The following is a 55410-nucleotide window of genomic DNA, read 5'->3' as shown; positions in this document are numbered from 1 at the left end:
GGACCGGCGAGTTCGTCGTCGAACGACGAGATGCCGGCGTTGTTCGCCGCGATCTTGGTCAGCGTGTTCTTCACCACGGCGTACGTGGCGTGCTCACGGATCGAGTTGCGGAGCTCCTTGAGCTGCGCGACCGTGAGACCGCGGTACTCGGTGAGCAGAACGGCGTTCGAGCTACGGAAGGACTCCGTGAGCTCGGCGACCGCAGCTTCCTTGTTCGCCATGGTTCTCCTTGGGGGTCTTGCCGGTAGCCCCAGGTCCGCACACATGAAAAAAGCTCCGGCGCAGAGGCTCGGAGCTGCTTCCACCAGAATGGCGGGAGTCGTTCTGAACACCTGCGCGGGATGCCTCACGAGTGAGGACCTTCGACCGTCATGCGAGCATGACGGCATCCGGCGGTCTTTGGCTTCGAGAACTGTAGCAGACGCTCTGGACGTCACCAAACAGCGGACGGGAGGCTCGGTGCCGGCTGGCACCGCGCCTCCCGTCGGGTGGTTGCGAAGGTTCCCATCACGCGCGCGCTGGAAAGTGGAATCGCGCGTAGGCAGTCGGAACTTCCGACCTCCTACGCGCGATTCGACTTCCTACGCGCGATTCGGCACGTGGGCCCAGGCATCGTCGGCGGGCGCGGTGCCAGCGGCGGCGGCGGCGTCGGCGGCGCCCGCGGCGTCGGCGGCGGCGGCGCCGGCGCCGGCGCCGGCGGCGCCGTCGGCGCCCTCCGGCGGCGCAGCCGGCAGGTGCACCGTGAACACGGTGTCCCCCGGCACGCTCGCCACCGCGACGGACCCGCCGTGCGCCTGCACGACCGCGTCGACGATCGCGAGCCCGAGGCCCGTCGACCCGGCGCTCCGCGACCGCGAGCTGTCCGCCCGCGCGAACCGCTCGAACAGCTTCGGCAGGAACTCGGGGTCGATCCCCTGCCCGGTGTCCCGGACGGTGAGGTCCACGCCGTCACCGACGGGGGTGAGGCCGACCGTGATGCGGGTGCCCTCCGGGGTGTGCGTCCTGGCGTTGGTGACGAGGTTCACGATCACCTGGTGCAGCCGCGCGGCATCCCCCAGCACGACGACCGGCGTGGAGGGCACGTCGACGGAGATCTCGTGGTCCGGCGACGCCGCGTGCGCGTCGTTCACCGCGTCGAACACCAGCCCGGTCAGGTCGACGTCGTCGAACTGGATCTCCCGGCCCTCGTCGAGGCGGGCGAGGAGCAGCAGGTCCTCGACCATCGACGTCATCCGGACGGACTCGGACTCGATGCGGCTCATCGCGTAGACGACGTCCGGCGGCAGGTCACCGCCCATCCGGCGGGTGAGCTCGGCGTAGCCGCGGACCGAGGCGAGCGGCGTGCGGAGCTCGTGCGAGGCGTCGGCGACGAACTGCCGGACCTTCTGCTCGGAGCGTTCCCGGGCCTGCATGGCGCCGCCGATGTGTCCGAGCATCCGGTTGAACGCAGCGCCGACGCGGCCGACCTCGGTGCGTGGATCGGTGTCGGGGACGCGCACGCCGTCGAGGGCGTCGCTGCGTTCCAGCGGCATCCGCGCGACCGTGGACGCGGTCTCCGCGACGCGTTCGAGGGGGCGGAGGGAGCGCCGGACGACGACCGCGGCGACGACGGAGGCGACCACGAGGGCGGCACCGACGACGAAGATGACCACCCAGAGCAGTGACCACACGCTCTGGTAGACCGGCGACATCGGCAGCCCGACCACCAGCACGGCGTCGTCGAGGTACCCGTTGTCCACGCGGACGGCGGCGACACGGTAGGTCCCGGTGCTGCCGAGGTCGATGGTCGCGGGGGCGATGCCGACCTTGACCTGCCCGAGGCGCTGCAGCTGGTCGGCGCTGAGCGACGAGGGCGAGCCGTCGTCCTCGATCACGATGCCACCGGCACGACCGCCGGTGAAGTAGTACGCGGTCAGGGTCCCGGCTGCCTGTCCCGCCGGGCGGAGCACGTCGTCACCAGGGGGCTGGGAGGTCTGCCCCTGCCCGAACTTGTTCGTGGCACGCTTCGTCGCGGTCTGGAGCTGCTGGTCGATCGCGCCCGTCTGGATCGAGGCGAGCGCGATGATGCTGCCCGCGCCGATCACCGCGCTGACGGCGACGACGAGGGCGACGATGCTCAGGACGAGCCGGCGGCGCAGTGTCATGGGACGAAGGGTCTCAGGAGGTGGGCTTGATGACGTACCCGACACCGCGCACGGTGTGGATCATCGGGGTCTCCCCGGCGTCGATCTTCTTGCGCAGGTAGGAGATGTAGATCTCGACGACGGAGGACTTGCCGCCGAAGTCGTACGACCACACGCGGTCGAGGATCTGCGCCTTGGACAGCACCCGGCGCGGGTTCCGCATCAGGAAGCGGAGCAGCTCGAACTCGGTGGCGGTCAGCTCGATCGGGCGGCCGGAACGGGACACCTCGTACGACTCCTCGTCGAGCACCAGGTCGCCGACGACGATGCGGGAGTCACCGGCCTCGGAGACGGAGATCTGCGATCGGCGGATGAGGCCACGGAGACGCGCGACGACCTCTTCGAGGGAGAACGGCTTGGTGACGTAGTCGTCGCCGCCAGCGGTGAGCCCGGTGACGCGGTCCTCGACGGAGTCCTTCGCGGTGAGGAACAGCACCGGGGTGTCGTCGTTGTTCTGCCGCAGCCGGCTGAGGACCTGCAGGCCGTCGAGGTCCGGCATCATCACGTCGAGCACCATCGCGTCCGGCTTGAACTCGCGCGCCTTGGCGAGGGCGTCCTGGCCGCCGTTCGCGCTCGTGACGTCCCAGCCCTCGTAGCGGAGCGCCATCGAGAGGAGGTCGGTGAGGCTGGCCTCGTCGTCGACGACGAGGATGCGCAACGGCGAACCGTCGGCACGCGTGAGGCGCGGAGCTGCTGCAGGCTGGGAGATGGTCACGTCTTCGAGTATCGAGAGTTTCCTATGAGCGGTCTGTGGAGACCCACTCGGCGGTCTGTGGATGAACGGTCAGCCGTCTCGGGGTCGCATCCGTAGGTTGGCAGGATGATCCGATCCACCGCCTGGCCCGCTGACGCACGCGCCGTCGACGTCGGCCGACTGACGGACACCGCCGGGAGGCCCGGCGCGGCCCGGGCGGCCCGGCTCGCCGTCGCGCGGGCGGTCGCGTCCATCACCCCACCCCTGTCCGCGGGCACGGCCGGGCGGGCGTTCGTGACGCTCGCAGCCGTCGCCGCGGTCGACGTCGCGCTCGCCAGGACCGTCGAACCGCACCTCGACGCGCTGGGGATCCTGGCCCAGGCCGGGATCGATGTGCCGGACGGGTCGACGTGGGGCGTGTTCGCGGCGGAGGGGCCCGGGACGCGGCTGACGGCCACCCCGGGCAGCGACGGGTCCGTCGTGCTCGACGGGACGAAGCCGTGGTGCTCGCTCGCGTCGACGCTCTCGCACGCACTGGTCACCGCGCACCGCGGCGACGACCGGCAGCTGTTCGCGGTCGACCTCCGGCAGGACGGCGTCACCACGCACGACGACGCCTGGGTGGCGCGCGGGATGCCGGATGTGCCGAGCGGTCCGGTGGACTTCGACGGGGTCCGCGCGACCCCGGTCGGCGATCCCGGCTGGTACCTCACGCGCCCGGGCTTCGCCTGGGGCGGGATCGGCGTCGCCGCGTGCTGGTGGGGTGGCGCCGTCGGGCTCGCCCGGGTCCTCCGCGACCACGCCGCCACACGTCCGGACGCCGAACTGCTCCGGGTGACGCTCGGGGCGGTCGTCGCGGACCTCGCCGACGCCGAGGACGCGCTGGCGGACGCCGCGGCCAGGATCGACGCTGACTCCGGCGCCTCCGCCGATGACGTCGACTGGGCGCTGCTCGCACAGGTCGTCCGCTCCCGGGTCCGCCGGGCCGTCGACGCCGTGCGGACACGGGTGATCGGAGCGCTCGGCCCGGCACCGCTGACCTCCGACGCCGCCGTCGCGGCTCGGGTCGCCGACCTCGAGCTCTACGTCCTGCAGGACCACGGCGACCGGGACCTCGCCCGCATCGGCCGGATGGTCCTCGAGCGCGGCGGTGTCGCGTGGTGAGCTTCGACCACCGGGAACCCGGGACGCCCGCGGCGACCTGGACCCCGTTCCTCGACGCGGTCACGCCCCGCCCCGTCGACCTCACCGACGTCGCCGCGGTCGTCGTCGTCGCGCCGCACCCCGACGACGAGACGCTCGGCGCCGGCGGACTGATCGCCACGGCAGCCGACGCCGGGGTCCCCGTGCACGTCGTCCTCGTCACGCTCGGCGAGGGGTCGCACCCGGACTCCCCCACCACCACGGCGGACGAACTCGCCGCGGTCCGCGCCGGAGAGTTCCGCGACGCCCTGGTGGCGCTGCACCCGGACGTGACGGCCGGCTCGCTCGGCGTGCCGGACGTCGGACTCCGCGAGCAGCCGGAGACCCTCCGCGACGCCCTCGTCGCACGGCTGGACGCCACGGCCGAGGCCTCCGGAGGCCGAACGCTGCTCGTCGCCCCGTGGCACGGGGACGGGCACCGCGACCACCGCGTCGCCGGCGAGGTCGCCGAGGCAGTGGCCTCGGGACGGCCGGAGGTCGACCTGCTGTCCTACCCGATCTGGGCGTGGCACTGGGACCGCCCGGACGCCCCCGCGGCACCGTGGGACACGGCGCACGCCCTCGCCCTGTCCGACGACGTCCTCGACCGGAAGCGCGCCGCTCTCGCCGCGTACCGCTCGCAGGTCCTGCCGCTCTCCCCGGCACCGGGTGACGAGGCGATCGTCGACGAGCGGCACGCGGCGCACCACCTCCGCGACGTCGAGTGGTTCTTCGGCACCGCGGTCCGGACGCCGGCGAGCTCGCGGTCACGGGAGTCGTTCGACGCGCACTACGCCCGGAATCCGGAGGGGTGGGACTTCGACGGCTCCTGGTACGAGCGCCGGAAGCGTGCCGTCACGCTCGCCGCGCTCCCCCGCGAGCGCTACCGCTCCGCGCTCGAGATCGGCTGCGCGACCGGTGTCCTGACGGCGGCGCTGACCGAGCGCGCGGACGACGTCCTCGGCACCGACATCGCCGCGGCGCCCCTCGACCGTGCTCGTACACGCGCACCGCTGGCCCGCTTCCTGCAGGCGGCGCTGCCGGATGACTGGCCCGAGGGGACGTGGGACCTCGTCGTGCTGTCCGAGGTCGGCTACTACCTCTCCGACGCGGACCTCGACCGGACCGTCGACCGCGTCCTCGGCTCGCTCGCCGACGACGGTGTCCTCGTGGCGTGCCACTGGCGGCACCCCGACGACGAGGCGGTCTCGAGCGGGGACGCCGTCGACGCCCGCCTCGCCGAACGGTGGCCGCGTCCGGCGCTCGTGCGCCACGTCGAGGAGGACTTCGTGCTGAGCGTCCTGCCCGGCCCGGGGGTCGTCGCGGTCGCCCGCGCCGAGGGGCTCGTCCGGTGAGCGCCCGTCAGCGCATCGACGTCGTCGTCCCCGCGCACGACGAGGAGGACCGGATCGCCGACTGTCTCGACGCCGTCCTCGTGGCCGCCGAGCGCCTCCGTGCCGAACGCCCCGACGTCGCGGTCGGGGTGACCGTGGTCCTCGACGGCTGCACCGACGACACCGCCCGGATCACCCGCGAGTACCCGGTCGAGGTGCTCGAGACGCCGCGCGTCGGCGTCGGACGAGCACGTTCGCTCGGTGTCGCACGGGCGCTCCAGCACGCACCCCAGCAGGACCCGGGCACCCGGTGGCTCGCCCACACCGACGCCGACTCCCGCGTCGGGCCGGGCTGGCTCGTGCAGCAGGCCGACGCCCTGGCCGCCGGTGTCCACGTGCTGGTGGGTGCCGTGGTGCCGGACCCGGACGACCTCGACCCGGTCGTCCTCGCACGCTGGACGACGGCGCATCCGCCGGGGGCCGCCCTCGGCCACGTGCACGGCGCCAACCTCGGGGTGCTCGCCACGGCGTACGTCGCCTTGGGCGGGTTCGACCCCGTGCCGGAGCACGAGGACGTCCGGCTCGTCGAACGCGCCCGTGCCCTCGGGCTGCGCGTCGACGCGACGACGGAGCTGCCGGTGGTCACGAGCGGACGCTTCGACGGACGGACCCCCGGCGGCTACGCCGAGCACCTGCGCCGGAGCTACGGCGACGCGTCCTGACCCGGGCCCTTAGGGAGCTCATAGGGACGCGAGGGTGCGCCCATAACAGCGCTGCCTAGCTTCTCCTCAGTCGGCCCCGCCGCGCTCCCGATGCGCGGCCGGTGACCCGTGTGCCGGCCCACCACCGAGGAGAACCATGTTCCTGACCTACCTCAGGCGCGAACTCACGAACCGCAAGAAGCAGACCGTCATCATCGCGATCGGCATGGCACTCGCCATCGCCCTCGTCGTCATCGTGTCCTCGATCTCCAGCGGTGTGAAGTCGGCACAGTCGAGCGTGCTGCAGTCCGTGTACGGCGTCGGCACCGACATCACGGTCTCGAAGACCGAGACGCCGACGTCGTCGAGCACCGGGCGCCCGAGCTTCGACTTCGGCGACCAGAGCGCTTCCGGCTCCTCGGGCAGCACCAACCTGTCGCAGTCGAAGCTCGCCGTCACGCGTGGCACGAGCACCCTCACCGCGGCGAACGTGACGACCGTCACGAACACGGCAGGCGTGAAGGCCGCGACCGGGGTCCTCACCCTCGAGAACAGCACGTTCTCCGGCTCGGTGCAGCAGGGCTCGAGCGACAGCAGCAGCTCCACCGACTCCGGGACCTCCACCCAGAACGGTCCGCCGAGCGGCGGCACCGGCGGCGGCGGCGGCTTCGGCGGCGGTTCCTTCAACGTCGACTCGTTCACCGTGACCGGCATCCCGGTCTCCGGCGACGCCGTCGGGCCGCTGACGAGCACCGAGATCACCAAGGGCCGGACCTTCACGGCCTCCGACGCCGGCAAGGACGTCGTCGTGCTCGACTCGTCGTACGCCAAGAGCGAGTCGAAGGCGGTCGGTGACACCCTCTCGATCGGTGGCACCAAGTTCACCGTGATCGGCATCGTCGCCTCGACCGGTTCCGCATCGACCACCGGCTCGAACACCTACGTGCCGCTCGACACCGCCCAGACCCTCGCGGACCTCAAGGGCAAGGTCACCTCGATCTACGTGTCCGCGCAGTCGTCCTCGGACGTCAGCACCATCAAGACCGCGCTGCAGGCGAAGCTCACCAGCGCCACGGTCTCCACCGAGTCGGACCTCGCCTCGAGCGTCTCGGGCTCGCTCTCGACCGCGTCGAGCCTGGTCTCGAACCTCGGGACGTGGCTCTCGATCCTGGTCCTCGCAGCGGCGTTCCTCATCGCGATCCTCTTCACGATCTCCGGGGTCACCCGACGCACCCGTGAGTTCGGCACCCTCAAGGCGATCGGCTGGTCGAACGGCCGCATCACCCGACAGGTCGCCGGGGAGTCCCTCGTCCAGGGCCTCATCGGTGGCGTGATCGGTGCCGCAGCTGGTCTGATCGGCATCCTCGTGGTCAACGTCATCTCCCCGACGATCTCGGCGAGCGCCACCTCGACCACGGGCCGTGGGGCGGGCGGGACCGGCGGCGCCGGCGGGTTCCCGGGTGGTGCCGCGACCGCCGCGGCGGGCTCCGGCACGACCGGCGGCGCTCCGGCCGGCGGCTTCGGCGGCGGCGGCGCGAGCACCGCGTCGACCACGGACGTCGTCCTGCACGCCCCCGTGACCGTCGAGGTCATCCTGCTGGCGATCGGACTGGCGATCCTCGGCGGCCTCATCGCCGGTGCCCTCGGCGGCTGGCGCGCATCGCGGCTCCGTCCGGCCGAGGCCCTGCGGAGCGTGGCCTGATGGCCGACGCGCGAACGAGAACCGATCCATCGGAACCGACGACAGGAGCAACCGTGACCACCACCGAGACCGCACCCGCTGCCGGCGAGGCGAGCCGAGCCTCCGTCCCGATGTACAAGCTGACGAACGTCAGCAAGACGTACAAGCAGAAGAACCGCACCGTCACCGCCCTGACGAACGTGGACCTGACCATCCCCCAGGGGCAGCTCGTCGCGATCCAGGGCCCGACCGGCGGCGGGAAGTCCACGCTGCTGCAGATGCTGGGCGCGCTGGACCGGCCGAGTGCCGGGTCGGTGAACCTCGGCGAGCGCGACGTCGCCAAGCTCGGTGACGGGGCGCTGACGGACCTCCGGGCGACGGAGATCGGCTTCGTCTTCCAGAGCTTCAACCTGATCCCGACGCTGACGGCGCTGGAGAACGTCGAGACGGCGTTCGCGGGGTCGCTGGCGAACCGCTCCCGGTCCGAGATCCGGCAGCGCGCCACCGACGCCCTGCAGGAGGTCGGCCTCGGCGAGCGGCTCGACCACCTCCCCGCGGAGCTCTCCGGTGGGCAGCAGCAGCGCGTGGCGATCGCGCGGGCCCTCGTGAAGAACCCGAGCGTGCTGCTCGCGGACGAACCGACCGGTGCCCTCGACGAGGCCACCCGTGACGAGATCATGGGGCTCATCGAGCGGCAGTGGAAGGACCGCGGCCTGACGGTCGTGATCGTGACGCACGACTCGTGGGTCGCGAAGCGTGCTGAGCGGCGCCTGCACATCAAGCAGGGGCAGGTCCGCGAGGTCTAGTCCCGCGCACCAGGACGACAACTGCGCAGTCGCACGACTGCGCAGTTGTCGTTCCGGCGTTCAACCGGGGTAGTCGCAGTACGCGAACCACGTCGAGTCCGGGGCCCACGGTGGCACGTTGACCGTTCCCTGGCCGCCGTCGAGCGTGACGAGGGTCTCGGGCACGACCGCGATCCGGGCTCCGCGGACCAGGACGCCCGGCAGCAGCCGCAGCTCCACGCGGTGATCGGCCGGGTGGCCCTGCACGCCCGGCGCGTAGGACAGGTACAGCAGGTGCGCACCGTCCGGCGACACGTGCGGGAACCAGTTCACCCGGTCGTCGTTGGTGATCCGGACGGGGTCGGTCGCACCGGGCCACAGCGACACCAGCTGTGCGGTGCCCGGGGTGAACCGCTCCGAGTTCCAGACGAGCTGGTCGCCGGCGAACGAGACGCCGTCGTCCGGGTGCTCGTCGCGGGTCAGGAACGTCGGGTGCCCCGTGGCTGGATCGACGAGCGCGACGTCGGTCGTCCAGACGCCGTCCTCGGTCCGCTCCCCCACGATCGCCGCGAGCGACGAGCCGTCGGCGGCGATCCCGTGCAGGTAGAACTTGCGGAACACCGGCAGCGCTGCCGCGGTGTCCGTGATGCGTTCCCCGGTGCCGCCGGCCGGCAGCGGGACGCGGTACAGCTCGCCGTCGCGGCCGCTCACCACGACGGCCTGGCCGGACGGGTCGAGCACGTGGTCGTTGTTGATCTCGGGCACGCCGTGCATCGGGACGCGCTCGAGCGCGGTCTCGTCCAGGACGGTGTCCGTGCCCCGCTCGGGCAGGCGCAGCAGCCAGAGGTCGCCGCCGGCGTTCAGCACCAGCGTCTGCTCGTCGAGCACGTTCGGCGCCTCGACGAGCACCGTGCCGGACTCGAACACGAGCCGGCTGGACCGGGCCTCGACGTCGTACACGTGCACGCGGCTGCGCTGCCCCGGCCGGAGCTGTCGTCCCCTGGTGTCGCTCATGCGTCCATCCTGTCGTGCGCGGCGCGTCGTCGCGCCCGGCGGCGCGCTCGGCGCGGCACTCGGCGCGGCCGGCGTCGCGCCCGGTTCGGCCCGGCGTCGCACAACGGAAGACGGTCCGCACCACGGGAAACCGTGGTGCGGACCGTCTTGGGTTGCGCGGTGCCGATCAGCGCCGCCCCTGCCGTCGGCGCTTACTTCACCGCACCGGCGGTCAGGCCGGCGACGAACTGGCGCTGCACGACGAGGAACGCGATGACGACCGGGATCGAGACCACGAGCGACGCGGCCATGATCTGGTTCCAGTACACGTTCGTCTGCGTCGAGTACTGCTGCAGACCGACCGCGAGCGTCTGCCCGTTGCCGTTCGTCATCACCGAGGCGAAGAGCACCTCGCCCCATGCCGTCATGAAGGAGTAGATCCCCACGGCGACCAGACCCGGACGGGCCGAGGGCAGGATGATCCGGAACAGCGCGCCCATCGGGCCCGAGCCGTCGACCATCGCGGCCTCGTCGAGCTCACGCGGGATGGTCTCGAAGTACCCGGCGAGCATCCAGATCGAGAACGGGAGCGTGAACGTCAGGTAGGTGATGATCAGGCCGAGCCAGCTGCCGACGAGCTGGATGCCGAGGGTCTGCCCGAGGTTCGTGAAGATGAGGAACAGCGGGAGCAGGAACAGGACGCCGGGGAACATCTGCGTCGAGAGCACCGTCGTGGTGAAGGCGCTCTTGCCCTTGAAGTTCCACCGCGACACCGCGTAGGCGGCGAAGGTGGCGATGATCAGCGAGAACACCGTCGCGACCGTGCAGACCACGAGCGAGTTGATGAAGTACCGGCCGAGCGGAACCGTCGACCACATGTCGATGAACGGCTGGAAGGTGATGTTGGTCGGGATCCACGTGAAGTCGTTCTGCACGTCACCGAGCGGCTTGATGGCCGTGGTGATCATCACGTAGAGGGGCACGACCGTGAAGACGGTCAGGAGTGCCAGGACGATGACCTTGAAGGACTTGGCGCCCATTGTTTCACGCACGGACGGACCTCCGGTTGGTGACGGCGAGGTAGATGCCGGTGACGACGAGCAGGAAGAGGAGGAGGAGCACGCTCATCGCGGCACCGGAGCCGAAGTTCCAGGTGATGAACGAGGCGTTGTAGATGTGGAAGCTGAGCAGGTCGGCTGCCGGGGGCTGCGCCGTCGAACCGAAGAGGACGTACGGCGTGTTGAAGTCGTTGAAGGTCCAGAGGAACATCACGAGCACGAGGGTCACGTTCACCGGGCGGACCATCGGCAGCGTGATCGAACGCCACTGGCGGAACGGCTTCGCACCGTCGACCGAAGCGGCCTCGTACACGTCCGCGGGGACCGACTGCAGGCCGGCCATCAGCATCAGGAACGCGAACGGCCAGGTCTTCCAGATCGCGACGACGACGACGGCCACGAAGGCGTTGTTGCCGATGAGCCAGAACGGGGCGACACCGTTGAAGAGGTGCAGCTGGTCGACGAGCAGGTGGTTCAGGGCACCCGAGTCACGCTGGAACATGAACTTCCAGGTGATGACGCCGGCGTACATCGGCAGCGCGTAGGGCACCAGGAACAGGGTGCGGAACAGGCCGCGGCCCTTGAACGGCTTCTGCAGCGCGACGGCCGCCATCATGCCGAAGCCCCACGACAGGCCGACCACCAGGACCGTGAACGCGCAGGTGATGAGGAACGAGTTGAGGAGTCCCTTGCCGATCGCCTGGTTGAAGTCCACGGCGACCGCGTAGTTGTGCAGGCCTGCCCAGGGCGCAGCGCCCCAGTTCGCGATGAAGTACTTGGTGAGCTGCACGAAGCTGATCCAGATGCCGACGAGCATCGGCACGATGTGGATCAGCAGCTCGAAGAGGATGGCGGGACCGACGAGCGCGTACGGCAGCCACTGCAGGCGGCGCTTCCCACGGGGCGGTGGACCCGACAGGGTCGGCGCCTTCGTGTGCGTCAGGTCGATGGCCTCGGAGTCAGGCAGGACCGTCGTGGACATGGGCAGGGCCTTTCGGCTTCAGGTGGTTTTCGGGTGCTGTGCCAGCCGTGGCAGCGGCTGTGGAGCTGAGGGGTGGAGACCCGGGGCGCGCCCTGCGGACGCGCCCCGGGCCTCCAGGCTGGGTGTGGATCAGCCGTTCGCCTGGGACACCTGGTCCTGGGCGGTCTGGAGCGCGGACTTGATGTCAGCAGTGGACACGGTGCCACCGGTTGCCATCTTGGCGAACATGTCGTTCATCGCCTTGCCGACCGTGGACTCGAACTGGTCCTCGGCGGGCACCAGCGGGAGCGGCTTCGCCTTGTTGTTGTAGATGTCGAGGAACGTCTTCGTCTGCTCGTCGGTGACCGAGTCAGCCGCAGCAGCGAGCACCGGCAGCGCCGAGTACGGCTTGTCGAGCGTCGTCTGCGTGGATGCGCTGGTCATGTACTTGACGAACTTGAGGGCGCCGTCCTTGTTCTTCGTGTTCTTGAAGATCGACAGGTTGATGCCGGCGGGGAAGGACGCGATGTCCTTCGCGCCGGTCGGGGCGGGGAGTGCCACGACGCCGTACTCGTCCGACTTCATGCCGAGCGACTCGATCGTCGCGTTCGCGTTGTTCTGGTTGAGGATGAACGCGGCCTTCTTGTTCGCGAAGTCCGTCACCGACTGGGTGGCGTTGTCGTACTGCGCGTTCGACGGGTTCGCGACCTTGGAGACCTGCATGAGGTCGAGGTAGCGCTTGATGCCGTCGACGTTCGCCTTGGACGTGAAGGTCGGCTTGCCGTCCTTGTCGAACCACTCGCCACCGTTCTGGGCCGAGTTGATGAACGCGAAGTGCGAGTTCTCCGTGTACGAACCGCCGGCGAGGCTGAACCCGTAGGTGCTGCCGGTGGTCAGCTTCTTGGCGTCGGTGACCAGGTCCTCCCACGTGGTGGGCGGGGTGATCCCGGCGTCCTTCAGCATCGCCTTGTTGTAGTACAGGCCGTAGGCGAGGCCGTAGAGCGGGACGCTCGTGACGGTCTTGCCGGGGGCGCCACCGGTCGAGAGCGCGACCTTGCCGAACTTGTCGGACCCGCCGATCGCCTTCATCTCCGAGGAACCGAACTCCTGGAAGGCGCCGGTGGCCTGGAGCGAGGTCGCCCACGTGTTGCCGATGTTGACGACGTCCGGGCCCTGGCCCGAGGTGACGGCGGTCTGGATCTTCGTCTGCAGGTCGTTCCACCCGATGACCTGGAGGTTGACCTTGATCCCGGTCTCCTTGGTGAACTTCTTGAGGACGGGGGTCAGCACCTCCTTGTCGTTCTGGAGGGACGTGCCCTGGTTCGACGCCCAGTAGGTGAGCGTCTTGGAGTCGCCGGAGGAACCGGACGACCCGGAGGAGCAGGCTGCGAGGCCGGTCACGGTGAGTGCCGCGGCCGCGGTGATGGCCAGTGCGCGGATGGCAGTGCGCATGACTCTCTACTTTCTCGTCGTTGAGATGGTGCAGTGGGTGGTGCTTCGGGTACTTGCTGTGTGGTGTTGCGGGTCAGACCAGGGTCTGCCCCGCGGTCCCGCAGGTCAGACCAGGGTCTGCTCTGCGGGGTCCCAGCCCTCGTCGAGGGTCTGGGAGGGCGACACGGTGCTCGCAACGAGCACCGCCTCGCCACGTTCGGCGCTCTCGGCGATGGAGACCATCACGTCGAGGGCGTGGAAGGCGAGCGCACCGGGAACCCGGTTCGTCTCGCCCGCACGGAGGGAGCGGGCCAGGTCGACCACGCCGGTGCCGCGCGAGTAGGTGGAGCCGACGGCCGCGATGGTCTCGGGCTCGTCGGCACCGAGCGAGTACAGCTCGGTGTCGCCGTCGAAGTTGTTCGGGTCCGGGAACACGACGGTCCCGGTCTCACCGGCGATCTCGACGACACCGGTGCGGCCGCGGTCGGACTCGAACGAGAAGACGCTCTGGGCGCTCCCGCCGTTCTCGAACTCGATGAGGGCCGAGTGGTTCGTCGGGACCTCGACCGGGAACTCGGTGCCGGCCTTCGGACCCGAGCCGATGGTCCGCGTGGCACGCGACTTCGACGAGGTCGCGGTGACCTTGGCGACCGGGCCGAACACCTGCACGAGGGTCGTGATGTAGTACGGGCCGATGTCGAACAGCGGGCCGGCGCCGTAGGCGAAGAGGAACTCGGGGCTCGGGTGCCAGGACTCCGGGCCGGGGCTCTGGAAGAGCGTCAGGCCGTTGAGGGGCGTGCCGATCCGGCCGTCGCGGATGGTGCGGAGCGCGGTCTGCAGGCCGGCGCCGAGGAACGTGTCCGGGGCGACGGAGACCGTGAGGCCGGCGGCAGCTGCGGCGTCGCGGAGCTGCGCGGCGCTCTCGCGGTCGAGAGCGTAGGGCTTCTCGCCCCAGACGTGCTTGCCGGCGGCGATGGCCTGCAGGGCGACCTCGACATGGGCGGCCGGGATGGTCAGGTTCACGACGATCTCGATGTCGTCGTCGGCGAGGAGCTCCGCCACCGAACCCGAGCGAGCGACGCCCCACTTGGCGGCCTGCTCCGCGGCGCGGGGCTCGTCGATGTCGGCGATGAAGCGGACCTCGACGTCGGGGAAGACGGTGAGGTTGCCGAGGTACTGGTCCGAGATGACCCCGGCGCCGATGACGCCGACGCCGACCGGGCCGGTCTTGGTGGACTTGCTGACCGCGGGGGTCACAGCGGTGTCGGTCATGCGTTGGCTCCCTGCAGGAAGGTGTAGGAGTCGGCGACGGCCTGGAACACGTCACCCTCGTGGTCGTCGAGCTCGATAACGTGCAGCGCGTTCGGCGCCGCCGCGATGATCTCGCGGATCGGCATGATGCCGTTGCCGACCGCGACCTGCTTCTTGTCGTCGTGCGAGCCGTCGCCGTCCTTGACGTGCAGGAACTGGACCTTGTCGCCGAGCTGCTCGATGACGGCCACCGGGTCGTCGCCGCCGACCTTCACCCAGTACGTGTCGAGCTCGAGCACGACGTCGTCGGACAGCGCGCCGGCGAAGACCTCGTAGGCGCTGACGCCGTCGATGCGGTTCGAGAACTCGAACGCGTGGTTGTGGTAGCCGATGGTCAGACCGTGGTCCGCCGCACGCGGGGCCAGTGCGCTGAGTTCGCGGGCGATCGCCTCGACGTCCTCGCGGGTGGTCCAGCGGGCCTCGTCGATGTGCGGGTCGATCAGCGTCTCGGTGCCGATCGTCGCCGTGGCGTGGAAGATGCGCTCGAGGTCCTGCTCGCCCGCGTCCAGCAGCCGGGCGTGGCCGCTCGGCGCGGCGAGGCCGGCGTCCTTCAGTGCGGCTGCGTACTCGTCGGCGCGGTCCACGTAGCCGAAGAGTTCGACGTTCGTGAATCCGATGCCGGCGATGCGCTGCAGGGTGCCGGGCAGATCGGCACTGAGCGCGTCGCGGACCGTGTAGAGCTGGACCGAAAGCGGTTGGGTCACCAGGTTCTCCTCATCGAGTGGTGTGGTCGACGTCGACCGTGCGTCACACTACGAGGACTTCTGTCGGCGGTCAAGCAGAAGTTCGCAAATCTTCGACGGACTTCGTTGCGCGTCTCGTTCGATGTGTGTTTCACTCCCTCCATGGTCGACTTGACACGGACGGCAGCGTCGCCTCCGGTCGGGACGAGCGAGCTCTTCCAGATCCTCCGCGACGGTGTGCCGCGGACCCGGGCAGAGCTCGCCGCACTGACAGGGGCAGCACGCTCGACGATCGGCGTGCGCCTCGACGCCCTGAGCGAGGTCGGACTGGTCGGTCCGGTCCAGACGGCCGCGTCCACCGGTGGCCGCCCGCCGGCGCAGGTCGCCCTGCGCCCGACGTCGCGCCTGGTGATCGCCGCCGACCTCGGCGCTTCCCACGGACGCGTCGCCGTCACGGACCTCGTCGCCGCGCCGCTCGCCACCCGCGAGGCACGCATCGACATCGCCGCCGGCCCGGTCCCCACGCTCACCTGGCTCGTGCAGGCCATCGACGAGCTCCTCGACGAGGTCGGCCGCGCCCGCGACGACGTCATCGCGATCGGCATCGGCGTCCCCGGACCGGTCGAGTTCTCCACGGGCCGACCGGCGAACCCGCCGATCATGCCCGGGTGGGACGGGTTCGACGTCCCCGCGTGGCTCCGGCAGCACATCCAGGCGCACGTCCTCCTCGACAACGACGTGAACATCGCCGCGCTCGGCGAGCGGGAGCACGGGTGGCCGGACGTCGACCACCTGCTGTTCGTCAAGGTCGCGACGGGCATCGGCTCCGGGATCGTGTCCGACGGCACCCTCCAGCGCGGCGCGCAGGGCACGGCGGGCGACATCGGCCACGTCCGGGTCTCGCGCGCCGGCGACATGCCGTGCCACTGCGGCAACACCGGCTGCCTGGAGGCGGTCGCGTCCGGCCCGGCGATCGCCCGTGCACTCCGCGCCAGGGGCCACGACGTGCACACCAGCGCCGACGTCATCGAGCTGGTGAACCGGTCGGACCTCGACGCGATCGGCGCCGTGCGGCAGGCCGGTCGGGACATCGGCGAGGTCCTCGCGACGTGCATCTCGCTCATCAACCCGTCGGTCATCGTCCTCGGCGGTTCGATGACGCAGGCCGGGGAGCACCTCCTCGCCGGTGTGCGAGAGGTGGTCTACTCCCGCTCGATGCCGCTCGCGACCGAGCACCTGGTGATCGCGCCGTCCCGGGCGGGCGGCATCGCGGCATTGCAGGGAGCGGCGGCGCTGGCGATCGGCTACGCGCTCTCCCCCGCCGGGGTCGACGAGCTCGTCGCGTTCGCCGAGGGGCGCGAGCTGGTCTCCTGACCACGCGGTCCGGCGCGGCGCGGTGCGCCGGTTTCGTCCTGACGGTGGTCGGGGTGAGAATCGACGGGTGACGATCGTGCAGCCCACCCTGTGGGGCGACAGCCTGGAGGCCGTGCCCGGCCCGGGTGCGTCGGCTGCGGCCGTCCACGACACCTTCACCGCCCTGCGCGGCCACTCGGAACGGATCGTCGCGCACTCGTCCGACCGGGTCGCCTGGCTCCGCGCCCGCGCCGCCGGCATCACCGCCACGGACGTCGCCCGGCTCGCGTCCCTGCGGGCGGTCGAAGCGGTCGTGATGGACAAGCGCTACGGGTCCCGGTTCTCCGGCAACGCGTACACCGAGCACGGCAAGGACCGCGAACCCGTCATCGCCGCGTGGGTCGCCGCCACACACGGCATCCTCCCGTCGGCGCACCTGTTCCACGCTGCCGCGAATCGCGCACACCTCGCCACCCCCGACGGCGTCGGCCACGACCGTGACGGCCGGCTCCTGCTCGCCGAGATCAAGACGACCTCGACCGGCTGGAAACGCGTCCCCCGGCACTACCTCCGGCAGGTCTGGTGGCAGCAGTACGTCCTCGGCGCCGAGCGCACCCTGTTCGTCTGGGAGCACCACGACGACTTCGTGCCGATCGCCGACGAGCCCGAGTGCCGGTGGATCGACCGCGACGACGACCAGATCCGCGGCCTCATCACCCTCGCGGACATGGTGCTCGACCGGCTCCGCAACGCCCGCTCGTAGTCCCCCTGGACCAGCCCGGCCCGTGCGTCGTATGCTGACCTCCACAGCAGCCCCGGACCCCGGCCGCAGTCATCACTCCACGTGCTCCGACGCCGTCGGCGTGCGTGGTTCGAGCTGGCCGAGTGCTCCTGATCCGTCCTCGACCGGTAGACCCGTCGTGTCCCGGAGTGCAACGGAGCGCCCCGTCCATCGGACACCGCGGGAGGGTGCACCCCGCGTCCAGGGGGACGGTGCGGACTGCACCCCGGGTCGGCGGAGTCCCGGACCCGACGGGGCTCCGCCGGTTCCCGGTGACGCCCCGGCGTCGGCGGTTCCCGGTGACGCCCCGGCGTCGCTCAGAGCTTGACGAGACGGAGCCGGCTCATGCCGACCACCAGGACGCCCATCAGCGCGATGAAGACCGCCACCCCGAGCGAGTACAGCGCCACGACGCCGTAGCCCTGCGCCGGGTCGAGGAACGGGTACGGCACCCAGCCGTCGGTCGCGCCGCGGATCAGGATGACGACGAGCCACACCGCCGGGTAGAGCAGGAACCACCAGACGTGCCGGAGCAGGAGCTTCGCACGGTCGGAGAAGAGCAGCCAGTCGAGCACGGCGTACACCGGCAGGATCTTGTGCAGGACGTCGTTCGACCACTGCACGGTGAACGAGTTGTCGAGGGCGGCGTTCACGAGCAGGGTGTTGTAGACGATTCCCGTGGTGGCGATGTACACCGTCGCGGCGCCGCGGAACACCGAGACCCCGAGCCCGTCGCGCTTCCGTCGCGCCGCAGCCACCAGCGTGATCGCGAACGCCGCGGCGATGAACACGTTCGACTGGATCGTGAAGTAGCCGAAGAAGTTGAAGAAGGCGTACGTGGGGCTCTCGACGCTCCGGATGAACTGCGCGACGATCGCGGCGACGACGGCGATCACGGCGATGAGCCGCAGGGCGTTGACCAGGGTGCGCACGATGCAACGCTACCGGGCGGTGCCGCGCCGCGCCGTGGACGCAGCAAGGCCCGCACCGAAACCGGTGCGGGCCTTGCTGGAGCAGATCAGATCAGATCGATCAGATGCCGTTGACGCCCAGCGGGATGGGTCCTGTGAACCCTGTGCCGAAGGTCGTCAGATGCTGTTGACGTCGAGCGGGATGCCCGGGCCGAAGGTCGTCGAGACGGCGCCCTTCATGACGTAACGGCCCTTCGAGGCGGACGGCTTGAGGCGGTTGATCTCCTCGAGCGCGGTCGTGATGTTCTCGTCGAGCTGCTCCGGGGTGAACGAGGCCTTGCCGACGACGAAGTGCACGTTGGAGTGCTTGTCGACGCGGAACTCGATCTTGCCGCCCTTGATGTCGTTGACGGCCTGCGCGACGTTCGGGGTCACGGTGCCGGTCTTCGGGTTCGGCATGAGGCCACGCGGGCCGAGCACCTTGCCGAGACGACCGACCTTGCCCATGAGCTCCGGGGTCGAGACCGCGGAGTCGAACGAGGTGTAGCCCTCGGCGACCTTCGCGATGAGCTCGTCGCCACCGACCTCGTCGGCGCCGGCGGCGATGGCGGCCTCAGCCGCGGCACCCGTCGCGAAGACGATGACGCGGGAGGTCTTGCCGGTGCCGTGCGGCAGGATGACGGTGCCACGGACCATCTGGTCCGCCTTGCGGGGGTCGACGCCGAGCTTGAGCGCGACCTCGACCGTGGAGTCGGTCTTCGCAGAGCCGGTCTCCTTGGCCAGGGCGACGGCCTCGGTCGGGGTGTAGAACTTGTCGGCCTCGATCTTCGCGGCCGCGGCCTGGTAGGCCTTGGACTTCTTCGCCATGGTGGTCTCCTTGCGAGATACGTGGTTGGCGAGCCGGCGAGGCTCTCCCACGGAAGTGTTGGGGGTGTGGACCTGAGTGGGGTGAGGCTTACGCCTCGACCGTGATGCCCATCGAGCGAGCAGTGCCGGCGATGATCTTCGCGGCCTGGTCGATGTCGTTGGCGTTCAGGTCGGCCTGCTTGGTCTCGGCGATCTGACGGACCTGGTCCATCGAGATCTTCGCGACCTTGACCGTGTGCGGGGTCGCGGACCCCTTCTGCACACCCGCAGCCTTCTTGATGAGCTCAGCAGCCGGCGGGGTCTTGAGGACGAACGTGAACGAACGGTCCTCGTAGACGGTGATCTCCACCGGGACGACGTTGCCGCGCTGCGACTCGGTCGCGGCGTTGTACGCCTTGCAGAACTCCATGATGTTCACGCCGTGCTGACCGAGCGCCGGACCGATCGGCGGGGCCGGGTTGGCGGCTCCCGCGTTGATCTGCAGCTTGATCAGGCCCGTGACCTTCTTCTTCGGTGCCATGTCTGTTTCCTCCTGGTTGCGAACGCACGGGGATCCGTGCACTCTCCCGCGTGGTCGGCGGATCCGACTCGCGGTGACGAGCCCGACGCACGAGGCGTTCGGACCCAAACTCGATGAGTGTAGTCGATCTTTCGGAGCGCTACAGCTTGGTGACCTGGTCGAAGCTGAGCTCGACCGGGGTCTCGCGCTCGAAGAGCGAGACGAGGACCGTGAGCTTGCCGCTCTCCGGCTTGATCTCCGAGATCGACCCGGGCAGACCCGCGAACGAGCCTTCCTTGATGGTGATCGTCTCGCCGACCTCGAAGTCGACCTCTGCCGCCGGCTGGGCCTGCGTGAGGCCGGAGCCCTTGCCGCCCTTGGTGGGCGCTGCCTCCGCGACCTGGACGAGCGACTTCAGCATGCCGAACGCCTCGTCGAAGCGGAGCGGCGTGGGGTTGTGCGCGTTGCCGACGAAGCCGGTGACACCCGGGGTGTGCCGGACGACGGACCACGAGTCCTCGTTGAGGTCGAGGCGCACGAGCACGTAGCCGGGGATCCGGACGCGCGTGACGAGCTTGCGCTGACCGTTCTTGATCTCGACGACGTCCTCCATCGGGACCTCGACCTGGTAGATGTAGTCCTCCATCGACATCGACACCATGCGGTTCTCGATGTTCGACTTCACGCGGCGCTCGAAGCCCGCGTAGGAGTGGATGACGTACCACTTGCCCGGCTTCATCCGCAGCTCGGCCTTGAATGCCTCGTACGGGTCGACCTCGGCCTCTTCGGCCTCGTCGTCGCCCTCGGCCGCGTCACCCTCGGCGTCGTCCTCGAGCGCGTCCGCGGCTTCCTCGGCGGCGATCGTGGCGTTCGCCTCGTCGGCGGACTCTTCCTCGAGCTCGGACTCTTCTTCGTCCTCGACGGCCTCGACGGCGGCCTCTGCCTCGTCGGCGGTGTCGATCTCGAGCGCGTCGTCGACGACGGCGTCGGCTTCGGCGTCGCGGGACTCGGCGAGGGCGGTCAGCGTCTCGTCGATGCCGTCGACGTCACCGCCGTCGGGCTCGGCGCTGAGGCCGAGGGACTCGTCGTCCTCGTCCTCGACCTCGATCGCACGCTCTTCGGCGGACTCGGCCGAACGGAGCTCGCCCGTCTCGACGTCGCCTTCCTGGTTCTCTTCCACCTCGGAGGACTGCTCTGCAGCGGTCGCGAGGTCGATGTCGTCGCGGGAGTTGTCAGACACTGTCGGTTCTTTCCGTTCGGTGGTGCGGATCGGGTTGGCGTTCGGCCCTGGTGACTGTACGTGCACGGTCCGTCGGCGGGATCTTCGATCTGCGCCGGAGATGAACCGGGCGGCCTGCCAGTGGTGGTCGGGTGGCTGACCCGATCAGGCGGTCGGGCCGTTGCCGAAGACGTAGCCGACGCCGAGGCCGAACACGAAGTCGAGCACCGACACGAGGATCATCATCACGACGACGAACACCAGCACGACGCCGGTGTAGCTGAAGAGCTCCTTGCGGGTCGGCGTCACGACCTTGCGCAGTTCGCCGATCACCTGGCGGATGAACAGGGCGATGGCAGCGAAGGGACCGCGGCGCCCGGCCCGGTCGTGCTTCGCCTTGGCGACGACGTCATCCGCCGTCGTCTCCATGTCTTTGCTCGCCAACTTCTACCCTTCCAGAGTTGCAGGGCGGACAGGACTCGAACCTGCAACCTGCGGTTTTGGAGACCGCTGCTCTACCAATTGAGCCACCGCCCTTCAGAAGGAGAGACCTTCTGTGTGGCACGGTTCCGCTACCAGCGGGCCGTGACCACCGCAGACGAGTGTACGGGAGTGCGTCACACGGTGTCCACTTGAGGGGTGCTCCGGCGTGCCGCGCCGATAGGCTTGGCCCGTGAGCACCGCAGCCGAAGGCCCCGAGTCCACCACCACCCAGCGTCCCCGGATCGCGTCCCGCATCGCCGCGATCGCGGAGTCCGCGACGCTCAAGGTCGACGCCAAGGCGAAGGCCCTCAAGGCCGCCGGACGCCCGGTGATCTCCTTCGCCGCCGGCGAGCCGGACTTCGCGACGCCCGGGCATGTCGTCGACGCCGCCGTCGCCGCCGCCCAGGACCCGAAGAACCACCGCTACACGCCCGCGACGGGCCTCCCCGAGCTCAAGCAGGCCGTCGCGGAGAAGACCGCCCGCGAGTCCGGCATCACCGTCGACCCGTCCCAGGTGATCATCACCAACGGCGGCAAGCAGGCCGTCTACCAGGCGTTCCAGACCATCGTGGACGCCGGCGACGAGGTCATCCTCCCCGCCCCCTTCTGGACCACCTACCCCGAGGCGATCCGGCTCGCGGGCGGCGAACCCGTCGAGGTCTTCGCCGGCAGCGACCAGGACTACCTCGTCACGGTCGAGCAGCTCGAGGCAGCGCGCACCCCGAAGACCAAGGCACTGCTGTTCTGCTCCCCCTCGAACCCGACCGGCGCCGTGTACTCCGCCGAGCAGACCCGCGCCATCGGCGAGTGGGCGCTCGAGCACGGCATCTGGGTGATCAGCGACGAGATCTACCAGGACCTGGTCTACGACGGCATCGCGTTCACGGGCATCCTCGACGCCGTCCCCGCACTCGCCGACACCACCATCCTGGTGAACGGGGTGGCGAAGACGTACGCGATGACCGGGTGGCGGGTCGGCTGGTTCATCGGCCCGGCCGACGCCGTGAAGGCCGCGTCGAACCTGCAGTCGCACCTGTCGTCGAACGTCTCCAACGTCTCGCAGCGCGCCGCGATCGCCGCACTCACCGGCCCGCAGGAGCCGGTGACCGCCATGCGCGAGGCGTTCGACCGCCGCCGCAAGGCGATCGTCGCGGGGCTGAACGCGATCCCGGGCTTCGTGACGCCGACGCCGGAAGGCGCCTTCTACGTCTACCCCGACGTCACGGCGCTGCTCGGCCGCGAGTGGGCCGGTTCCACGCCCACCACGACGCTCGAGCTCGCGGACCTCATCCTCGAGCACGCCGAGGTCGCGGTCGTCCCCGGAGAGGCGTTCGGTCCCTCCGGCTACCTCCGGCTGTCGTACGCGCTCGGCGACGACGACATCGCCGAGGGCGTCGCACGCCTGGCGGCGTTCTTCGCCTAGCGGTCCTCCCCGAAGACGACAGTCCCCGTCCGACTTCCGGACGGGGACTGTCTCGTTCCGGCACGAGACGGTGCGGACGGCACGGCCGGGAGGCCCGGTGCGGGTCAGGCGAGCAGGTCGCCGACCACGACGGGTTCCGGCACGAGCGTCACTCCGAAGCGGTTGAGGACGCTCACCTGGACGAACCGGGCGAGCTCCGCGACCTGTGCCGCGGTGGCGCCGCCCCGGTTGGTGAGCGCGAGCGTGTGCTTCGACGAGATCCCCGCGCGGGACCCCGCGAGCGCGTACCCGCGGTGCACCCCGGCGCGCTCGATGAGCCAGGCGGCGCTGAGCTTGACGTCGTCGCCGGCGGGCCAGCGCGGCGCGTCGGCGGGCAGGGACTCGGCGAACCCCGCGGACACGATCGGGTTCGTGAAGAAGGACCCCGCGCTCCGGGTGTCCGCGTCGCCGGCGTCGAGGACCATGCCCTTCGAGGCACGGAGCGCCAACACCGTCGATCGGATCTCGGCCGGGGCGACGCGGGCGCCGAGTTCGACCCCGAGCGACCCGGCGAGCTGGGCGTACCGCACCGGGACTCCCCCGTCGGTGTCGGTGCCGAGCGCGAACTCCACGGTGAGGACGACGCCGCGACGCCCGTGCTTCAGTGTCGAGGTGCGGTAGCCGAGCGCCAGCTCGGATGCCGGGACCCACGCGCGCTCCCCCGATTCCGCATCGAGGAACTCGACCCGGGTGAGCACGTCGGAGAGCTCGACCCCGTAGGCGCCGATGTTCTGCACGGGGGACGCACCGATGGTGCCCGGGATGCCGCTGAGGGCCTCCAGGCCGGTCCACCCGTGCTCGACGGTCGACGCGACGAACGCGTCCCAGGGTTCGCCGGCGGCGACCCGGACGGTGACGCCGTCCGCGGTCTCCTCGTGCTCCACACCGCGGGTGCGGACCAGGACGACCGTGCCGTCGAAGCCGGCGTCCGCGACCAGCAGGTTGCTCCCGCCGCCGACGACGAGCCAGTCGTCGTCGGACCAGGCGTCCTGGACGTGCGCGACGAGCTCGTCGGTGGTCTCGGCGACGAGCAGCCGTGACGCCGCCCCGCCGACGCCGAGCGTCGTGAGGTCCGCGAGGACGGTCGATGCCACGGTCAGTGGAACGCCACCGTGACCTGCGCCTTGCCGAGCACGGTCTGCCCGGCGGCGGTCACGGTGAGGTCGATGCGCTGCGGACGGCCCTCGTCGTCGACGGTCCCGACCTTGGCGACGACGCCGACGGACGCGCCCTGCTCCGGGTCGACGACGACGGGACGGGTGAAGCGGACGCCGTACGAGCGCACCCAGCCGCGGTCGCCGAGCCACTCGGAGACCGGCTGGACCGCGAGGCCCATCGTGAGCATGCCGTGCGCCAGGACGCCCGGGAGCCCGACGGACGCTGCCACGTCGTCGCGGTAGTGGATCGGGTTGAAGTCACCCGAGGCACCGGCGTAGCGGACGAGCGAGTCACGGGTGATGTGCACGTCGCGCTCGGCGACGATCGTGCCGACCTCGGTCACGGGGACGGTCTGTGCGCGCTGCGCGGCCTGGGCGGTCATGCGTCATCTCCTCGGACGACGAGGGTGGACGTTGCCGTGACGACGTGCTCGCCGTGCGCGTCCACCACGGCGGACTCGGCGGTGACCATCGCGTTGCCGCCGAGGGTCTTGACGCTCGTGACCGTCAGGGTCGCGGTGAGCTCGTCGCCGGCGACGATCGGGCGGTCGTAGGTGAACTTCTGCTCACCGTGCACCACGCGGGAGAAGTCGATGCCGGCGTCCGGCTCCGCGAGGAGCTGCGCGAGCGTGGCTTCCTGCACGACGACCGCGAAGGTGGCCGGTGCGACGACGTCGTCGTACCCGGCGGCACGGGCGGCGTCGGCTTCGTGGTGGATCGGGTTCGTCGCGAACGTGGCGCGGGCGAACTCGCGCACCTTCTCACGACCGACCAGGTACGGCGGGGCCGGCGGGAACGTCCTGCCGACGAGCTCGGGGTTCACTGACACGACGGGCAGTCTACCGACGCCGGGTCCGCACTCGGGGTGCTCGCCGTCACCCTTGTGGTTCATGAGTATGCATCGGCTATGCTGTTCATCCGGCGCCGGGGGGCGCGCTCGTCTTCGAGGGGGATGCAAGTGGACAGCACGATCGAGTTCGCCGTGCACACCGGTGACCGGTACACGGCGATGGAGCTCGCGGGGGCCGCGCTGCGCTCCGCGGGACACCGGGTGGACGCGACGCCGGGGGCCATCGTCGCGGAGTCCGGGAACCGGCTGCTCACCGTGCTCCTCGGCGCACTCGTGCACCCGTCGCGGGAGTACCGCCGCTACGAGCTCGTCGTCTCCACGTTCGGGGGTCGCTCCACGCTGACGCTGCGGCACGCGGCGCCCGGCACGGCCGTGGCGGGCGGGTCGATCGGCGCCGCGCGGCGGCGGGCGGGGTGGCACCACGTCACCGGGCTCGTCGAGGGGGCGCTCCGCGCCGCCGGCGTGCTCGTCGCGCCGCCGCGGTAGCGCTGCCGCGAGCCGCGCGGGCGCTGCCGCGAGCCGCGGGCCGCGCGGCCGCTGCGCTCGCGCCGGGCCGTTCGCACCGGGGCCGTTCGCACCCCGAGCGACAAGTCACGGCGGAATGCGCCGCGCATCTGGCTGCACGCTGTCGCTTTCGTCGCGGGCGGCTCCCCGAGACGGACAGCGCCGAAACGGACAGCCCCCGGAAACGACGAAAGCCCGGCGCGGACGCCGGGCTTGCGGTAGCGAGGGCGGGACTTGAACCCGCGACCCCACGATTATGAGTCGTGTGCTCTAACCAACTGAGCTACCCCGCCACAGATCCGGCGATGAGTTCTCGCCGGGTCGGAGCCCCGAGTCAGGATTGAACTGACGACCCCTTCCTTACCATGGAAGTGCTCTACCACTGAGCTATCGGGGCGTGTACCGCGAGCGGCACCACACGAGGATAGCAGAACCCGGACGGTGGTCTTGAACCGGCCGTGACGCCCGGGCGTGCCGCCTTGCGAGGCTAGTTCGCGTTGGCCTTGAGCCACGCCAGCGGGTCCACCGGGACACCGTCCACGTGGACCTCGAGGTGCAGGTGCGGGCCCGTCGAGTTGCCCGTCGAACCCACGAGACCGAGCTCGTCACCGACCTCGACGTGCTGGCCCTCGACGACCTTGAAGGAGTTGTCCTCCATGTGGCCGTAGACACTCGTGAACTGCTTGCCGTCGACGTCGTGCTCGACCCAGACGTCGTTGCCGAACCCGCCGTCGTCCGCCTGCACCTTGGTGACGGTGCCGGCGGCGATGACGCGGATCGGGGTGCCCTCACCCGGGGCGAAGTCGACGCCCTGGTGGTTCGTCGAGCAGAACGAGCAGCCCTCGACCTGACGGCCGCCGAACCCGGAGGTGATCGGCACGCCCGTGAGGAACGGCCACTGGATGGTGCCGGTGGGGTCGTTCGTGAAGGACGAGGAGTCGACGTTCTTGTACTGCGTCGCGTCGGAGACCGTGTACGCGTCGCGGTTGGTCTCACCCTCGGTGGCGGCGCCGACGCTGAGCGACTGCGTCTCCCCCGCGACGGTGGTGCCGCGGACCGTGGTCGATCCCGGCTCGGGCGTGTAGAGCGCCTGCGCGGGGAGGGAGGTCGAGACGACGAGGCCGGCGACGAAGAGGAGCGCGCCGAGTGCCGTCACGCGGGAGGCGTTCCGGCGGAAGGCCGAACCCCGCAGCGGGGCGGTGGTGGACACGGGCCGTGTCGCGGGACGGCCGGCGCCGAGGTGCCGGGTCGCGCGGTCGACTCGCGCTGCCTCGACGCGGGCACCCTGCGGGGTCGAGCGGCGAGCCGCCGGACGGACGGGAGCGGCGACGGACGGCGCTGCCGCGGGACGGGCCGAGGTGGTCGGACGCGCTGCGACCGGAGCCACGACGGGCGAACTCGGAGCTGGCGGCGTCTCCGGTGCGAGCGTCGACGCCGGCAGGACCGGGGACGCGGGCGCCGGCGGAGTCACGGGCATCGCTGCTTCGTCCGCAACGGCGGCCGTTGCCCGAGCAGGCCCGGTGCCGAGCGCGTCGACCCGCTGCACGTCGTGCTTCACTGCCGCGCGTTCCGCTTCGATCCGTGCCCGTCGGGTCAGGTGCACAGCGGGGGCCGGGGCATCGGAACGGTCGGTGGACAAGGGCGTGGCGGGAGCTTCGGGCATGCGTTTCGGCGAGGATCCTGATCGAGGCAGTGGCGCTCGTGTGTAACGAGCAGATAACGGGACCCGAGCGACGGTACCAGGGGTCGTAGCGTGACGCCAGTCGTGGTCATGACCACACGGACGCCCCAGAGCGGGGGGTCAGCTGCCGAGCGCTTCGGTCTCCGCTGCACGGACCAGCGCCTCGAGCGGGTCGGCGATCGCGGGCGACGCGAACAGGAACGACCGCGTCCCACCGGCGTCCCACGTGCGGACCACGGCACCGGCCGCGGCGGCGACGATCGACCCGGCGGCCATGTCCCACGGGTTGATCCCACGCTCGTAGTAGGCGTCGACGACCCCGGTGCCGACGGCGCAGCAGTCGAGCGCCGCCGATCCCCCGCGGCGGATGTCCCGGACCTCGCCGAGGAGCCCGGCGAGGACGGCGACCTGCTCGCGCCGGCGTTCCACCGTGTAGCCGAAGCCGGTCGCCACGAGGGCCTCGGCCAGCGACGCAGGCTGGGCGACGCTTACCGGGAGGCCGTTCAGGAGCGCCGGTCCCCCGGCGACGGCGCGGTACACGTCGCCCGTGGCCGGCGCGACGACCACGCCCGCGATCGGTTCCCACGACGACGGGTCCGGCTCGCCGCGGACCACGCCGATGCTGACGGCGTAGAGCGGGCTGCCGTAGAGGTAGTTGACGGTGCCGTCGATCGGGTCGACGACCCAGGTGATGCCGGAGGTGCCGGTGCTGGCCTCGGTCTCCTCCCCGAAGAAGCCGTCGTCGGGGCGGGCCTCGGCGAGGCGGGTCCGCACCAGCGCCTCGACCTCCTGGTCGGCGGCCGTGACGACGTCGACGATGCTCGACTTCCGCTCCGCGACCTCGACACCCTCCGCTCGTCGGCGGGCGGCGAGCGCCGCGGCTTCCGTGGCGATCGCTTCGGCGAGGTCGGCGAGCTCGGTCGGGGTCGGCGCAGCAGTCATGCCCCGATCCTCCCAGGACGGCCCTGCGCCTCGCACGGGACCAATCAGACACGGGACCAATCAGACACGGGACCAATCAGACACGGGACCAATGAGAAAGGGCCCCGTCGAAACGGGGCCCTGTTGTATCTCGTCACCATGCGCAGAGAGTTCTTCAGCACATGGACACGTGGCGAGTGAGGGATTCGAACCCCCGAAGGCTACGCCGGCTGATTTACAGTCAGATCCCTTTGGCCGCTTGGGTAACTCGCCATGTGCGCACCCAGCCCGTGTAGTCACCAACCGGAGGCGCCAGAACAGCATACCGGATGGCCGAACGTGCTCGTGACCAACCGAGCCCCGCGCCGCCGGATAGGCTGTCGGGCATGGCAGACAGCTCCTTTGACGTGGTCAGCAAGGTCGACAAGATGGAGGCGGACAACGCCCTCAACCAGGCCGCCAAGGAGATCGAGCAGCGCTACGACTTCAAGGGTGTCGGCGCCTCGATCGCGTTCAGCGGCGAGGACGTCCTCATCAAGGCGAACTCCGCCGAGCGCGCCAAGGCCGTTCTCGACGTCTTCGAGTCCAAGGCCATCAAGCGCGGCATCAGCCTGAAGAGCATCGACGCCGGCGAGCCGTACGCCTCCGGCAAGGAGTTCCGGATCGAGGCGAAGTTCAAGAACGGCATCGAACAGGACGTCGCGAAGAAGATCGGTGCGTTCCTCCGGGCCGAGGCGCCGAAGAGCGTGAAGAGCCAGATCCAGGGCGACGAGCTCCGGGTCTCCTCGAAGAGCCGCGACGACCTGCAGAACACCATCCAGCTGCTCAAGGGCGAAGAGTTCGACGTCCCCTTGCAGTTCATCAACCTCCGCTGACGCGCGCAGCACCGACGACTCGACATCCCCGTGGAGCACTGGCTCACCGTCACCCTGACCGTCCTGCTCGTCCTGCTCGACCTGGCGATCCGCGCGTTCTCGATCATCTACGTGCCGATCAACCGGAAGCCGCAGACGGCGACCGGCTGGTTGCTCGCGATCTTCCTCATCCCCTACATCGGGTTCATCGTCTTCCTGGTCATCGGGTCGACGAAGCTGCCGAAGGCGCGGCGTGAGAAGCAGACCGAGATCAACGCGTACATCCTCGAACAGACCGAGGGCATCGAGCGCGTCCGCCGTGACCACCCCCGTCCGCCGTGGTTCGAGAGCATCACGGAACTGAACCGCAAGCTCGGCGCGATGCCCCTCGTCGGTGGCAACTCCGCGGAGCTGTACCCGGACTACGAGGAGTCCATCGCCGAGATGACGCGGGCGATCGACGACTCCCGCCGGTTCGTCCACGTCGAGTTCTACATCGCGACGATGGACGCGACGACGCAGGACTTCTTCGACGCCCTCGCCCGTGCGCAGGCCCGTGGCGTGACGGTCCGGTTCCTCATGGACCACTGGGCGAGCCGCGGGTACCCCGGGTACAAGGACACGCTGGCGTTCCTCGACCGGGCCGGCATCGAGTGGCACCTGATGCTCCCCCTGCAGCCGCTGCAGGGGAAGTTCCAGCGCCCCGACCTCCGGAACCACCGCAAGATCATGGTGATCGACGGCTCGGTCGCGTTCACCGGGTCGCAGAACCTCATCGACAAGTCGTACGACCTCAAGGCGCACATCGAGAAGGGCCTGGCGTACAAGGACCTCTTCGCCCGCTTCGAGGGTCCGGTCGTCGCCGGCATCAACGCGCTCTTCGTGACGGACTGGTACAGCGAGACCGACGAGCTGCTGCTCCGCGAGAGCGACCCCGTGCAGCGTGCGGACCGCGGGGACGCCCTGGACTGCCAGGTGGTCCCGTCCGGCCCGGGCTTCGACGGTGAGAACAACCTGCGCCTGTTCAACGCGCTGCTCTACTCGGCGCAGAAGAAGGTGTCGATCACCTCGCCGTACTTCGTCCCGGACGACTCGATGCTCTACGCCATCACGACGACCGCGCAGCGCGGGGTCGAGGTCGAGCTCTTCGTCGGCGAGATCGGCGACCACGCGATGACGTGGCACGCCCAGCGCTCCTACTACGAGGGACTCCTCCGCGCCGGCGTGAAGATCTGGCTGTACAAGGCGCCGACGATCCTGCACGCGAAGCACTTCACGATCGACGACGACGTCGCGGTCATCGGCTCGAGCAACATGGACATGCGCTCGTTCAGCCTGAACCTCGAGATCTCGGTGATGGTGCGCGGGGAGCGCTTCGTGAACGCGCTCCGCAGCGTGCAGAGCTCCTACCGGCAGGAGAGCACCGAGCTCGACCTCGACACCTGGCTCGCCCGGACGCGTCGCTCGCAGGTGCTCGACAACGTCGCGCGGCTCACCGCCGCCCTGCAGTAGTCGACCGCCGGGAGGCCCGGCTCGCCGCCGTCCCGCCGGCTGCGGTCAGCGCGCGAGCGTCGTCAGGCGGGTGACCAGGCGCTCGGCGGGGCCGCGGCCGAGGAAGCGGCGCCAGAGCATCGCGAACAGGATCGTCCCGATCGCGAACCACCACCACGTCCTGGCGGAGTCGGGCAGCGGCGGCAGCACGGCGAGCACGACGAGGTGCAGCGCGTAGATCGTCAGCGGCATCGAGCCGACCGCCGCGAGCGGGAACGCGATGCGCTCGAGCAGACGCCCGCGCCCGTCGAACACCAGCGAGCAGAGCCCGATCACCGCGACCGCGATCCCCGCGGTGCCGACGACGTCGACGATCGAGGACGAGTGGTCCCGCGGCGACAGGAACACCTGCGCGAACGCCTGCTCGGACGACGAACCGAGGGGCACGAACGGCACCCCCGGGAACGCACTCGCCGCGTCCGGCGGGACCGGCGCCGCGAGCACGCCGAGCACGTACGCCGCGGTGGCGACCAGTGCGCCGATCGCGACGAGCGCGCCTTGCGTGATCCGAGCCTCCACACCGGACCTGGCGACCGCGAGTCCGACCAGCACGTACGCCAGGAAGGTGACCACCGGGTAGACCAGCCCGAGCTGCGCCCCGAACACCCCGCCGCCCGCGTAGAGCGGGACGATCGCGAGCGCGACCGGAGCCGACAGCAGCGCGCAGAGACCCGCCGCCACGAGCAGTGTCCGTCGACGCCACCGGAGCGCCGGGATCACCAGGAGGAACAGCGCGCCGTAGGTCGGCAGGATCACGTAGACGTCGGTGCCGAGTGCCATCAGCAGGATGCCGATGACCACCACGACCACCGCTCGGAGCGCGAGCCGGACGCGGATCCGGGTGATCTCCGGCGGACCGGGCGGTGACGTCCGACCGCTCACCAGGCCGACGGACACCCCGGCGAGCACCGCGAACAGCGTCGAGGAGCGGCCGTTCACGACCGCGTCCCAGGCCGACGGGTCCGACCAGTCCAGCTGCTCGGCGGCCCCGCCGACGTGCGCGACCATCATCCCGAGCAGGGCGATCGCGCGTGCGACGTCGACCCCGGTCAGACGCACGCCCCGCACCTCGGTGTCGAGGGCGGGGCGCACGGTGGTCACGGGCCGGACCCGTCAGACCCGGTCGGAGGTGCGTCCGAGCGACGCGTCGATCATCTCGTCACGCGGGACGACCTTGACGCGGGCGCGACCGTGCGGCTCGCCGAGCGCGATCTCGTGCTCGTCGAGGCGGTGCCAGCCCTCGAGGTCGGTGTACTCCACGCCACGCTCGGCCAGGAGCGCCGGGATCGCCTCGTCGGAGGGGTCCTCGGGCGTCCACCAGCTGGCCTGGTCGTTGACGATGTGCTGCACCGTCTCCATCGCGTCGGACTTCGTGTGCCCGATGAGCCCGACCGGTCCGCGCTTGATCCAGCCGGTGGCGTAGATGCCCGGGATCTGGCGGTTGTCGTCGTCGAGGACCTTGCCCTCGTGGTTCGGGATGACGCCGTGCCGGTCGTCGAAGGGGACCCCCGGGAGCGGCGAGCCGAAGTAGCCGACCGCGCGGTAGGCGGCCTGGATCGGGATCTCGCGGATCTCGCCCGTGCCCTCGACGCCGCCCTGGCCGTTCGGCCGGGTGCGCTCGTACCGGATCGCGGTGAGCTTGCCGTCCTCGCCGACGAACTCGAGCGGCTTCGCGTAGAAGTGCAGGTGCAGACGACGGCTGGCCTGCCCGACCTCACGCTTCCGCCACTGCTCGAGCACGCGGTTGATGACCATGACCTGCTTGTTCGTCTGGATCGCGGTCAGCGAGGCCTCGTCGTGGTCGAAGTCCTCGTCGTACACGACCATGTCGACGTCCCGGACCTCGCCGAGCTCGCGGAGCTCCAGCGGGGTGAACTTCACCTGCGCCGGGCCACGACGTCCGAAGACGTGGACGTCGGTGACCGGGGACGCCTTGAGGCCCTGGTAGACGTTGTCCGGGACCTCGGTCGGGAGCAGGTCGTCGGCGTGCTTCGCGAGGATGCGGGACACGTCGAGGGCGACGTTGCCGTTGCCGATGACCGCGACGCTCTCCGCGGTGAGCGGCCAGGTGCGCGGGACGTCCGGGTGGCCGTCGAACCAGCTCACGAACTCCGCGGCGCCGTACGAGCCCTCGAGCTCGACGCCGGGGATGTCGAGGTCAGCGTCCTTGATCGCGCCGGTGGAGAAGACGACCGCGTTGTAGTGCTTCTTGAGGTCGTCGAGGGTGATGTCCTTGCCGAACTCGACGTTGCCGAAGATCCGGATGTCCCCGCGGTCGAGCACGTCGCGGAGCGCGTTGATGATGCCCTTGATGCGGGGGTGGTCCGGCGCGACGCCGTAGCGGACGAGCCCGTACGGGGCCGGGAGCTGCTCGAAGAGGTCGATCGACACGTCGTACGCGTGCGCTTCCCGCAGGAGGATGTCCGCGGCGTAGATGCCGGCGGGGCCGGCGCCGACGATGGCGAGGCGGAGGGTGGGCACTGATCGTCTCCAGTTCGTTCGGGTGGGGTGCTCCCGGTGGCTGTGCTGGTCTGTGGGGTGCGGCGTCAGCGGCTGCGGTCGGCCGCGTCAGCGGCTGCGGTCGACCACGGACTCCGCGAAGCGGGTGAGCGCCCGCTTGACGACGCCGTCCGGCAGCGGTGCGAGGGCCACGACGGCCTCCGTCGCCCACTGCGCGGCGAGCGCCCGCGTGGCGGCCGTGGCCTCGTGCTCGCGGAGCGCGGCGACCGCGGAGAGGTACGTGTCGGTCGTGACCGCGTCGTCCGGGGCGCCGGTGACGTCCCGCTCGATGCGCGCCACGAGCTCTGCGGCGCCCGGCTCGGTGGCCGCGCGGCGACGGAGCTGGAGCAACGGCAGGGTGTCGACGCCGGCGCGGAGGTCGTTGCCGGCGATCTTCCCGGTCTTGTCCTTGGCGGGAGCGAGGTCGATGACGTCGTCGACGAGCTGGAAGGCGACGCCGACCTTCTCGCCGAAGGTCCCGACCGCTTCGAGGTAGGCACGGTCGGCGCCGGAGAACAGGATCCCCGCGCGGGCGGCGGTCGCGATGAGCGATCCGGTCTTGTCGCTGAGGACCTGGATGTAGTGCTCGACGGGGTCGTCGTCCGGCTGCGGCCCGGTGGTCTCGTGCAGCTGGCCCATGCAGAGGCGCTGGAAGGTCTCGGCCTGCATCCGGATGCCTTCGGGCCCGAGGTCGGCGGTGATCAGGCTGGCACGGGCGAAGAGCAGGTCGCCGGTGAGGATCGCGACGTTGTTGCCGTAGGTCACGTGCGCTGCCGGGACCCCGCGGCGGACGGGCGCTTCGTCCATCACGTCGTCGTGGTACAGCGAGGCGAGGTGGGTCGTCTCGACGCTCACCGCAGCCTTCACGACGTGGTCGGTGACGCCGTTGCCGAGCTGTGCGATGAGCAGGGTCAACGTCGGCCGGATGCGCTTGCCACCCGCGGAGAGCAGGTACCGGCTGGTCGTGTCGGCCAGGGTGTCGGCGGAACGCATCGCGTCCTCGAGCCCCTGCTCGACGAGCTCGAGCCCGTCGTCCACGGCCGTGATGAACCGACGCTCGGCCGGGCTGGCGAACAACCGCTCGCCGATGCCGAGCGAGGCTCGGAGACTCGGTGCGCGACGTGCGACCGGGACGCTCGGGTTCAAGTGCTGCTCCGTGGTTCGGGGGTCCGTGTGCGGATGGAGGGGCAGGTCAGCCGTCGGTCGGCTCGACGCGCGGCTGTTCGCCGGTGGCCTGGTGCTCGCGCCGGGCCTTCGCGCGGCGTGCGACCGATTCGCGGACCGTGCCGGCGACCGGCTTCCGGCCGCGGTGCAGCGCGACGATGCCGGCCGTCAGGTTGCGGTAGGCCACCATCGTGAACCCGACGCCGCGGAGCCACTGGCTGAGCACCTGCTGCTCCGGCCATGCCTCGATCGACTCGGCGAGGTAGCGGTACGCCGCCGGGTTGCTGCTCGACAGGCGCGCGATGCCCGGGAGGACGCGCTTGAGGTACGTGCCGTAGCCGAACCGGAGCGCGGCGAGCGGCGGGGTGGAGAACTCGCAGATGACGACGCGGCCGCCGGGCTTCAGGACCCGGAGCATCTCGCCGAGCGCCTGCATCGGGTCGTTCACGTTGCGGAGACCGAACGAGATCGTGACGGCGTCGAAGGTGTCGTCGTCGAACGGGAGGTGTTCCGCGTCCCCCTCGACGAAGGTGATCTCCGGGTGGCGTTCACGGCCGACGGCGATCATCCCGGCCGACAGGTCGAGCGCGCTCACCTCTGCGCCCTTCTTCGCCAGGGCCGCGGCGCTCGTGCCGGTGCCCGCCGCGATGTCGAGCACGCGCTCGCCGGGCTGGGGATCGACGGCGCGCACGGTGGCGACCCGCCACAGCGGGGCGTTGCCGGCGGAGAGGATGTCGTTGGTCAGGTCGTACTTCTCCGCGACGTCGTCGAACATGGCCGCCACCTCGTCCGGCCGCTTGTGCATGTCCGCTCTGCTCACCCGACCAATCCTAGAGGTCCGTCCCGTACGTTGCCGGTACACCCGCCGCGGCGCTGCCCGGCGAATCCGGCGCGGCGCTGCCCGGCAGGTCCGCCGCGGCGCTGCCCGGCAGGTCCGGCGCGGCGCTGCCCGGCAGGTCCGGCGCGTACGATCGGTCCGTGACCCGTACCGCCACGGCGGCTCCGCCGCTCACGGTCTCGACCCGGATCCTCGACGACCCGGGCGCCGTGCTCCGACACACCCTCCCCGACCAGCCGCTCGCCTTCGTGCGCAACGGCGACGGCATCATCGGGATCGGTGAGGCGCTGCGGTTCGAGTTCACCGGCCCGTCCCGGATGCGCGACGCCGCCGAGGTGTGGCGCGACATCGTCGAGCGTGCCGTCGTCGACGACCCGGTGCAGCTCCGCGGTTCCGGGCTCGTGGCCTTCGGCGCCTTCGCGTTCGCCGACGACTCCGCGGCGACGAGCGTGCTCATCGTCCCCCGTGTCGTCGTGGGGCGCCGCCGCGGCAAGGCGTGGCTGACCGCGATCGACACGACGCCGGACCCCGCTCCCCTGACCTTCACGCGCACCTCGGTACCGGTGCCGCACGTCGGCCCGCACCTGTCGGTCGCGCTCGTTCCCGGCCGGATCGACGAGGACGCCTACGCCGCATCCGTCGCCGAGGCCGTCCGCCGCATCACCGCAGGCGATGCCCGCAAGGTGGTGCTCGCACGTGACCTGGTCGGCACCCTCCCTGCCGGCGCCGACCGCCGCGCGCTGCTCCTCGACCTCGCCGCGACGTACCCGCAGTGCGTGACGTTCGCGGTGGACGGGCTCGTCGGCGCGACCCCGGAGACCCTCGCCCGCACCGACGGCACCCGCTTGACCGCGCGGGTCCTCGCGGGCAGCGCGGCCCGTGGGAACGACGCCGTCTCGGACCGGGCCGCCGCCGAGGCGCTGGCATCCAGCGCGAAGGACGTCGAGGAGCACACGTTCGCCATCGCGTCCCTCGTCGACGCGCTCCGACCGCTCGCCGCGGACCTCCGCGTCGACCCGGAGCCGTTCCGGCTGCAGCTGCCGAACCTCTGGCACCTCGCCAGCGACGTGCAGGCCACCCTGCCGGAGGACACGACGTCCCTCGACATCGCCGACGCGCTGCACCCGACGGCCGCGGTCGCGGGGACCCCGACCGACGTCGCGATGCGGCTCGTCGCGGAGCTCGAGGGCATCGACCGCGGGCGCTACGCCGGGCCGGTCGGCTGGCTCGGTGCGTCGGGTGACGGCGAGTGGATGCTCGCGCTCCGCAGCGCCCAGATCGACGACGACGGGACGGTCACCGCGTGGGCCGGTGCCGGCATCGTCGGCGGGTCGGACCCGGCGCGCGAGGTCGCCGAGACCGCGCTGAAGTTCCGCCCGATCCGCGACGCACTGGCGTAGCGGAACGGCGCCGACGCGCACCGCCCGGCCCGCCGCAGCGCCGCTCAGTCGGCCAGCGGCACCTCGATGACGACCCGTTCGGCGGGGTCGGTGAGCACCCGTTCGAGGTCGCCCCAGGTCGCGGCCCGGCGGTACTCCCACCCGAGCCCCGTGACGACCCGCTCGACGTCGACGTGCTGCGGCGTCGTCATCATCCGCCGCATGTCCGCGGCCGGGGTGGTCTCCGCCACCTCGAGCCCGCGGAAGATCGCGCCGCCCTCGTCGTTGCCGAGGACCACCTGGACCCGCTGGGTCCGTTCCTCGGTGCCCGTGACCAGTGCACCGACGTCGTGCAGCAGGGTCAGGTCGCCGAGCAGCACCCGTGTCGTTCCGCCCGCCGCCTGTGTCGTCTCGAGCGCGGCGGCGATGCCGAGTGCCGTCGAGACGGTGCCGTCGATGCCGGCGAGCCCACGGTTGGCGTGCACCCGGATCTTCTTGCCGGCGACGCGGCCGTCCGCGACGCGGATGATCTGCGACGCGCCGAGCACGAGCCGGTCGTGCGGCCAGGTCACACCCCACACGGCGTCGGCGAGCATGGCGCGGTCGACGGGTCGACGACGGAGCGCCACCTCGTCCTTGAGGAACCGGTTCCGCTCGGCGCGGTCCTCGGACCGCTTCGCGTCGAGGTCCGGCCCGGCGTCGCCGTCGCCGAGTGCGGCACGGCTGGCAGCGACCCAGCGTCCCACCCACGCACGGTGTCCCGGGCTGGTCCGGCCCGTCACGCGGACGTCGGACACGAGCGTGGTCGGTTCGTCCGGACGGGAGGCTCGGCTCGGCTCGTACGGGTCGGCCCCCGCCCCACGGACGGTCACCACCTCGACGTCGTCGCGCTGCAGGAGCGCCGGGACCTCTCGGCTGAGCGTCGGGTGTCCGAGCACGACGGCGCGGCGGACCCGGCCGCCGAACTCCGGGTCGCGGAGCAGCTCGCGGTAGGTGACGACGAGGTTCCGGCCGTAGCGCGCCCCGCTCGACACCTCAGCCAGCAGCGGCGCACCGAGCTCCCACGCGACCCGCTCGGCGTCCTCGCCGGCGTCGTGCCCGGCGATCACCACCGTCGCGGGGTCGTCGTCCGGCGTGAGTTCCGCGACGGGCAGGCCGGTGTGCACGCGTCGGGTGGCGTAGGCGGTGTCGATCTCGTCATCGGGGACGCCCGCGACGTCGTGCAGTGTGGCCGACAGGGGTTCACGGAACGCCACGTTCACCTGGGCCGGACCGGGCTGACCGGTGTGTCCGGAGGCGGCGGCCACGGCTTCGCGGGCGATGCCCCGGACGACCTCGCGGGTGCCGTCGTCGACGCCGTGGGCGGTCGGCGCCTCGACTTCCCGGACGAACGACACCGCGTCGGCGAAGATGCCGGGCTGCACGGTGGTCTGGTTGCTGCCGATGCCGCGGAGTTCGCTCGGCCGGTCGGCGGACACGACGATCATCGGCACGCCGGAGTGGTGCGCTTCGAGCACGGCCGGGTGCAGGTTCGCGACGGCGGTGCCCGAAGTCGTGACGACCAGCGCGGGTCGGCCGGTCTCGATCGCCAGGCCGAGCGCGAAGAACCCGGCGGTCCGCTCGTCGAGACGGACGTGCACGGTGATGCCGCCGGCGCGTTCGAGCGCGACGGCGGCGAGGGCCAGCGCCTGGGAGCGTGAGCCCGGGCTGACCACGACCTCGGTCACACCGGCGCGGGCGAACTCCTGCAGCAGCGCGAGGGCGAAGTCCGACGCCGGACTGCCGGACGCGGGGTGTCCGTCGCCGTCAGCGATCGGTGCGGCCGTCGTCGTCCGTGTCGTGGAACTGTTCTTCGAGGTTTCGGAGGGTCGCGTCGTCCTGGTCCTTGTCCGTGCGGGGCCGCTCGGGAGCCTGCTCGCCGAGGAAGTCCGGGTCGTCTTCGGGACCACGGTACCGGGCCGTGCGCTCCGGAGCGGCAGGTGCACGACCGAGGACGAACCACAGCAGGCTGCCGACGACGGGCAGGATCACGATGAGCAGCAGCCAGAGACCGCGACGGAGCGACCGGATGCGCTGCTTCGGCATCGTCGCACAGTCGATGAGCGCGTACACCGTGAACGCCACGGCGGCGACGACGACGACGAGCCACAAGCGGATCATGCGGTGCAGCGTACGTCGTGAGGCTGTGACCGACCTCACGGTCGGGCGTCCGTAGACTTGCCGCGTGAAAGCGTGGCTCGTCTACACCCTCGCCCGTCTCGGCATCTTCGCGGCGGCGCTCGTCGTGCTGTTCGTGATCGGGCTGCCCTGGTACTGGGCCACGATCGGCGCGGCCCTCATCGGGCTGCTCGTGTCGTACATCGCACTGCCCCGGTTGCGCGGCCAGGTGACGACGAACCTCGCGAACCGGCGCGGGCGTCCGGAGCGCGACGCCGACTCGGACTTCGAGGACGACTTCGTCGACGCCGAGGACACCGACGCCCCCACCGCGCGGCCGGTCTCGGACGCCGATCGACACGCCGAGCGCCGGGACCACCCGACCGCCGACTGAGCCGCTCCCGCGCCCAGGCTCCGGCGTCGACCGCCGCAGGGCCTACGGCTGCAGGGCCAGCGTGATGCCGAGCACCAGGCCGAACGCCAGCGACGCGAACGACGACAGCTGGAGCGCCGTGATGAGCTCGCGCGGCTTCCGCGAGGACACCCCGATCGCGAGTGCCGGCAGCGCCAGCAGCAGCGAGAAGTACGTGAAGCCGGTTCGGAAGTACAGCAGCACGAACCAGAGCAGCGCGACGTACGGCAGCATCAGGAACACGCCGTAGAGCACGCGGGCGACCGGACGGCCGACGACGACCGCCAGGGTCCGCTTGCCGGCGAGCCGGTCCTCGTCGATGTCGCGGATGTTGTTCACCATCAGGACCGCGCAGGCGAAGAACCCGGCCGCGATCGCCGCCGCCCAGCCGCTGTGCGTGATCTCCCGGATCTGCACGTACTGGGTGCCGAGGACCGCGACGAGGCCGAAGAACACGAAGACGAAGACCTCGCCGAGCGCGTTGTAGCCGTAGGGCTTCTTGCCGCCGGTGTAGAACCAGGCGGCGACGATCGCCGCGGCACCGACGAGGAGCAGCCACCACAGCTGGGTGAGCACCACGATGACGATGCCGGCGACGGCCGCGAGGCCGAAGAACGTCAGCGCGACGGTCAGCACCGTGCGGGGCTTCGCCAGGCCGGCGCCGGTGAGCCGGGCGGGGCCGACGCGGAACTCGTCCGTGCCCCGGACCCCGTCGGAGTAGTCGTTGCTGTAGTTCACACCGATCTGCAGGAACAGTGCCACGGCGAGGGCGAGCAGGGCGATCGCGAGGTGGCCGTCCTTCGCGATGTAGTCGCCGAAGTCGCCGGTGATCCCGCTGTCCACGAAGGCCACGGCCGTGCCGAGCACGACCGGGACGACACCGAGCGTCAGGGTGCGGAGCCGTGCGCCGCCGATCCAGTCGCTGGCGGTCGCCCGTCGCTTCGTGCGTGCCGGGGCAGCTGCCTTCGCCGGGTTGCCGGAGCGGCCCTGCTTCTGGGTCTCGTTCTTCGATCGTGCCACGACCGTCAATCCTATTCGGGCTGCGCGGACTCGACGCTCCGCACCGCTATGAAGCCGCTGACGGATCGGCGAGCGAGCGGATCGCGCGGCGGTCCGGCTTGCCCGACGCGAGCATCGGCACCTCGTCCACCACCAGCACCTCCGCCGGTCGGGCGGCCCGGCCGAGGGCGGCACCGATGTGGTCCCGGACGCGCTCCAGGTCGAGCGGGCATGCCGTGACGACGACCGGCACCTCGCCCCACTCCCCCGACGCCCGCCGGGTCACCACCGCGGACTCCTGACCGGGCAGCTCGCGGACGAGGCGCTCGACCAGGCCGAGCGGGACCTTCTCGCCGCCGGAGATGACGACGTCGTCGAGGCGTCCGAGCACCCGCACCGTGCCGTCCTCGATCGTCGCGGCGTCCCCCGTGCGGTACCACCGGTGGCCGTCCCGCTCCACGAACGTCGATGCGGTGCGCTCGTCGTCACCGAGGTACCCCTCGGCGAGCATCGGACCGCGGAGCCAGAGCTCCCCGTCGACGAGCTCGGTGCCGACGGTGCCGAACGGGACGCCGTCGTACACGCAGCCCCCGCTCGTCTCGCTCGCGCCGTACGTCGTGACGACGTGCACGCCCGCTTCGACGGCGCGCTGCCGGAGCGGGGCCGGCGTCGCCTGCCCACCGACGAGCACCGCGTCGAACCCGGCGAGGGCGGACGTCGCACGCTCGTCGTCGAGCACCCGGGCGAGCTGCACCGGCACGAGCGAGGTGTACCGACGCGGCGCGGCCGGTCCGGTGACGAGCCGGTCGGCGGCGTCCGCGAACGCCGCCGCGTCGAAGTGCCCCGGTGCCACGATCGACGGGGTGGTCCCCGCGGCGACCGACCGCGTCAGGACGTTGAGGCCCGCGATGTAGTGGGTCGGCAACGCCAGCACCCAGCCACCCGGGCCGCCGAGCGCCGCGTCGGCGGCGGCAGCACCGGCGAGGAGCGACTCGGAGGACAGCGCCACGCGCTTGCCGGTGCCGGTGGACCCACTCGTCTCGACGACCAGGGCGACCCGCCGCGGGACGTCGGCCGGAGCCGGCGTCGGCAGTGCCGGAGCGCCCTCGGCGACGGGGAGCAGCGCGGGGCCGCCGGCGAGGGCAGCCTCCAGGCCGCGGAGCACCGCCGACGGGTCCGACGTGCCCAGCGCGACCAGTGGCCGGACCATCAGTAGTGCCAGGGGAACGACGTCCACTCGGGCTTGCGCTTCTCGAGGAAGGAGTCGCGGCCCTCGACCGCCTCGTCGGTGCCGTAGGCGAGACGGGTGGCCTCGCCCGCGAAGACCTGCTGGCCGACCATGCCGTCGTCGACCGCGTTGAACGCGTACTTGAGCATCCGGATCGCCGTCGGGGACTTGCCGAGGATGATCTCGCCCCAGCGGATGGCCTCACGCTCGAGCTCCTCGTGCGGGACGACCCGGTTGACGGCACCCATCTCGTAGGCGCGCTGCGCGGAGTACTCCTCGGCGAGGAAGAAGACCTCTCTCGCGAGCTTCTGCCCGATCTGCTTGGCGTAGTAGGCGCTGCCGTACCCGCCGTCGAACGAACCGACGTCGGCATCGGTCTGCTTGAACTTCCCGTGCTCGGCGCTGGCGATCGTCAGGTCGCAGATCGCGTGCAGCGAGTGCCCACCGCCGGCCGCCCACCCGGGGACGACCGCGATGACGACCTTCGGCATCATCCGGATGAGCCGCTGGACCTCGAGGATGTGCAGCCGGCCCATCGACGCCTGCGCCGCAGCGGGGTCGACGCCCTCCGGCGGAGCACCCTCGTCGCCGACGTACTGGTAGCCGCTCCGTCCACGGATCCGCTGGTCACCGCCGGAGCAGAAGGCCCAGCCGCCGTCCTTCGGGCTCGGGCCGTTGCCCGTGAGCAGGACGACACCGACGCGGGGGTCCTGCCGGGCGTCGTCGAGTGCGCGGTAGAGCTCGTCGACGGTGCGGGGACGGAAGGCGTTGCGGACCTCGGGGCGGTCGAACGCGATGCGCACGATGCCCTGCGACACGTGCTTGTGGTACGTGATGTCGGTGAAGGACGCGGCCGCCGGGGCGGTCGTCCAGACGTCGGGGTCGAACAGGTCGGACACGGTGTCGGGCATGCACCCAACCTATCGCCGGTGCCCTAGGCCCCCATGTCGGTGAGGAGTTCGGGAGCCACCATCACGACGAGCACGATGAGGATCACCGGGTTCGCGAAGAACGCCACGACGACGCCGATCGCGCCGTACCAGCGGCCGAATCCGCCGACCGCGGCGATGAACCCGAGAACCGCGGCGATGAGGGTCAGGAACACCACGACGAAGCAGATCCCGAACGCGAACTTCGTGTCGCCGCCCATGAACACCGCGAACGCGCTGGCGTCCACCGCGGCGGAGACGATCGCCAGACCGAAGGCGATCTTGCCGACGACCGGGTTCCGGCGGCGGCGGGTCCGACCCTGCTGCCGGACGTCGACGGTGTTGCTCCGCATGAGCCGGGCGAACTCGTCCGTGCCGGCGCGCGGCTGGCCCGTCCGGGGAGTCCCGGCTCGGGCTCCGGGTGCCCGTGCGCCCGACGCTCCGGCTCCGGATGCGCGTGACGACCGCTGCTGCGGATCAGGCGCCACGGAGCCTCCCTCTGGTCGTCGTGTCGGCCGTCGACCGAGGCCGACCGATGCATGCTAATGCCCCGCCCTGGCGGTCGGCTCCGAGGAACCGTGAGGTCCGCTGCGAGGATGGGAGCGTGCTCCCCGACCTCGCCGAACTCCTCGCCGACGCCCACGTCGTGGCCCTCCCGATGCGGGTCCGGTTCCGCGGCATCACCACGAGGGAAGCCGTCGTCCTCCGCGGCCCGGAAGGCTGGACGGAGTTCTCCCCGTTCGTCGAGTACGACGACGCCGAGGCCGCCGCCTGGCTCCGGGGCGCGATCGACTTCGGCTGGACCGCGCATGCTCCGGCGGCGGCGTCCGTCCCGGTGAACGCCACCGTCCCGGCGATCGACCCCGGTGCCGTCGAGGACCTGCTCGCGCGCTACCCCGGCTGCACGACCGCGAAGGTCAAGGTCGCCGAACCGGGCACCACGATCGCGGACGACGTCGCCCGGGTCGCCGAGGTGCGCCGCGTCATGGGACCCACCGCTGCCGTCCGCGTCGACGCGAACGGCCTGTGGAGCGTCGAGCAGGCCACGGCCGCGCTCGAGCAGCTCGCTCCGTTCGACCTGCAGTACGCCGAACAGCCCTGCCGCACCGTTCCCGAGCTCGCGCAGCTCCGGGCCCGGATCGCCGGCCTCGGCGTGCCGATCGCGGCGGACGAGAGCGTCCGGAAGGCCTCCGATCCGCTCGCCGTCGCCCGAGCCGGAGCCGCCGACGTCCTCGTCGTCAAGGCGCAGCCCCTCGGTGGGATCACCGCTGCGCGCTCGGTGATCGCGGCGGCGGGGCTCCCCTGCGTCGTGTCCAGCGCGCTGGACACGTCCGTCGGGCTCGGGATGGGGGCGTTCCTCGCCGCGGCGGCGATGAGCCCGGGCTACGCCGCGGGCCTCGGGACCGCCGTGATGTTCGAGGGTGACGTCACCGCCGACCCGCTGCTGCCCACCGACGGGAGGATCGGGGTGCGCCGCGTCGACGTCTCACCCGAGCTGCTGGCCCGGTTCGGTGCCCCGCCCGAGCGGGACGCGTGGTGGCGCGCCCGCCTCGCGCGCGTGCACGCGGCGCTGCGCGCCGCCGCGTAGCGCGCCGCGCCGCGCGCCGCGCGCCCGCGCGCGCCCGCGCGCCCCGCGCGCCCCGCGCCGCGCGCCCGCGCCGCGCCGCGCGCCGCGCGCCCCGCGCTCCCTGCGCCGAGATCGCAGTTTCTGTCGGTCCGGCGCTGCCGAGGCGACGCGAACTGCGATCTCACCACGGGGGTGAGGCGTGGGGGGGGGGGAGAACGACGGAGGCGCGGTGCGGGACGGACCCGCACCGCGCCTCCAGGCCGGTGCCGACATGTCGGCGGACTTCAGCTGCTCACAGGCCGGAGTAGCTGTGCAGCCCCTTGAAGAACACGTTGACGACGGAGAAGTTGAACATCACCGCGGCGAACCCGATCAGGGCCAGCCAGGACGACCGCGCCCCACGCCAGCCGCGCGTCGCACGAGCGTGGATGTAGCCCGCGTAGACCACCCAGATGATGAAGGTCCAGACTTCCTTGGTGTCCCAGCCCCAGTAGCGACCCCACGCACGCTCGGCCCAGATGGCGCCGGCGATGAGCGTGAAGGTCCAGAGCACGAAGCCGACGAGCAGCACGCGGTAGGTCAGGACCTCCAGCCGGTCGGCGTCGGGCAGGGTCTCCATGAAGCGGAGCTTCTTGGCGGCGCCGGAGTGCCCGAGGCGGTACGTCTGCACGAGCTGCGACACCGCGAGCCCCGCGCCGAGCGCGAAGAACCCGGTGCCGGAGATCGCGACGAAGACGTGGATCACGAGCCAGTAGGACTGCAGCGCGGGCTGCAGCGGGACGACGGGCACGTAGTAGTTCACCGTGGCGATGCCGAGCAGGATCAGCGTCAGGCCGGTGATGAACACCCCGAGGAACTTGAGGTTCTGCCAGAACTGGACGAGCAGGAAGATCGCGATGATCAGGCCGGTGCCCGTCAGCGAGAACTCGAACATGTTGCCCCACGGCACACGGTCGGCGGCGATGCCCCGGAGGACGATCGAGCCGATGTGCAGCACGAGCGCCAGGATCGTCATCGCCATGCCGACGCGTTCGAACCGCGACCCGCGACGACCGGAACCGGTCTTCGCGGGGGCTTCGACGCGCTCGAGCACGACGGTGCCGCCCTGCACGGTGGCGACGGTCTTCGCCTGGCGTTCCACCGCGGGGGCGGCGGCGTCGGTCGCGGCGACCGTCACTTCGCCCGCGCGCTTGGCCATGTCCAGCGCGAACGCGATGAACGCGACCACGTAGACGGCCATCGCCGAGTACGTGAGCACGACCGAGTAGGTCGCGAGGGTCGTCGTCATGTCGTTCACGAGGGCATCCTAACTCCGAGGTCCGACACGTGCCGCGTGGCGATGTCCGCCACGGCCCGTTCGAGATTGGGGTCCTCGCCGCGGGCCAGCCCCGCGTACTCGAGGTCGTACTCGCCGTGCTCGGCGCCCGTGCGGGGCACGACCTTCACCCACACGCGACGGCGCGGGACGAAGAGCGACGTCAGCAGCCCGAGGACGCTGAGGATCGCGAACCCGCCGACGAACAGCTGCGACGGGTCGTGGTGGACGTCGAGGGAGACGTAGCGCTTGACGCCGTCGAAGGTGATCGACCCCGCGCCCTTCGGCAGCGTCTTGGTCTGCCCCGGCTTCAGCTCGATGCTCTTCGTGTCCGCCTTGGTGCCGGCGATCTGCGTCAGCCCCTTGGTGTCGAGCTGGTACACGCTGCGCGGGACGCCGTCGTCGAGGCCGAGGTCACCCTCGTACACCTGCAGCGTCAGCAGCGGGTTCTCGGTGTCCGGGTAGGTCGACGCGTACGCACCGGTGGTCTGCTTGACCGCCGTCGGGTAGAAGAACCCGACCATGCCGAGCTGGTCCGGCGACGCGTCCGGCACCTTGATGACGCCGGTGGAGGTGTAGTTCGCGTCGGCAGGCAGGAACGGCACGTCGTCCTTGAACGCCACGTTGCCGTCGCCGTCGCGGATCGTGACCTGCATCGCGTAGCCGTTGCCGAGGAGGTAGACGTTCGTGCCGCCGATCGACAGCGGCTCGTTGACGCCGAGACGGCTGGTCTTCGACTCGCCGCCCTTCTCCTTGCTCGTCACGGTGGCCGAGTAGTCCGTCGCCTGGCCGAGGGCGTTGAGGTTCCGCTCCTCGTACTTCGTGACGAACTTGTCGAGCGTCAGGTTGTAGCCCTTGAGGTCGGTCTGCTGGAACCAGCGGCCCGGGTTGAACGAGTCGTACGAGCCGAGCACGTTCGAGAAGGTCTGGCCCTCGACCAGCAGGCGCTGACCGGTGTAGCCGAAGCCACCGCCGATGCCGACCGCCACGAGGACCCCGACGAGCGCCGCGTGGAACACCAGGTTGCCGGTCTCACGGAGGTAGCCGCGCTCCGCGCTCACCGAGTCGCCGAACCGCTCGACGCGGTACCCGGAGCGCTTCAGCAGCGCCATCGCGCGCGTCACGGCGCGTTCGACCGACGGGAGGCCCGTGGCCGGGTCCGTCTCCGCGGCGCCGTCCGCCATCGTGTCCGGCTCCACGGCCACGGTGCGGAACCCGGCGAGTCGCGTCAGGCGGACCGGCGTCTTCGGCGGGCGGGTGCGGAGCGCCTGCCAGTGGTGCCTGGTGCGGGGGATGATGCAGCCGATGAGCGACACGAAGAGCAGCAGGTAGATCGCCGAGAACCACACCGAGGTGTAGGTGTCGAAGACCTGCAGCTTGTCGAGGATCGGGTAGAGCGTCGCGTGGTCGGCCTTGTACTGGACGACACCGTTCGGGTCCGCGGTGCGCTGCGGCACGAGGGACCCCGGGATCGCCGCGAGGGCGAGCATCATCAGCAGGAACAGCGCGGTGCGCATGCTGGTCAGCTGGCGCCAGAAGAAGCGGACGTAGCCGACGAAGCCGAGCTTCGGCTGGTTCACGCCGCCGTCGCCGGGGCCGGCGCCGTCGACGTGGTCGGACGGGCGCATCGGGTCGGACTCGGTGCCGTTCTCGACCCTGCTCGCGTCGGTGTCAGACTGCCGGGACATAGCTCTGGATCACCGCCCCGACGCTCGACATGACGGCCGACCAGATGCCGGTGACCATGAGCAGACCGATGACGATCAGGATCGCTCCTCCGATGATGTTGACGATGCGCATGTGGCGCTTCACGGCGCGGATCGCTCCCGCTGCCCACCCGGCGCCGAGTGCCACGAGCAGGAACGGGATGCCGAGACCGAGGCAGTAGGCCACCCCGAGCCACATCCCCTGCCAGGCGCTGCCGGACTGGACGCTGAGCAGGTTGATCGCGGCGAGGGTCGGGCCGAGGCACGGGGTCCAGCCGAGGCCGAACACGATGCCGAGGAGCGGCGCCCCGACGAGTCCGGTCGCGGGGGTCCACGACGGCTTCAGCGTGCGCTGCAGGAACGTGAACCGCCCGATGAACACGAGGCCCATCAGGATGACCACGACGCCGAGGACCTGGGTGATGAGGTCACGCCAGCGCACCAGCCAGAAGCCGAGTGCGCCGAAGACGGTCGTGTACGCCACGAAGACCGCGGTGAAGCCGAGGACGAAGAGCAGCACCCCGAGGACGACACGTCCGCGTGACCTCGAGCCGCCGTCGGCGACGCCGCTGACGTACCCGAGGTACCCGGGGACGAGCGGCAGCACGCACGGCGAGAGGAACGACACGAGCCCGGCGAGCAGTGCGACGGGCAGCGCCACGTACATCTGACCACTGAGGATCGCGTCGGAGAAGGGGTTGCTGTCCACAGGTCAGGAGGCCTTGCCGCCGTCGAGCTCGTCGCCCACCAGGGTCTCGAGGATGCTCGTGCCGTCGACCGCGCCGAGGACGCGGGCGGCGACCCGGCCCTTCGTGTCGAGGACGATCGTGGCGGGCACGGCGTTCGGTGCGATCTGCCCGGAGAGCGCGAGCTGCATGGTGCCCTTGTCGGCGTCGAGCACCGTCGGGTACTGCACGCCGAACGTCCGCTCGAACGCGGCTGCGGTGGCCTTCTGGTCACGGACGTTCACGCCGATGAACTGGACGTCATCGTCTGCGTACTCCGCCTGCACCTTGTTGAGGTACTTCGCCTCGGCACGGCAGGGCGGGCAGCTGGCGTACCAGAAGTTCAGGACGACGACCTTGCCGCGCAGGGCCTTCGCCGAGACGGTGTCGCCGTCGGAGGTCGTCGCGGAGAAGTCGACCGCGTCGGTGCGCTTGTCGGCGGCGACCTCGGTCACCGCACCATCACCGGAGATGTAGTTCTGCGTCGTGCCGCTGCCGTACTGCTTCGACAGCGAGTCGCTGCCACCCGAGCACCCCGTGAGGGCGATCGCGGCGACGACGGCGAGCGCCCCGACCGCGACGAACCGCTTCTTGAGACTGCGGACGATCACACTGCTCCTTCGTCGATGGCGGTCCCCCGGAGTTCCTGTGCGGGGTCGGCGTACCCGACCTCGGTGAACCGGCCGCCCAGGGTGGCGGGCACGCGCTCCAGCGTCGTGATGCTCGACAGGTCGCAGCGGCGCTTCCGCGGGTCGTGCCAGAGCGGCTCCCCCGCCAGGCGCCGGTGCACCATCCAGATCGGGAGCTGGTGGCTGACGAGGACGACATCGCCCTCGTCGACGCTCTCCCACGCGGTGGCGACCGCGGCGAGCATGCGGTTGGCGATGGACTCGTAGGCCTCGCCCCAGCTCGGTCGCAGCGGGTTCGCGATCCACGGCCACTCCGACGGCTTCCGGATGGATCGCTTCGTGAAGCCGGGAGGCTGTCCCTCGTACCGGTTCGTCGGCTCGATGAGCCGTTCGTCCAGGGTGACGTCGAGGCCGTACGCGGCGGACCACGGTGCCGCGGACTCCTGCGTGCGCTGGAGCGGCGAGGCCACGATCCGGCGGACGTCGACGCCGGCGTCCTTCCACGCGGTGGCGGACGCTGCGGCCATCCGGTGCCCGAGCTCGCTCAGTCCGAAGCCCGGGAGTCGCCCGTAGAGCACACGGTCCGGATTGTGTACCTCGCCGTGCCGCACGAGGTGGATTCGGGTCGCGGGCATGGGTTCCAGTCTAGGTCGCGCAGCTGTTCCCACTGCCCACACAGGCGATTGACGGCTTCGGGACCGTTCAGCCGAGGTGTCCGGAGAGCCTGCCGTGCAGCGCGACCGAACCCGTGTTCAGGTTCACCACCTCGACGCTCGAGCCGTGCTTCGCGAACCGCTGCTCGACCCCGTCGAGGGCGGCCACCGTGCTGGCGTCGAACACGTGCGCCTCGGACATGTCGATGACGACGTGCTCCGGGTCCTCGGCGTAGGAGAACCGGGTGACGAGATCGTTCGACGACGCGAAGAACAGCGCACCGCGGACCCGGTACCGCACGGTCCGCTCGTCCACCGGCTCGCGGACCACCTCGACCACGTGCGCGACCCGGCGGGCGAACACGAGCGCCGCGACGACGACACCCACGAGCACCCCGGTCGCGAGGTTGTTCGTGGCGACCACGACGACCACGGTGATCACCATCACGGCGGTCTCCCCGAGCGGCATCCGCCCGAGGGTCCGCGGGCGGATGCTGTGCCAGTCGAAGGTCGCGACGCAGACCATGAGCATCACCGCGGTCAGCGCGGCCATCGGGATCCGGGCGACGACGTCGTGCAGCACGATGGTGAGCACGAGCACCGATGCACCGGCGACGAAGGTCGAGATCCGGGTGCGGGCCCCCGCGGTCTTCACGTTGATGACGGTCTGGCCGATCATCGCGCAGCCACCGGTCCCACCGAAGAAGGCCGACGCGATGTTCGCGATGCCCTGCCCCCATGACTCGCGCCACTTGCTCGACCCGGTCTCGGTGATGGCGTCGACGAGCTGCGCCGTGAGCAGCGTCTCGATGAGCCCGACGATCGCCATGCCGAACGCGTACGGGGCGATGATCGTGAGCGTCTCGAACGAGATCGGGACCGTGATGCCGTTGAACCCCGGCAGCGCGGTCGGCAGCGCCCCCTCGTCCCCGACGGTCGGCACGGCGACGCTGAACACGATCGTGATGACGGTGATCACGACGACTGCGATGAGCGGCGCCGGGACCGCCTTCGTGAGGAACGGGAACCCGACGATGATCGCGACGCCGAGCGCGGTCAGCGGCCAGACCACCAGCGGCACGTCGTGGCCGAACAGGTTCGGGAGCTGCGCCGTGAAGATCAGGATCGCGAGCGCGTTCACGAAGGCGACGTTGACGCTGCGCGGGATGAACCGCATCAGCCGTGCCACCCCGAGGAACCCGAGCACGAGCTGGATCACGCCGCCGAGCACGATCGTCGGGACGAGGTAGGAGATCCCGTGGTCACGGACCAGCGGTGCGATCACCAGGGCGACGGAACCCGCTGCTGCAGACACCATGGCCGGCCGGCCGCCGACGATCGCGATGACCACGGCGATGATGACGCTGGAGAACAGCCCGACCGCCGGGTCGACGCCGGCGACCACCGAGAACGAGATCGCCTCCGGGATGAGGGCGAGCGCGGTGACGATGCCCGCCAACACCTCCCGCGTCAGGAGTCGGGGCGAGCGGAGTGCGGACAGGACGCTCGCGGCGGCCGGCGCGTGGGTGAGGGTCGTCATCGCGCTCAACCCTACCCTCACGTGAGGGTAGGGTTGGGCGCGATGACCGAGTACGACGAACAGCACGACGACCAGCACGACGCCGGGACGATGCACATCGGTGAACTCGCCGACCGCGCCGGGATGTCCCTCCGGACGATCCGGCACTACGACGAGGTCGGGCTGCTCGTGCCGAGCGGCCGCACCACTGGTGGCTTCCGCGTGTACACCGAGCGCGACCTGGAGCGGCTGCTCGTCATCCGTCGGATGAAGCCGCTCGGGTTCTCACTCGACGAGATGGGCGACCTCCTCAGCATCGTCGACGGGCTCCCCGGCAGTGATGCGGACGACACGGCCGCACGCGCAGCGCGCCTCGATGCCTTCCTGGAGGACGCGCGGGCCCGCCACGCGAAGCTCGTCGAGCGGGCGGGCATGGCCGAGGAGTTCATCGGCACGCTGGGCTCCCTCCGCGCTTCGCTCCCCTGAGCCCCGCGCACGCTCGGCCGCGCGCCGATCCTGTTCTCGCTCCGCACGCTCTGCGCGCCCCTCCAGCACCAGTTCCCACCAGACCCGAACACGCTCGTCGTGTGCCGCGATGATCGCCTCGGCCTTCCGCTTCCGGAAACGGTGCCGACGACGGACGCCCTCCCGCCACCGCCGCTCGACATCGGCGCTCCACGCATCGGCTTTGACTCCCATGGTCATGCTCCTCCTGCTCGGGTCTTGATGAGGTTGTCCACGATGGTGACGAACTCCACGTCAACGCCGCGAGCAATCTGCATGTCGCATGCCGCTTCGAACGCAAGGCGACCGATCTCGTTCTGGCCCACGTCGTCAGAGCACACGAGGTCGATCGCCCACACGATGCGCGTCCACGCGCGGTCACGCTCTTCGCGGTGCACGTCCCGCCGCCAACGGAGCACGGCCCAGCAGCCGCCGACCACCGCGACGACCATCGTCAGTCCGGCCGCGCACAACGCTGCGACCACCGTCGCGACCGCCGCAGGCGGCCAGGCCGCGAGACCGTCGGTCCCCACCGTCAGCACCGTCATGAGGACCTCCTCCCCGCTCGCGACCCGGCCACGTCGAGAACGCTACGGACGCACCGGGGGCGAGCCGGGCCTCCCGGCGGTGTCTGTGGAGAACCGTCGGACGGAACCGGGCTGTGCAGAACCGGCAGCCCGGTAGACTCGACGACCGTGATCGAACGCACCCGCATCAGCGACCTCGCCGCCCTCCCCGACGGTCCCGTCTCCGTGGCCGGATGGGTCGAGACCGTCCGCGATCAGAAGAAGGTGCAGTTCGTCGTCCTCCGCGACGAGACCGGCGCCGTCCAGCTCGTGAACCCCGCCACGCGCGAGGCGACCGAAGGCGACGACGCCTCGGCCGCAGCACTCGCCACGACCGAGACGATCTCGGGTCTGGCGCACGGCTCCTTCATCCACGTCACCGGCACCCTCAAGCACGACGAGCGCGTCAAGCTCGGCGGCCTCGAGGTGAAGGTCGGCGAGCTCACCGTCGTCAGCGCCGCGATCCCGGAGACCCCGATCGCCGACGACTCCTCGCTCGACAAGCGCCTCGACTGGCGCTTCATCGACCTGCGCAACCGCAAGCAGAACCTGATCTTCCGCATCCAGACGACGCTGGAGCACGCGTTCCGCACGTACTGGGTCGAGCGCGACTACATCGAGATCCACACCCCGAAGCTGATGGCGTCGGCGTCGGAGTCCCGCGCCGAGCTCTTCCAGCTCGAGTACTTCGAGACGACCGCCTACCTCGCGCAGTCGCCGCAGAACTTCAAGCAGATGGCACAGCCGGCCGGTTTCGGTGCCGTGTTCGAGATCGCCGACGCCTTCCGCGCCGACCCCTCCTTCACCTCCCGGCACGCGACCGAGTTCACCAGCGTCGACGCCGAGTTCTCGTGGATCGAGTCCCACGAGGACGTCATGGCGATGCACGAAGAGGTCCTCGTGGCCGGCATCACCGCGGTCAAGGAGAAGTACGGCAAGGACATCGAGGAGGTCTTCGGCTTCGAGCTGCAGGTCCCCGCGACCCCGTTCCCCCGCGTGACCCTGGCCGAGGCCCGGAAGATCGTCGCGGAGAGCGGCCACGACGTCGTCCGTGCCGACGGCGACCTGGACCCGGAGGGCGAGCGTCGCGTGTCCGCCTGGGCGAAGGAGCACCACGGCTCGGAGTTCGTGTTCGTCACCGACTACGACGCGTCGATCCGCCCGTACTACCACATGCGCCACGCCGACGACCCGACGCTCACGAACAGCTACGACCTGCTGTTCAACGGTGCCGAGATCTCCACGGGAGCCCAGCGTGAGCACCGCGTCGACGTCCTCACCGCGCAGGCGGAGGAGAAGGGCCTGGACCCGGCCGAGCTCGGCTGGTACCTGGACTTCTTCCGCTACGGCGTGCCGCCGCACGGCGGCTTCGGCATGGGCCTCGCGCGCGTGCTGATGCTCATGCTCGGCGAGCCGTCCATCCGCGAGGTCACGTACCTGTTCCGCGGCCCGACGCGCCTGACCCCGTAGGGGGCGCGACGGCGCGGGCTGCGGCGCGCGGCGGCGCGGCGCGAACCGCATCCGCACAACCGAAGCCGGCTCGAACCACGGAATTCCGTGGTTCGAGCCGGCTTTCGTTGTGCGCCGCCGGAGCGCGCCAGCGCAAGCGGGCGGAGCGCGCCAGTCGGGAGGCTCGGCTCAGCTCTCCCAGTCGATGGCGGCCCGCCCCGTGACCAGTCCACGGATCTCGGCCGCCGCAGCCTGGTGGTCCGGGTGCACCTGGTACACGTCGAGACCGGCGAGGTCGTCGAAGGTCGCCACGACGGCGACGTCCTGGTTCTTCCCCGGGTAGGCGACGTTCTCGACGACCTGCAGCGAGCGGATCGACGGGACGACCCCGATCAGCCCGTGCAGCAGTTCGCGGATCCGCCCGATGGACGACGCGCGGTCGAGGTCTTCCCGGAGGGTCCACGAGACGACGTGCTGGATCATGCGGAGGCTCCCGCCTTCTCGAGGGCGCGGACGAGACGGTCCTCGTCGACACGCCAGTTGCTGTGGACGCGGCCGTCGACCAGCACCACGGGGATGTCCTCGGCGTACTCGAGCCGGAGGGCGTCGTCGTCGAGGATCGAGCGCTCCGTGAGCGTCACGCCGGGATGGGCAGCGACCACCCGCTCCACGATCGGTCGTGCATCGTCGCAGAGGTGGCATCCGGGCTTGGTGAGGAGCGTCACGGCTGGCATGGGATCAGCGTAGCCCCGACGGTTCCCGGCCCGGGAACAGCGAAAGCCCCGGCGAACCGGGGCTTCTGCGGCAAGTCTCGCGACTTACTTCTTGTTGCGACGCTGGTGACGCGTCTTGCGAAGGAGCTTGCGGTGCTTCTTCTTCGCCATGCGCTTGCGACGCTTCTTGATGACAGAACCCATGTGGACCTCGCTCGGACTGATGCTGATGTACGGACACCGGGCCGATGAAGCCGCGGAAAATCAACCTGCCCGATCCTACCGGAGGGCCGCTGTGATGTCGAACGCGCTCTCAGGCGGAGGACTCAGCCGACGTCGGCGATGCCGCCGCGCAGGACCTCGGCGACTGCCGACTCCGGGACGCGGAAGGAACGGCCGAACCGGATCGCGGGGAGTTCCCCGGCGTGCACCATGCGGTAGACGGTCATCTTCGAGACGCGCATCATCTCGGCCACCTCAGCGACGGTGAGGAAGCGCACGTCGTCGAAACTGCCGGTCATGATCCGCCTTCGGGGCACGCGCTCGACCGAACGCGGAGGTTGGTGTGACCTGAGTGGTCTCTGGTAACTGTAGAGGCGGGTGATACCCGGTGTCCAGGGCGACGCGTCAGTCCTCGTCGGAGCGTTTCGTGAACCGGCGACGCGAACTCTCGACGACCCGTTCCCAGCCCTGCTGCGCCCCCGAGAACGCCGCCGTGGCGCGGTGCGACGCCTCGGCCATGACGCGCCCGAGTTCGGTCCCCACCTCGACCGTGGCCTTGCCGGCGACGCCGTTCCGACGGACGGAGACCGGCTGCCCGTCGGGCGTCCATGCGGTGGTCGCCGGCGTGCCGTCGGCGTCGACCGCGCCGGTGAACGGCGCCACCCAGTCCTCGATGTGCAGGAGTGGTTCCGGGTCGAGCCGGTAGTAGCGGTGCTGTCCTTCTTCGCGCGAGGTCACGAGGCCGATGTCACGGAGCACGCGGAGGTGCTTCGAGACGGTGGGCTGGCTGACCCCGAGCTTCTCGACGAGCTGGCCGACGCTGAGTTCCCCGCCGGTCGCGTCGGCGCCGTACGCCGTGAGGAGCGCGCCGAGCAGTTCCCGCCGCGTCGGATCGGCGACCACGCTGAAGATGTCGGCCATGGGGAAAGGCTAACCGGCCGGGCACGGATGTACCATGCGATGCGTCCCGCCCATGTCCTCGGAGGCATACGATGCTCGACCGCACGGAGCCGCCGACCGTCTCGACGGGCGCTTCCCGCAGACGCGTGTCACGGATCGCCACCGTGCTGCGCTCCTCGCCGTCGCGCCTGGCGATCCTGGTCTTCGTCGCGCTGATCTTCGTGTTCACGGTGCTCTTCATGACGCCGATGGCCGCGGCCGACGGGCGGTCGACCCACTTCGCGGACTCGCTGTTCACCGCGGCGTCGGTGGTCTGCGTCACCGGGCTCGCGACCGTGGACATGGCGACGCACTGGTCGGTGTTCGGCAAGACCCTCGTCGTGATCGGCACCCAGATCGGCGCCGTCGGCGTGCTGACCTTCGCGTCGATCCTCGGGCTGTTCGTGACCCGGAAGCTCGGGCTGCGCGCGAAGCTGATGGCCGCGGGCGACTCGAACCCGCTCCGCACGCACCACGGCGCGGTGCCGGAGGGACAGGCGGTCCGGCTCGGCGAGGTCGGCACGCTGCTCGCCACCGTCGCGGTGAGCACGCTGTCGATCGAGATCGTGCTCGGCCTGCTGCTCCTGCCGTCGGTACTCATCGCCGGCATCCCGTTCTGGAGCGCGGTCGGCGACTCCTTCTACTACGCGGCGATGGCCTTCACGAACACCGGGTTCGCGCCGAACGCCAGCGGCCTCGACCCGTTCGCGCACGACTACTGGTTCCTCTCGCTGCTCATGGTCGGCGTCGTCGCCGGGTCCATCGGCTTCCCGGTGATCCGGGCGCTCACGAAGCAGCTCCGCACGCCCCGGAAGTGGCCGATCCACGTCAAGCTCACGCTGGCGACCAGTGCCGTCCTGCTCGTCGGCGGTGCGATCGTGTACATCTCGCTCGAGGCGTCGAACCCGTCGACCTTCGGCCAGGAGGGCGCCGGGCGGACCGCCTTCCAGGCGCTCTTCCTCTCGACCATGACCCGGTCGGGCGGCTTCTCGCTCGTCGACTTCGACCAGCTGAACGGGTCGAGCCTGCTGGTCACCGACATGCTCATGTTCATCGGCGGCGGCTCGGCCTCGACCGCCGGCGGCATCAAGGTCACGACGCTCGCGGTGCTGTTCCTCGCCGCCGTCGCCGAGGCTCGCGGCCGCGCGAGCATGGAGGCGTTCGGCCGCCGCATCCCGAGCGACGTGCTCCGCGTCGCCGTGGCCGTC

The 55410-nt window shown here is 70.8% G+C and carries 58 protein-coding genes and 4 tRNA genes (2 of these 62 running past the window's edge); 17 read left to right on the top strand and 45 right to left on the bottom strand.

Translation table 11 applies throughout. The features are described from left to right. The 3 genes from rplJ to EDF24_RS09065 all read right to left on the bottom strand — a co-directional run. A protein-coding gene (rplJ, locus tag EDF24_RS09075) for a 50S ribosomal protein L10 (RefSeq protein ID WP_123655473.1) crosses the window boundary here: on the bottom strand, positions 1-221 show its 5' end (the start). 295 nt of this gene lie to the left of the window's left edge; the window shows 221 of its 516 coding nt (coding positions 1-221); its start codon is at positions 219-221; its stop codon lies beyond the left edge, outside the window. Positions 222-581: 360 nt separating this feature from the next. After that, positions 582-2144, bottom strand: a complete 1563-nt coding sequence (locus tag EDF24_RS09070; protein ID WP_123702320.1) for a cell wall metabolism sensor histidine kinase WalK — start codon at positions 2142-2144, stop codon at positions 582-584. A gap of 13 nt (positions 2145-2157) precedes the next feature. Then, positions 2158-2898, bottom strand: coding sequence for a response regulator transcription factor (locus EDF24_RS09065; RefSeq protein ID WP_123655475.1), 741 nt, complete (start codon positions 2896-2898; stop codon positions 2158-2160). Positions 2899-3003: 105 nt separating this feature from the next. Between EDF24_RS09065 and EDF24_RS09060 the strand changes: the two genes are divergently transcribed. The 5 genes from EDF24_RS09060 to EDF24_RS09040 all read left to right on the top strand — a co-directional run bounded on the left by EDF24_RS09060 (position 3004) and on the right by EDF24_RS09040 (position 8581). Next, positions 3004-4041: an acyl-CoA dehydrogenase family protein gene (locus tag EDF24_RS09060; RefSeq protein WP_123702318.1), complete on the top strand. Its 1038-nt coding sequence runs from the start codon at positions 3004-3006 to the stop codon at positions 4039-4041. Then, on the top strand, positions 4038-5414 hold the full coding sequence (locus EDF24_RS09055) for a PIG-L family deacetylase (RefSeq protein WP_260233398.1): 1377 nt from the start codon (positions 4038-4040) through the stop codon (positions 5412-5414). The genes EDF24_RS09060 and EDF24_RS09055 overlap by 4 nt, the downstream gene beginning before the upstream one ends. Beyond that, complete coding sequence (locus EDF24_RS09050; protein ID WP_260233397.1) at positions 5411-6115, top strand: glycosyltransferase family 2 protein; 705 nt, start codon at positions 5411-5413, stop codon at positions 6113-6115. The genes EDF24_RS09055 and EDF24_RS09050 overlap by 4 nt, the downstream gene beginning before the upstream one ends. Positions 6116-6251: 136 nt before the next feature. Continuing rightward, entirely contained in the window at positions 6252-7796 is a 1545-nt protein-coding gene (locus EDF24_RS09045) for an ABC transporter permease (RefSeq protein WP_123702312.1), read from the top strand. Between the two features lie 110 nt (positions 7797-7906). Next, complete coding sequence (locus tag EDF24_RS09040; RefSeq protein WP_123655974.1) at positions 7907-8581, top strand: ABC transporter ATP-binding protein; 675 nt, start codon at positions 7907-7909, stop codon at positions 8579-8581. A 60-nt stretch (positions 8582-8641) separates the two neighbouring features. Here EDF24_RS09040 and EDF24_RS09035 read toward each other — a convergent pair whose 3' ends face one another. The 6 genes from EDF24_RS09035 to EDF24_RS09010 all read right to left on the bottom strand — a co-directional run bounded on the left by EDF24_RS09035 (position 8642) and on the right by EDF24_RS09010 (position 15018). Beyond that, positions 8642-9574 (bottom strand): biopolymer transporter Tol, encoded by a 933-nt coding sequence (locus tag EDF24_RS09035; RefSeq protein ID WP_123702310.1) that lies wholly within the window; start codon positions 9572-9574, stop codon positions 8642-8644. Positions 9575-9765: 191 nt separating this feature from the next. Next, entirely contained in the window at positions 9766-10605 is an 840-nt protein-coding gene (locus EDF24_RS09030; RefSeq protein WP_123655481.1) for a carbohydrate ABC transporter permease, read from the bottom strand. After that, entirely contained in the window at positions 10598-11593 is a 996-nt protein-coding gene (locus EDF24_RS09025) for a carbohydrate ABC transporter permease (RefSeq protein ID WP_185017392.1), read from the bottom strand. Before EDF24_RS09025 ends, EDF24_RS09030 begins: the two co-directional genes overlap by 8 nt. Positions 11594-11722: 129 nt before the next feature. Next, positions 11723-13024 (bottom strand): sugar ABC transporter substrate-binding protein, encoded by a 1302-nt coding sequence (locus EDF24_RS09020; protein ID WP_123655482.1) that lies wholly within the window; start codon positions 13022-13024, stop codon positions 11723-11725. A 105-nt stretch (positions 13025-13129) separates the two neighbouring features. Beyond that, the gene (locus tag EDF24_RS09015; protein ID WP_123655483.1) at positions 13130-14275 is read right to left on the bottom strand and encodes a Gfo/Idh/MocA family protein; all 1146 of its coding nucleotides are present in this window, start codon (positions 14273-14275) and stop codon (positions 13130-13132) included. After that, the gene (locus tag EDF24_RS09010; protein WP_123655484.1) at positions 14272-15018 is read right to left on the bottom strand and encodes a sugar phosphate isomerase/epimerase; all 747 of its coding nucleotides are present in this window, start codon (positions 15016-15018) and stop codon (positions 14272-14274) included. The genes EDF24_RS09015 and EDF24_RS09010 overlap by 4 nt, the downstream gene beginning before the upstream one ends. Before the next feature lie 141 nt (positions 15019-15159). Here EDF24_RS09010 and EDF24_RS09005 point away from each other — a divergent pair, with 141 nt between their 5' ends. Both EDF24_RS09005 and EDF24_RS09000 read left to right on the top strand, forming a co-directional pair. Continuing rightward, positions 15160-16371 carry an ROK family protein gene (locus EDF24_RS09005; protein ID WP_185017393.1) on the top strand — a complete coding sequence of 404 codons (1212 nt, stop codon included), beginning with the start codon at positions 15160-15162 and terminating at the stop codon, positions 16369-16371. A 163-nt stretch (positions 16372-16534) separates the two neighbouring features. Then, positions 16535-17113 carry a YqaJ viral recombinase family protein gene (locus EDF24_RS09000; protein WP_243698278.1) on the top strand — a complete coding sequence of 193 codons (579 nt, stop codon included), beginning with the start codon at positions 16535-16537 and terminating at the stop codon, positions 17111-17113. 335 nt (positions 17114-17448) lie between these two features. On the opposite strand, the gene EDF24_RS08995 is transcribed toward EDF24_RS09000, so the two are convergent. From EDF24_RS08995 to EDF24_RS08970, 6 genes are all read right to left on the bottom strand, one after another. After that, entirely contained in the window at positions 17449-18063 is a 615-nt protein-coding gene (locus tag EDF24_RS08995; protein ID WP_185021616.1) for a Pr6Pr family membrane protein, read from the bottom strand. 156 nt (positions 18064-18219) lie between these two features. After that, the gene (rplA, locus tag EDF24_RS08990; RefSeq protein WP_123655487.1) at positions 18220-18909 is read right to left on the bottom strand and encodes a 50S ribosomal protein L1; all 690 of its coding nucleotides are present in this window, start codon (positions 18907-18909) and stop codon (positions 18220-18222) included. 88 nt (positions 18910-18997) lie between these two features. Continuing rightward, positions 18998-19429 (bottom strand): 50S ribosomal protein L11, encoded by a 432-nt coding sequence (gene rplK, locus EDF24_RS08985; RefSeq protein WP_056118868.1) that lies wholly within the window; start codon positions 19427-19429, stop codon positions 18998-19000. A 139-nt stretch (positions 19430-19568) separates the two neighbouring features. Beyond that, positions 19569-20648: a transcription termination/antitermination protein NusG gene (nusG, locus tag EDF24_RS08980; RefSeq protein WP_123702306.1), complete on the bottom strand. Its 1080-nt coding sequence runs from the start codon at positions 20646-20648 to the stop codon at positions 19569-19571. Positions 20649-20792: 144 nt separating this feature from the next. Next, positions 20793-21056: a preprotein translocase subunit SecE gene (gene secE / locus EDF24_RS08975; RefSeq protein WP_311316796.1), complete on the bottom strand. Its 264-nt coding sequence runs from the start codon at positions 21054-21056 to the stop codon at positions 20793-20795. A gap of 35 nt (positions 21057-21091) precedes the next feature. Further along, positions 21092-21164 (bottom strand) — tRNA-Trp (locus tag EDF24_RS08970). Between the two features lie 187 nt (positions 21165-21351). Here EDF24_RS08970 and EDF24_RS08965 point away from each other — a divergent pair. Then, complete coding sequence (locus EDF24_RS08965; RefSeq protein ID WP_395867809.1) at positions 21352-22533, top strand: pyridoxal phosphate-dependent aminotransferase; 1182 nt, start codon at positions 21352-21354, stop codon at positions 22531-22533. A 104-nt stretch (positions 22534-22637) separates the two neighbouring features. On the opposite strand, the gene EDF24_RS08960 is transcribed toward EDF24_RS08965, so the two are convergent. From EDF24_RS08960 to EDF24_RS08950, 3 genes are read right to left on the bottom strand one after another with little or no spacing between them, the layout of a single operon-like run. Then, a complete protein-coding gene (locus EDF24_RS08960) occupies positions 22638-23666 on the bottom strand; it encodes a UDP-N-acetylmuramate dehydrogenase (RefSeq protein WP_243698235.1) in 1029 nt (342 codons plus the stop codon). Between the two features lie 2 nt (positions 23667-23668). After that, positions 23669-24112: a MaoC/PaaZ C-terminal domain-containing protein gene (locus EDF24_RS08955; RefSeq protein WP_123655491.1), complete on the bottom strand. Its 444-nt coding sequence runs from the start codon at positions 24110-24112 to the stop codon at positions 23669-23671. Beyond that, a complete protein-coding gene (locus EDF24_RS08950; RefSeq protein ID WP_123655492.1) occupies positions 24109-24558 on the bottom strand; it encodes a MaoC family dehydratase N-terminal domain-containing protein in 450 nt (149 codons plus the stop codon). Before EDF24_RS08950 ends, EDF24_RS08955 begins: the two co-directional genes overlap by 4 nt. A 129-nt stretch (positions 24559-24687) precedes the next feature. On the opposite strand from EDF24_RS08950, the gene EDF24_RS08945 reads away from it, so the two are divergent. Next, the gene (locus tag EDF24_RS08945; protein WP_123655493.1) at positions 24688-25065 is read left to right on the top strand and encodes a hypothetical protein; all 378 of its coding nucleotides are present in this window, start codon (positions 24688-24690) and stop codon (positions 25063-25065) included. Between the two features lie 237 nt (positions 25066-25302). Here the strand turns inward: EDF24_RS08945 and EDF24_RS08940 are convergent. From EDF24_RS08940 to EDF24_RS08920, 5 genes are all read right to left on the bottom strand, one after another. Beyond that, a tRNA-Met gene (locus tag EDF24_RS08940) sits at positions 25303-25376 on the bottom strand. 32 nt (positions 25377-25408) lie between these two features. Beyond that, positions 25409-25480: transfer RNA gene (locus EDF24_RS08935), tRNA-Thr, on the bottom strand. A 90-nt stretch (positions 25481-25570) separates the two neighbouring features. Beyond that, on the bottom strand, positions 25571-26641 hold the full coding sequence (locus EDF24_RS08930; RefSeq protein ID WP_221181364.1) for a M23 family metallopeptidase: 1071 nt from the start codon (positions 26639-26641) through the stop codon (positions 25571-25573). 243 nt (positions 26642-26884) lie between these two features. Beyond that, positions 26885-27706 carry an inositol monophosphatase family protein gene (locus EDF24_RS08925; RefSeq protein ID WP_123702302.1) on the bottom strand — a complete coding sequence of 274 codons (822 nt, stop codon included), beginning with the start codon at positions 27704-27706 and terminating at the stop codon, positions 26885-26887. A gap of 170 nt (positions 27707-27876) precedes the next feature. Further along, a tRNA-Tyr gene (locus EDF24_RS08920) sits at positions 27877-27958 on the bottom strand. Between the two features lie 113 nt (positions 27959-28071). Here EDF24_RS08920 and EDF24_RS08915 point away from each other — a divergent pair. Both EDF24_RS08915 and cls read left to right on the top strand, forming a co-directional pair. Next, complete coding sequence (locus tag EDF24_RS08915; protein ID WP_123702300.1) at positions 28072-28560, top strand: YajQ family cyclic di-GMP-binding protein; 489 nt, start codon at positions 28072-28074, stop codon at positions 28558-28560. A gap of 30 nt (positions 28561-28590) precedes the next feature. Next, positions 28591-30051: a cardiolipin synthase gene (cls, locus tag EDF24_RS08910; RefSeq protein WP_123655497.1), complete on the top strand. Its 1461-nt coding sequence runs from the start codon at positions 28591-28593 to the stop codon at positions 30049-30051. Positions 30052-30096: 45 nt separating this feature from the next. Here cls and EDF24_RS08905 read toward each other — a convergent pair whose 3' ends face one another. The 4 genes from EDF24_RS08905 to EDF24_RS08890 all read right to left on the bottom strand — a co-directional run bounded on the left by EDF24_RS08905 (position 30097) and on the right by EDF24_RS08890 (position 34573). Next, complete coding sequence (locus tag EDF24_RS08905; RefSeq protein WP_123702298.1) at positions 30097-31191, bottom strand: heparan-alpha-glucosaminide N-acetyltransferase domain-containing protein; 1095 nt, start codon at positions 31189-31191, stop codon at positions 30097-30099. A 12-nt stretch (positions 31192-31203) separates the two neighbouring features. Beyond that, positions 31204-32571 carry an FAD-dependent oxidoreductase gene (locus EDF24_RS08900; RefSeq protein ID WP_123702296.1) on the bottom strand — a complete coding sequence of 456 codons (1368 nt, stop codon included), beginning with the start codon at positions 32569-32571 and terminating at the stop codon, positions 31204-31206. 87 nt (positions 32572-32658) lie between these two features. Continuing rightward, a complete protein-coding gene (locus EDF24_RS08895) occupies positions 32659-33735 on the bottom strand; it encodes a polyprenyl synthetase family protein (RefSeq protein WP_123655500.1) in 1077 nt (358 codons plus the stop codon). Between the two features lie 46 nt (positions 33736-33781). Continuing rightward, entirely contained in the window at positions 33782-34573 is a 792-nt protein-coding gene (locus tag EDF24_RS08890) for a demethylmenaquinone methyltransferase (protein ID WP_123655501.1), read from the bottom strand. Positions 34574-34731: 158 nt separating this feature from the next. Between EDF24_RS08890 and EDF24_RS08880 the strand changes: the two genes are divergently transcribed. After that, the gene (locus EDF24_RS08880) at positions 34732-35991 is read left to right on the top strand and encodes an isochorismate synthase MenF (RefSeq protein ID WP_123702292.1); all 1260 of its coding nucleotides are present in this window, start codon (positions 34732-34734) and stop codon (positions 35989-35991) included. 44 nt (positions 35992-36035) lie between these two features. On the opposite strand, the gene menD is transcribed toward EDF24_RS08880, so the two are convergent. Both menD and EDF24_RS08870 read right to left on the bottom strand, forming a co-directional pair. Then, on the bottom strand, positions 36036-37721 hold the full coding sequence (menD, locus tag EDF24_RS08875) for a 2-succinyl-5-enolpyruvyl-6-hydroxy-3-cyclohexene-1-carboxylic-acid synthase (RefSeq protein ID WP_311316795.1): 1686 nt from the start codon (positions 37719-37721) through the stop codon (positions 36036-36038). Between the two features lie 55 nt (positions 37722-37776). Continuing rightward, a complete protein-coding gene (locus EDF24_RS08870) occupies positions 37777-38130 on the bottom strand; it encodes a PLD nuclease N-terminal domain-containing protein (protein ID WP_123655503.1) in 354 nt (117 codons plus the stop codon). A gap of 64 nt (positions 38131-38194) precedes the next feature. Between EDF24_RS08870 and EDF24_RS08865 the strand changes: the two genes are divergently transcribed. After that, positions 38195-38521, top strand: a complete 327-nt coding sequence (locus EDF24_RS08865; RefSeq protein WP_123702290.1) for a DUF4229 domain-containing protein — start codon at positions 38195-38197, stop codon at positions 38519-38521. A 42-nt stretch (positions 38522-38563) separates the two neighbouring features. On the opposite strand, the gene EDF24_RS08860 is transcribed toward EDF24_RS08865, so the two are convergent. From EDF24_RS08860 to EDF24_RS08845, 4 genes are read right to left on the bottom strand one after another with little or no spacing between them, the layout of a single operon-like run. Continuing rightward, positions 38564-39559: a 1,4-dihydroxy-2-naphthoate polyprenyltransferase gene (locus tag EDF24_RS08860; protein ID WP_243698237.1), complete on the bottom strand. Its 996-nt coding sequence runs from the start codon at positions 39557-39559 to the stop codon at positions 38564-38566. A gap of 46 nt (positions 39560-39605) precedes the next feature. Next, positions 39606-40748 carry an AMP-binding protein gene (locus EDF24_RS08855; RefSeq protein WP_123702288.1) on the bottom strand — a complete coding sequence of 381 codons (1143 nt, stop codon included), beginning with the start codon at positions 40746-40748 and terminating at the stop codon, positions 39606-39608. Next, entirely contained in the window at positions 40748-41677 is a 930-nt protein-coding gene (locus tag EDF24_RS08850) for a 1,4-dihydroxy-2-naphthoyl-CoA synthase (protein WP_123702286.1), read from the bottom strand. The genes EDF24_RS08855 and EDF24_RS08850 overlap by 1 nt, the downstream gene beginning before the upstream one ends. Positions 41678-41700: 23 nt before the next feature. Next, a complete protein-coding gene (locus EDF24_RS08845) occupies positions 41701-42048 on the bottom strand; it encodes a hypothetical protein (protein WP_123655507.1) in 348 nt (115 codons plus the stop codon). A 251-nt stretch (positions 42049-42299) separates the two neighbouring features. Between EDF24_RS08845 and EDF24_RS08840 the strand changes: the two genes are divergently transcribed. Next, complete coding sequence (locus tag EDF24_RS08840) at positions 42300-43283, top strand: o-succinylbenzoate synthase (protein ID WP_123702284.1); 984 nt, start codon at positions 42300-42302, stop codon at positions 43281-43283. Positions 43284-43554: 271 nt separating this feature from the next. On the opposite strand, the gene ccsB is transcribed toward EDF24_RS08840, so the two are convergent. From ccsB to EDF24_RS08810, 6 genes are all read right to left on the bottom strand, one after another. After that, positions 43555-44550 (bottom strand): c-type cytochrome biogenesis protein CcsB, encoded by a 996-nt coding sequence (ccsB, locus tag EDF24_RS08835; protein ID WP_123655980.1) that lies wholly within the window; start codon positions 44548-44550, stop codon positions 43555-43557. 5 nt (positions 44551-44555) lie between these two features. Continuing rightward, the gene (locus EDF24_RS08830) at positions 44556-46205 is read right to left on the bottom strand and encodes a cytochrome c biogenesis protein ResB (protein ID WP_123702648.1); all 1650 of its coding nucleotides are present in this window, start codon (positions 46203-46205) and stop codon (positions 44556-44558) included. A 43-nt stretch (positions 46206-46248) separates the two neighbouring features. Further along, positions 46249-46950 (bottom strand): cytochrome c biogenesis CcdA family protein, encoded by a 702-nt coding sequence (locus EDF24_RS08825; protein ID WP_123702646.1) that lies wholly within the window; start codon positions 46948-46950, stop codon positions 46249-46251. A gap of 45 nt (positions 46951-46995) precedes the next feature. Next, on the bottom strand, positions 46996-47619 hold the full coding sequence (locus EDF24_RS08820; protein ID WP_260233396.1) for a TlpA disulfide reductase family protein: 624 nt from the start codon (positions 47617-47619) through the stop codon (positions 46996-46998). After that, the gene (locus EDF24_RS08815; protein WP_123655509.1) at positions 47616-48272 is read right to left on the bottom strand and encodes a histidine phosphatase family protein; all 657 of its coding nucleotides are present in this window, start codon (positions 48270-48272) and stop codon (positions 47616-47618) included. Before EDF24_RS08815 ends, EDF24_RS08820 begins: the two co-directional genes overlap by 4 nt. Positions 48273-48339: 67 nt before the next feature. Beyond that, positions 48340-49830, bottom strand: a complete 1491-nt coding sequence (locus EDF24_RS08810; protein ID WP_123655510.1) for a SulP family inorganic anion transporter — start codon at positions 49828-49830, stop codon at positions 48340-48342. 42 nt (positions 49831-49872) lie between these two features. Here EDF24_RS08810 and EDF24_RS08805 point away from each other — a divergent pair, with 42 nt between their 5' ends. Next, positions 49873-50295: a MerR family transcriptional regulator gene (locus EDF24_RS08805; RefSeq protein ID WP_260233395.1), complete on the top strand. Its 423-nt coding sequence runs from the start codon at positions 49873-49875 to the stop codon at positions 50293-50295. Between the two features lie 215 nt (positions 50296-50510). On the opposite strand, the gene EDF24_RS08800 is transcribed toward EDF24_RS08805, so the two are convergent. Next, the gene (locus EDF24_RS08800; RefSeq protein ID WP_123702282.1) at positions 50511-50861 is read right to left on the bottom strand and encodes a hypothetical protein; all 351 of its coding nucleotides are present in this window, start codon (positions 50859-50861) and stop codon (positions 50511-50513) included. A 147-nt stretch (positions 50862-51008) separates the two neighbouring features. On the opposite strand from EDF24_RS08800, the gene aspS reads away from it, so the two are divergent. Beyond that, on the top strand, positions 51009-52349 hold the full coding sequence (gene aspS / locus EDF24_RS08795) for an aspartate--tRNA(Asn) ligase (protein WP_123702280.1): 1341 nt from the start codon (positions 51009-51011) through the stop codon (positions 52347-52349). Between the two features lie 168 nt (positions 52350-52517). Here aspS and EDF24_RS08790 read toward each other — a convergent pair whose 3' ends face one another. From EDF24_RS08790 to EDF24_RS08770, 5 genes are all read right to left on the bottom strand, one after another. Further along, entirely contained in the window at positions 52518-52811 is a 294-nt protein-coding gene (locus EDF24_RS08790) for a Dabb family protein (protein ID WP_123655513.1), read from the bottom strand. Continuing rightward, a complete protein-coding gene (locus EDF24_RS08785; RefSeq protein ID WP_123655514.1) occupies positions 52808-53062 on the bottom strand; it encodes a glutaredoxin family protein in 255 nt (84 codons plus the stop codon). Before EDF24_RS08785 ends, EDF24_RS08790 begins: the two co-directional genes overlap by 4 nt. 84 nt (positions 53063-53146) lie before the next feature. Then, the gene (locus EDF24_RS08780; RefSeq protein ID WP_003792170.1) at positions 53147-53245 is read right to left on the bottom strand and encodes a 30S ribosomal protein bS22; all 99 of its coding nucleotides are present in this window, start codon (positions 53243-53245) and stop codon (positions 53147-53149) included. A 122-nt stretch (positions 53246-53367) separates the two neighbouring features. Then, positions 53368-53562 carry a helix-turn-helix domain-containing protein gene (locus EDF24_RS08775; RefSeq protein WP_111080648.1) on the bottom strand — a complete coding sequence of 65 codons (195 nt, stop codon included), beginning with the start codon at positions 53560-53562 and terminating at the stop codon, positions 53368-53370. Between the two features lie 106 nt (positions 53563-53668). After that, positions 53669-54184, bottom strand: coding sequence for a helix-turn-helix transcriptional regulator (locus tag EDF24_RS08770; RefSeq protein ID WP_123655515.1), 516 nt, complete (start codon positions 54182-54184; stop codon positions 53669-53671). Between the two features lie 71 nt (positions 54185-54255). Here EDF24_RS08770 and EDF24_RS08765 point away from each other — a divergent pair, with 71 nt between their 5' ends. Continuing rightward, positions 54256-55410 carry the 5' portion of a TrkH family potassium uptake protein gene (locus EDF24_RS08765; protein ID WP_123655516.1) on the top strand. It continues 279 nt past the right edge of the window, so the window shows 1155 of its 1434 coding nt (coding positions 1-1155); the start codon lies at positions 54256-54258; its stop codon lies beyond the right edge, outside the window.

Source organism: Curtobacterium sp. PhB130, from assembly GCF_003755165.1.
Lineage (GTDB): Bacteria > Actinomycetota > Actinomycetes > Actinomycetales > Microbacteriaceae > Curtobacterium.
The sequence above is the reverse complement of the archived record's forward strand: the minus strand, read 5'-3'. Positions and strand labels throughout refer to the sequence as shown.

Bases quoted from the DNA above. Each gene is read 5' to 3' on its own strand.
- EDF24_RS09070 (WP_123702320.1), bottom strand. From the start codon at position 2,144: ATGACACTGCGCCGCCGGCTCGTCCTGAGCATCGTCGCCCTCGTCGTC.
- EDF24_RS09060 (WP_123702318.1), top strand. From the start codon at position 3,004: ATGATCCGATCCACCGCCTGGCCCGCTGACGCACGCGCCGTCGACGTC.
- EDF24_RS09045 (WP_123702312.1), top strand. From the start codon at position 6,252: ATGTTCCTGACCTACCTCAGGCGCGAACTCACGAACCGCAAGAAGCAG.
- EDF24_RS09040 (WP_123655974.1), top strand. From the start codon at position 7,907: ATGTACAAGCTGACGAACGTCAGCAAGACGTACAAGCAGAAGAACCGC.
- EDF24_RS09035 (WP_123702310.1), bottom strand. From the start codon at position 9,574: ATGAGCGACACCAGGGGACGACAGCTCCGGCCGGGGCAGCGCAGCCGC.
- EDF24_RS09025 (WP_185017392.1), bottom strand. From the start codon at position 11,593: ATGTCCACGACGGTCCTGCCTGACTCCGAGGCCATCGACCTGACGCAC.
- EDF24_RS09020 (WP_123655482.1), bottom strand. From the start codon at position 13,024: ATGCGCACTGCCATCCGCGCACTGGCCATCACCGCGGCCGCGGCACTC.
- EDF24_RS09015 (WP_123655483.1), bottom strand. From the start codon at position 14,275: ATGACCGACACCGCTGTGACCCCCGCGGTCAGCAAGTCCACCAAGACC.
- EDF24_RS09005 (WP_185017393.1), top strand. From the start codon at position 15,160: ATGGTCGACTTGACACGGACGGCAGCGTCGCCTCCGGTCGGGACGAGC.
- rplA (WP_123655487.1), bottom strand. From the start codon at position 18,909: ATGGCGAAGAAGTCCAAGGCCTACCAGGCCGCGGCCGCGAAGATCGAG.
- rplK (WP_056118868.1), bottom strand. From the start codon at position 19,429: ATGGCACCGAAGAAGAAGGTCACGGGCCTGATCAAGCTGCAGATCAAC.
- secE (WP_311316796.1), bottom strand. From the start codon at position 21,056: ATGGAGACGACGGCGGATGACGTCGTCGCCAAGGCGAAGCACGACCGG.
- EDF24_RS08955 (WP_123655491.1), bottom strand. From the start codon at position 24,112: ATGACCGCCCAGGCCGCGCAGCGCGCACAGACCGTCCCCGTGACCGAG.
- EDF24_RS08925 (WP_123702302.1), bottom strand. From the start codon at position 27,706: ATGACTGCTGCGCCGACCCCGACCGAGCTCGCCGACCTCGCCGAAGCG.
- EDF24_RS08915 (WP_123702300.1), top strand. From the start codon at position 28,072: ATGGCAGACAGCTCCTTTGACGTGGTCAGCAAGGTCGACAAGATGGAG.
- EDF24_RS08870 (WP_123655503.1), bottom strand. From the start codon at position 38,130: ATGATCCGCTTGTGGCTCGTCGTCGTCGTCGCCGCCGTGGCGTTCACG.
- EDF24_RS08855 (WP_123702288.1), bottom strand. From the start codon at position 40,748: ATGGTCCGGCCACTGGTCGCGCTGGGCACGTCGGACCCGTCGGCGGTG.
- EDF24_RS08850 (WP_123702286.1), bottom strand. From the start codon at position 41,677: ATGCCCGACACCGTGTCCGACCTGTTCGACCCCGACGTCTGGACGACC.
- EDF24_RS08845 (WP_123655507.1), bottom strand. From the start codon at position 42,048: ATGCGGAGCAACACCGTCGACGTCCGGCAGCAGGGTCGGACCCGCCGC.
- ccsB (WP_123655980.1), bottom strand. From the start codon at position 44,550: ATGACGACGACCCTCGCGACCTACTCGGTCGTGCTCACGTACTCGGCG.
- EDF24_RS08830 (WP_123702648.1), bottom strand. From the start codon at position 46,205: ATGCGCCCGTCCGACCACGTCGACGGCGCCGGCCCCGGCGACGGCGGC.
- EDF24_RS08825 (WP_123702646.1), bottom strand. From the start codon at position 46,950: ATGTACGTGGCGCTGCCCGTCGCACTGCTCGCCGGGCTCGTGTCGTTC.
- EDF24_RS08815 (WP_123655509.1), bottom strand. From the start codon at position 48,272: ATGCCCGCGACCCGAATCCACCTCGTGCGGCACGGCGAGGTACACAAT.
- EDF24_RS08810 (WP_123655510.1), bottom strand. From the start codon at position 49,830: ATGACGACCCTCACCCACGCGCCGGCCGCCGCGAGCGTCCTGTCCGCA.
- EDF24_RS08805 (WP_260233395.1), top strand. From the start codon at position 49,873: ATGACCGAGTACGACGAACAGCACGACGACCAGCACGACGCCGGGACG.
- EDF24_RS08800 (WP_123702282.1), bottom strand. From the start codon at position 50,861: ATGACGGTGCTGACGGTGGGGACCGACGGTCTCGCGGCCTGGCCGCCT.
- EDF24_RS08790 (WP_123655513.1), bottom strand. From the start codon at position 52,811: ATGATCCAGCACGTCGTCTCGTGGACCCTCCGGGAAGACCTCGACCGC.
- EDF24_RS08785 (WP_123655514.1), bottom strand. From the start codon at position 53,062: ATGCCAGCCGTGACGCTCCTCACCAAGCCCGGATGCCACCTCTGCGAC.
- EDF24_RS08780 (WP_003792170.1), bottom strand. From the start codon at position 53,245: ATGGGTTCTGTCATCAAGAAGCGTCGCAAGCGCATGGCGAAGAAGAAG.
- EDF24_RS08775 (WP_111080648.1), bottom strand. From the start codon at position 53,562: ATGACCGGCAGTTTCGACGACGTGCGCTTCCTCACCGTCGCTGAGGTG.
- EDF24_RS08770 (WP_123655515.1), bottom strand. From the start codon at position 54,184: ATGGCCGACATCTTCAGCGTGGTCGCCGATCCGACGCGGCGGGAACTG.